At 44.7% G+C, this 42,617-nt stretch carries 34 protein-coding genes; 13 read left to right on the plus strand and 21 right to left on the minus strand.

The features are described 5' to 3' along the window. Positions 1 to 781: 781 nt before the first annotated feature. Entirely contained in the window at positions 782 to 1,801 is a 1,020-nt protein-coding gene (gene holA, locus BN161_RS26325) for a DNA polymerase III subunit delta (RefSeq protein WP_044271990.1), read from the minus strand. Positions 1,802 to 1,809: 8 nt separating this feature from the next. After that, positions 1,810 to 2,586: an AMP nucleosidase gene (locus BN161_RS26330; protein ID WP_007214225.1), complete on the minus strand. Its 777-nt coding sequence runs from the start codon at positions 2,584 to 2,586 to the stop codon at positions 1,810 to 1,812. 114 nt (positions 2,587 to 2,700) lie between these two features. On the opposite strand from BN161_RS26330, the gene BN161_RS26335 reads away from it, so the two are divergent. After that, positions 2,701 to 3,150, plus strand: a complete 450-nt coding sequence (locus BN161_RS26335; protein ID WP_044271992.1) for a type I restriction enzyme HsdR N-terminal domain-containing protein — start codon at positions 2,701 to 2,703, stop codon at positions 3,148 to 3,150. 131 nt (positions 3,151 to 3,281) lie between these two features. Here the strand turns inward: BN161_RS26335 and BN161_RS26340 are convergent, their stop codons facing one another. The 5 genes from BN161_RS26340 to BN161_RS26360 all read right to left on the minus strand — a co-directional run bounded on the left by BN161_RS26340 (position 3,282) and on the right by BN161_RS26360 (position 11,641). Next, entirely contained in the window at positions 3,282 to 6,464 is a 3,183-nt protein-coding gene (locus BN161_RS26340; RefSeq protein ID WP_044271995.1) for an efflux RND transporter permease subunit, read from the minus strand. 29 nt (positions 6,465 to 6,493) lie between these two features. Then, positions 6,494 to 7,612: an efflux RND transporter periplasmic adaptor subunit gene (locus BN161_RS26345; RefSeq protein ID WP_044271997.1), complete on the minus strand. Its 1,119-nt coding sequence runs from the start codon at positions 7,610 to 7,612 to the stop codon at positions 6,494 to 6,496. A gap of 110 nt (positions 7,613 to 7,722) precedes the next feature. Next, the gene (locus tag BN161_RS26350; protein ID WP_044272039.1) at positions 7,723 to 9,195 is read right to left on the minus strand and encodes an efflux transporter outer membrane subunit; all 1,473 of its coding nucleotides are present in this window, start codon (positions 9,193 to 9,195) and stop codon (positions 7,723 to 7,725) included. Between the two features lie 527 nt (positions 9,196 to 9,722). After that, complete coding sequence (locus BN161_RS26355; protein ID WP_044272000.1) at positions 9,723 to 10,541, minus strand: zinc ribbon domain-containing protein; 819 nt, start codon at positions 10,539 to 10,541, stop codon at positions 9,723 to 9,725. Positions 10,542 to 10,546: 5 nt separating this feature from the next. Next, the gene (locus BN161_RS26360; protein WP_044272043.1) at positions 10,547 to 11,641 is read right to left on the minus strand and encodes a Nif3-like dinuclear metal center hexameric protein; all 1,095 of its coding nucleotides are present in this window, start codon (positions 11,639 to 11,641) and stop codon (positions 10,547 to 10,549) included. A gap of 107 nt (positions 11,642 to 11,748) precedes the next feature. Here BN161_RS26360 and BN161_RS26365 point away from each other — a divergent pair, with 107 nt between their 5' ends. Continuing rightward, positions 11,749 to 12,156, plus strand: coding sequence for a DUF4891 domain-containing protein (locus tag BN161_RS26365; RefSeq protein WP_044272001.1), 408 nt, complete (start codon positions 11,749 to 11,751; stop codon positions 12,154 to 12,156). Here BN161_RS26365 and BN161_RS26370 read toward each other — a convergent pair. After that, complete coding sequence (locus tag BN161_RS26370; RefSeq protein ID WP_044272003.1) at positions 12,153 to 12,962, minus strand: ABC transporter permease; 810 nt, start codon at positions 12,960 to 12,962, stop codon at positions 12,153 to 12,155. The two genes, BN161_RS26365 and BN161_RS26370, sit on opposite strands and share 4 nt — an antisense overlap. Before the next feature lie 16 nt (positions 12,963 to 12,978). Continuing rightward, positions 12,979 to 13,599: an ABC transporter ATP-binding protein gene (locus BN161_RS26375; RefSeq protein WP_044272045.1), complete on the minus strand. Its 621-nt coding sequence runs from the start codon at positions 13,597 to 13,599 to the stop codon at positions 12,979 to 12,981. A 185-nt stretch (positions 13,600 to 13,784) separates the two neighbouring features. Here BN161_RS26375 and BN161_RS26380 point away from each other — a divergent pair, with 185 nt between their 5' ends. The 4 genes from BN161_RS26380 to BN161_RS26395 all read left to right on the plus strand — a co-directional run bounded on the left by BN161_RS26380 (position 13,785) and on the right by BN161_RS26395 (position 17,032). Then, positions 13,785 to 14,327, plus strand: a complete 543-nt coding sequence (locus BN161_RS26380; RefSeq protein ID WP_044272004.1) for a ferredoxin domain-containing protein — start codon at positions 13,785 to 13,787, stop codon at positions 14,325 to 14,327. Continuing rightward, complete coding sequence (locus BN161_RS26385; protein ID WP_044272007.1) at positions 14,324 to 15,367, plus strand: agmatine deiminase family protein; 1,044 nt, start codon at positions 14,324 to 14,326, stop codon at positions 15,365 to 15,367. The genes BN161_RS26380 and BN161_RS26385 overlap by 4 nt, the downstream gene beginning before the upstream one ends. 82 nt (positions 15,368 to 15,449) lie before the next feature. Further along, positions 15,450 to 15,896 carry a transposase gene (locus BN161_RS26390; RefSeq protein WP_044272009.1) on the plus strand — a complete coding sequence of 149 codons (447 nt, stop codon included), beginning with the start codon at positions 15,450 to 15,452 and terminating at the stop codon, positions 15,894 to 15,896. Between the two features lie 251 nt (positions 15,897 to 16,147). Then, positions 16,148 to 17,032: a carbon-nitrogen hydrolase gene (locus BN161_RS26395; RefSeq protein WP_044272011.1), complete on the plus strand. Its 885-nt coding sequence runs from the start codon at positions 16,148 to 16,150 to the stop codon at positions 17,030 to 17,032. Positions 17,033 to 17,070: 38 nt separating this feature from the next. Here BN161_RS26395 and BN161_RS26400 read toward each other — a convergent pair whose 3' ends face one another. The 3 genes from BN161_RS26400 to BN161_RS26410 all read right to left on the minus strand — a co-directional run bounded on the left by BN161_RS26400 (position 17,071) and on the right by BN161_RS26410 (position 20,389). Beyond that, a complete protein-coding gene (locus BN161_RS26400; RefSeq protein WP_044272012.1) occupies positions 17,071 to 17,460 on the minus strand; it encodes a GtrA family protein in 390 nt (129 codons plus the stop codon). A gap of 17 nt (positions 17,461 to 17,477) precedes the next feature. After that, entirely contained in the window at positions 17,478 to 19,235 is a 1,758-nt protein-coding gene (gene aspS / locus BN161_RS26405; protein ID WP_044272013.1) for an aspartate--tRNA ligase, read from the minus strand. Positions 19,236 to 19,342: 107 nt separating this feature from the next. Beyond that, positions 19,343 to 20,389 (minus strand): diacylglycerol/lipid kinase family protein, encoded by a 1,047-nt coding sequence (locus BN161_RS26410; protein WP_244436631.1) that lies wholly within the window; start codon positions 20,387 to 20,389, stop codon positions 19,343 to 19,345. 193 nt (positions 20,390 to 20,582) lie between these two features. Here BN161_RS26410 and spt point away from each other — a divergent pair, with 193 nt between their 5' ends. The 3 genes from spt (at position 20,583) to BN161_RS26425 (ending at position 23,697) form a co-directional block, all read left to right on the plus strand. After that, positions 20,583 to 21,770 carry a serine palmitoyltransferase gene (gene spt, locus BN161_RS26415; RefSeq protein ID WP_007214203.1) on the plus strand — a complete coding sequence of 396 codons (1,188 nt, stop codon included), beginning with the start codon at positions 20,583 to 20,585 and terminating at the stop codon, positions 21,768 to 21,770. A gap of 115 nt (positions 21,771 to 21,885) precedes the next feature. Further along, complete coding sequence (locus BN161_RS26420; protein WP_044272017.1) at positions 21,886 to 22,449, plus strand: Crp/Fnr family transcriptional regulator; 564 nt, start codon at positions 21,886 to 21,888, stop codon at positions 22,447 to 22,449. A gap of 96 nt (positions 22,450 to 22,545) precedes the next feature. Continuing rightward, a complete protein-coding gene (locus tag BN161_RS26425; protein WP_044272019.1) occupies positions 22,546 to 23,697 on the plus strand; it encodes an acyltransferase family protein in 1,152 nt (383 codons plus the stop codon). Positions 23,698 to 24,011: 314 nt separating this feature from the next. Here BN161_RS26425 and BN161_RS26430 read toward each other — a convergent pair whose 3' ends face one another. The 4 genes from BN161_RS26430 to BN161_RS26445 all read right to left on the minus strand — a co-directional run bounded on the left by BN161_RS26430 (position 24,012) and on the right by BN161_RS26445 (position 28,556). Then, positions 24,012 to 25,157, minus strand: coding sequence for an OprO/OprP family phosphate-selective porin (locus tag BN161_RS26430; RefSeq protein ID WP_044272021.1), 1,146 nt, complete (start codon positions 25,155 to 25,157; stop codon positions 24,012 to 24,014). Next, a complete protein-coding gene (locus BN161_RS26435; protein ID WP_044272023.1) occupies positions 25,157 to 26,245 on the minus strand; it encodes a 2-aminoethylphosphonate--pyruvate transaminase in 1,089 nt (362 codons plus the stop codon). The genes BN161_RS26430 and BN161_RS26435 overlap by 1 nt, the downstream gene beginning before the upstream one ends. Positions 26,246 to 26,267: 22 nt before the next feature. Further along, a complete protein-coding gene (phnX, locus tag BN161_RS26440; protein WP_044272024.1) occupies positions 26,268 to 27,065 on the minus strand; it encodes a phosphonoacetaldehyde hydrolase in 798 nt (265 codons plus the stop codon). Between the two features lie 135 nt (positions 27,066 to 27,200). After that, the gene (locus tag BN161_RS26445; protein ID WP_044272026.1) at positions 27,201 to 28,556 is read right to left on the minus strand and encodes a DUF5690 family protein; all 1,356 of its coding nucleotides are present in this window, start codon (positions 28,554 to 28,556) and stop codon (positions 27,201 to 27,203) included. A gap of 186 nt (positions 28,557 to 28,742) precedes the next feature. Here BN161_RS26445 and BN161_RS26450 point away from each other — a divergent pair, with 186 nt between their 5' ends. From BN161_RS26450 to BN161_RS26465, 4 genes are all read left to right on the plus strand, one after another. After that, positions 28,743 to 29,624 carry a hypothetical protein gene (locus tag BN161_RS26450; protein ID WP_044272028.1) on the plus strand — a complete coding sequence of 294 codons (882 nt, stop codon included), beginning with the start codon at positions 28,743 to 28,745 and terminating at the stop codon, positions 29,622 to 29,624. A 130-nt stretch (positions 29,625 to 29,754) separates the two neighbouring features. After that, a complete protein-coding gene (locus BN161_RS26455) occupies positions 29,755 to 30,441 on the plus strand; it encodes a hypothetical protein (protein WP_007214195.1) in 687 nt (228 codons plus the stop codon). 42 nt (positions 30,442 to 30,483) lie between these two features. Next, complete coding sequence (locus tag BN161_RS26460) at positions 30,484 to 31,488, plus strand: aminodeoxychorismate synthase component I (protein ID WP_044272030.1); 1,005 nt, start codon at positions 30,484 to 30,486, stop codon at positions 31,486 to 31,488. Then, a complete protein-coding gene (locus tag BN161_RS26465) occupies positions 31,472 to 32,071 on the plus strand; it encodes an aminotransferase class IV family protein (protein ID WP_044272031.1) in 600 nt (199 codons plus the stop codon). Before BN161_RS26460 ends, BN161_RS26465 begins: the two co-directional genes overlap by 17 nt. Here the strand turns inward: BN161_RS26465 and BN161_RS26470 are convergent. The 5 genes from BN161_RS26470 to BN161_RS26490 all read right to left on the minus strand — a co-directional run bounded on the left by BN161_RS26470 (position 32,058) and on the right by BN161_RS26490 (position 42,314). Beyond that, entirely contained in the window at positions 32,058 to 34,385 is a 2,328-nt protein-coding gene (locus BN161_RS26470; protein ID WP_044272033.1) for an ABC transporter permease, read from the minus strand. The two genes, BN161_RS26465 and BN161_RS26470, sit on opposite strands and share 14 nt — an antisense overlap. Positions 34,386 to 34,562: 177 nt before the next feature. Continuing rightward, positions 34,563 to 35,237, minus strand: a complete 675-nt coding sequence (locus BN161_RS26475; protein WP_007218531.1) for an ABC transporter ATP-binding protein — start codon at positions 35,235 to 35,237, stop codon at positions 34,563 to 34,565. Between the two features lie 30 nt (positions 35,238 to 35,267). Continuing rightward, positions 35,268 to 37,553 (minus strand): FtsX-like permease family protein, encoded by a 2,286-nt coding sequence (locus BN161_RS26480; protein ID WP_044272035.1) that lies wholly within the window; start codon positions 37,551 to 37,553, stop codon positions 35,268 to 35,270. 11 nt (positions 37,554 to 37,564) lie between these two features. After that, complete coding sequence (locus tag BN161_RS26485) at positions 37,565 to 39,961, minus strand: ABC transporter permease (protein ID WP_044272037.1); 2,397 nt, start codon at positions 39,959 to 39,961, stop codon at positions 37,565 to 37,567. A 34-nt stretch (positions 39,962 to 39,995) separates the two neighbouring features. Next, positions 39,996 to 42,314: an ABC transporter permease gene (locus tag BN161_RS26490; protein WP_044272047.1), complete on the minus strand. Its 2,319-nt coding sequence runs from the start codon at positions 42,312 to 42,314 to the stop codon at positions 39,996 to 39,998. Positions 42,315 to 42,617 lie beyond the last annotated feature (303 nt).

The following is a 42,617-nucleotide window of genomic DNA, read 5'->3' on the forward strand; positions in this document are numbered from 1 at the left end:
TTGCCAGTAACAAAGCTTCGTCCCCCAATTGCGGGACAAACGATTTCCAATTGGGGGCTGTATAGCCCGCAACTGCGGGACAGATAGCCTCCAATTGAAAAACGAAGTCTTACCGGTAGCATAATGACATTTTCCTTAAGGCAAAAGGGGAAAAAGAAAGGGGCAAATCATGATTAGCAACTGAGGCTTTCTCCATTATACCCGCATGTTATAAACGAAATTATGGTTGTTTGACGGTCTTTTTGAGAGAAAAAGAGTTAAAAGGCCTCCTTTTGTGTGCAAAAAGGGGCACTAATGCATAATTGCGCGAGATTCGCATAAAATGATTGAATAAACTGAAAATAAGAAAGTTATAGGGCAAAATATGCACATTGAGGCTTCATTTGTGGTGTAGGATAAATTTTGCCTACACCTTCCTACACCCCTTCCTATACCCGCTATACGCCTAATAATCAAAAGAAAACATGCACCGGTGTAGGATGTAGGCAAAATATAAAAAAAACAAAAATGATAATTAGCGGCGTAGTGCTGGAGTAAGATTTAGCTTCGCTGACCATTGGTTCCTTTCGGCGTGCAAGTGATTTTTCATCCGCAGATGACGCGGATAACACAGATTTTAAAGGCTACGCTATGTTTAATGCACCCGTTTGAAAGGTAAAAAAGAAATCTGCGTTATCCGCGTCATCTGCGGGTGAAAAATGAAAATCCGCTAAATTATCATTTTTGTACCAACTTATTTTTAAAGCGTTACTTAATGAAGAGTGTATAGAAGACAAAGCTGTTAATGCAGAATCTTGAAGACCAGTTCGCGAAGAATATCCCCGTCACTTAAAGATGGATTTCCCACTCCTTTAGATTTTGCATCTGCATATCGTATTTCTCCGATAATTTGCATGGTCTTTACTCCATTATATCGGCGCATAGCTGCGAGATAGTCTTTGGCCTGCCAGGGGGTGCGTAGTCCCAACATGTTGGCTATGCCTTGCTCCGATTTTTCAGGGGCATAATAGGCCAACATCAAGTTAGAAAAGAATCCAAAAAGTAAAGATAAAGTCATTTGAATTGGATTTGTCTTCGGATTTTCTTCAAAATATTTTATTATCTTATTAGCTTTAAGGACATCCTTTTCAACGAGGGCACTACGTAATTCGAAGTTATTATAGTCCTTGCTGATACCAATGTTCTTTTCTATCTGTTCGGGGGTAATGCGTGTATGACCTTTTGGAAGTGTAATGATCAGTTTTTCCAGCTCTCCCGTGAGGCGACTGAGGTCGGCACCAACGAAATCGGCCAGCATGGCAGTGGCTTTAGGTTCCACGTCGATACCTTTGCGTTTCATATAAGAAGTGATGAATGCAGGCAGTTGCGCATCCTTCACTTTTTTAGATTCAAACAGGACACCAGTCTTTTCGATTTCGGCAGCCAGCTTCTTTCTTCGATCCAGTACGCCATGTTTATGGCATATTACTAATATGGTAGAAAGCAGCGGTTTTTGGAGGTAATAAGAAAGTTCCTCCATATTACGGATATTCTGCGCTTCCTTTACTACCACCACCTGATGCTCGGACATCATCGGATAACGCTTGGCGGCATTAATAACAGTAGCTATATCCACATCTGCCCCGTAGACAACGGTCAGGTTGAACTCCTTTTCCGTTTCGGTCAGAATATTGTCTGTTATGTAGTCGGCAATGAGGTCGATGTAATAGGGTTCCTCGCCCATGAGATAATAGACGGGACGGTATTGCTTCGCTCTCAGTTCCTTTAAGATGTCATCACACGTGATTTCCTGTTTTGCCATATTCGTTTTTACCAGTCGAATTTCAGATGTTTTACGGTCTTCTTCTCGTCGATAATCATACGCAGGGATGCGATGCCGATTTCAACGTGCTCGGTTACGTAATTTTGGGTAACCAGATTATCGCTTTTATCGGTTTTTACTCCTTCAGGAATCATTGGCTGGTCAGAAACCAGTAAGATGGCTCCGGTAGGGATGTGATTGGCAAAACCGCAACTGAAGAGAGTCGCTGTTTCCATATCAACGGCCATGGCACGGGTTTTCTTCAGATATTCCTTGAATTCTTCGTCATGCTCCCAAATGCGGCGGTTGGTAGTGTATACGGTACCTGTCCAATAGTCGCGGGCATGGTCGCGGATGGATGAAGAAACGGCACGTTGCAACATAAATGCCGGTAACGCTGGTACTTCGGGCGGGAAGTAGTCATTGGAAGTTCCTTCGCCACGGATGGCGGCGATAGGAAGGATGAGATCCCCTATTCTGTTTTTCTTATCGATACCACCGCACTTGCCCAGGAACAGGCAGGCTTTGGGCTGTATAGCACTTAGTAAATCCATGATAATTGCAGCGTTAGGGCTTCCCATACCAAAGTTGATAATGGTCATGCCTTCTGCTGAAGCAGACGTCATATTAGCGTCTTTACCAAGAACGGGTACATTGAACTTCTCCGCAAAAATATCCACATACTTGTTGAAGTTAGTCAACAGAATATACTCTCCAAAGTCCTCAAGCTTACGTTTTGTGTAACGAGGCAGCCAGTTAGCTACGATTTCTTGCTTTGTTTTCATAAGATTTCATTAAATTTGTTCCCTAAATACTTTCAGGGAGCGATTATTTAACTCACAAAAGTACAATAAAAAAGTAGAATTCGGAAATTTGTTAATCACTTATCACATATCAATATGTTATCGTTAAACTTACCTGTATTTGATGCTAAAGTCGTGAACCGTGAAGGGAAACCTGCTATTTTCGACGTGATACGCCGCCGATATGTAGCACTGACGCCCGAAGAATGGGTACGCCAGCATTTCGTACATTTTTTGCTGAACCATAAAGGATATCCGCAGACATTGATGGCGAACGAGGTACAGGTACAGCTCAACGGAACGAAGAAACGTTGTGACACAGTGCTTTACCGTCGTGACCTCACGGCACGGATGATTGTGGAGTATAAAGCGCCGGACATAGAGATTACGCAAGCGGTGTTCGATCAGATTACGCGCTACAATATGGTGCTGAAAGTAGATTACCTTGTAGTAAGTAATGGAATGCAACACTATTGCTGCAGGATGGATTACGAGCGGAATAGCTATACTTTTCTTCCAGATATTCCTGATTATCAGATGTTATAATATCCACTAAAAAGGGCTACACCTACTCGTGGTCGGAAAATCGGCTTCTATGACCGATTTTCCGACCACGAGTAGGTGTAGCCCTTTTCAATGAGACTAATCAGGATCTAAATCAATGAACCTAATCAGGTCTAAACCTTCTCAGTCTTTTCTTCTATCTGCTTCTTTCCCAATTTTTCCTGTATCTTCTGCATCAACTCATAGAAATTTGGGATATAGACTGTGGCAAGCAATGTATTCAGTGCCATACCAAACACAACAGCCGCTCCCAGTGCAATACGGCTTTCCGCTCCTGCACCCGTAGCAAACAGCAATGGCATCACACCGAATACAAATGCCAGGGATGTCATCAGGATAGGCCGCAAACGGATATGCCCTGCCTGGAATGCCGCATCACGAATGGAATTGCCTTGTGCACGGAAATCGCGGGCGAACTCTACAATCAGAATACCATTCTTTGCCGACAGTGCCACAAGCAGGATAATACCGATTTGTGTATAGATGCTGACAGCTGTTCCCATGATGAGACAGCCAATCATCGCTCCCAACAATGCTACCGGAAGCCCGATGACCGCAGCTACCGGGCTCGTCCAACTCTCGTACTGTGCTGCAAGTACCAGGAAGGCAACGAGTAACGCCATTACAAACACAACGGTTGTCGTTGTGCCCGCCTGCGTTTCCTGATAAGCTACTGACGTCCACTCATAACCAAATTCATCGCCCAGTTGCTCCTTAAAGAGTGTCTCCATTTGCTGTATCGCCTCCCCGGAACTGCTTCCCGGGGCTACGTTGCAAGTGACGGAGGCAGTGGAATACATATTGTAACGGTTGATTTGGTCCATTCCTAACTGTTCCTCCACCCGCATAAAGGCTGAAAATGGTACCATCTCTCCCGATGCATTCTGTACACTCAGCTTCAGTACATCGTCAATGATCCGTTGGGCACGATCCCGTGCACCGAGCTTTACCTGATAGATGCGGCCGAACTCAACGAAATCGTTCACATAAGCAGCTCCCATGTAGTAACCTAAGGAAGTAAAGACACTGTTCAGCGGAATACCCATCAATTGTACTTTATCCCGGTCTATGTTCAGGAAATACTGGGGTACATTAGCTTGGTACTGACTGCTGACGGATGCCAATGCAGGTTTGGTGTGATAGGTTGCCATCAGCGTCTCTACGGCATGTTGCATTTCTGTGGCACCGAGGTTATTACGATCTTCCACTTGTAGCTGTAGACCGCCCGTAGCACCGAGTCCGGGAATGGCAGGGGGCACCATGGCAAAAACTTCTGCTTCCTGAATTCCATACGCCTGTGCATTGAAACGATTTACTACAGACTGAGCCGTATGTTCCTTTCCTTTCCGCTCGTCCCAGTTCTTCAAGATAACGAAATAGGTGCCGGAATTACTCTGTTCTCCGCCTCCCATAACAGAGAAGCCGGATATGCCGATATAATTTTTCACTTCGGGATAGCTGTTGAGGATTTCATTGATCTCACGTCCGACAGCTTCTGTACGTTCCAGACTTGAAGCAGGCGGCAATTGCACCACGGCAAGGAAATACCCGTCATCTTCTTCGGGAATAAAGGTGCTGGGCCACTTCATAAACAGGATCACAGCGAGTGCCGTAAACCCGGCATAAGACAACAGTGCAGCAGCAGGACGTCGGAGCAACCAACCCACGGTTTTATCATATATCCCTTGTGTCTTGTCGTACACAAAGTTGAAGCCCCGGAAAAGTGGCGACTGTGCAGGTTTCGTGGGCTGTAATATCAAGGCACACAATGCCGGAGTCAGTGTCAGCGAGTTGAAACCACTCAATACGGTGCTGGCAGCAATAGTCAGCGCAAACTGCTTATAAAGTTGTCCGGAGATACCGCTGACGAGCATTGTCGGAATAAATACGGCAAGCAACACCAGCACTACGCCCACAATCGGACCGGTGATCTCTCCCATTGCCTGAATGACCGCCTGCCGGGCACTGTACTGCCCCGTATCAAGCAAACGCGTGGAGTTTTCCACTACCACAATGGCGTCATCCACCACAATGGCCACGGCAAGTATTAATCCGAACAGTGTCAGTGTATTGATGGAGAATCCGAAGAGCGCCATCACTGCCAGAGTACCGATGAGTGATACGGGAATGGTGATACACGGAATGATAACCGCCCGCCAGTTCTGCAGGAAAAGAAAGATGACGAGCACCACAAGCAGGGTTGTTTCCAGGAAAGTTACCAGCACTTCGTCTACTGAAGCGTGGATGACGTCCGTTGTATCCAGGGTTACACTGTAATGGATGCCGCTGGGGAACGATTCTGACAGTTCTTGCATCTTCTCTTTTACGCCTTTGGATACATCCAGCGAATTGGAACCCGGTTGCTGATAGATGGCGATGGCGGCGGTAGGTTGGCCGTTCAGCCGGGATACAACGCTATAGGATGCGGAGCCAAGGTCGATGTGAGCCACATCACGGAGGCGAAGCACTCTCCCGCCCGCTTCTGTTCGCAAGATGATATTGCCGAACTCTTCGGGAGATGAAAGTCGCCCTTTCACCGTCAGACTGTATTGATAGGCAGGGGCATCGTTGCCGGAAGAGACATTGCCAATGTTGGCGTTACCCGGAGCCGGATTTCCCGGCAGGGGTTGTCCCACGGTTCCGGCACTGACTTCTACATTTTGTGATTGAATGGCCTGGTAAACATCGGCTGCCGAAAGATTACGGATACGCAGTGCTGCCGGGTCCAGCCAGATACGCATGGAGTAGTCTCCCGCTCCCATCACATTGACAGCGCCTACGCCCGGTACGCGCGTCAATTGGTCGGCAAGGTTCAGGGTGGCGTAGTTGCTGAGGTATAGCCCGTCATATTCCTTGTTTTCGGAAGTCATGGTGAGGAACATCACGATGTTCGATGACTGCTTTTGAACAGTTACTCCCTGTACCACTACCGGGGTTGGCAATGAAGCCTGTGCCACGCTGACACGGTTTTGGACTTGTACGGTTGCCATGTCGATATCTGTTCCGACGGCAAAAGTAATGGTGAGCGAATAGGCACCCGATGAGGAGGAATTGGAGGACATATAAAGCATGCCGTCCACTCCGTTTACTTGCTGCTCGATGGGTATACCCACGGTTTGGGCCACTGTCTGCGCATTGGCACCAGGATAGACGGCGCTGACCTGAACGGTAGGCGGCGTAATGTCCGGATACTGCGCAATGGGGAGTATGCCCAGTGTGACCAGTCCCGCCACCACGATCAGCAGCGCAAGCACAGTAGCAAAGATAGGACGGTTTATGAAGAATTTTGAGAACATGAGCTTAGTATTTAGTTATTTACGATTGGTTATTTGCTGATGGGCTTTACTTTCATCCCTTCCCGCACTTTCATCAGTGCCCGGGTGACGTAGCGTTCCTGTGGCGAGAGTCCGCCGGTTATTTGCCGCAGACTGTCGTCTATCAACTGTCCCACCTCGACGTGGCGATAGCGCACCATATCGGAATCGTTCACTACATACACATACTTTCCCAATTGATCGGTCCCGATGGACGCGTCCGGTATCAGTATTGCCTGCGATTCTTTGCCGTATGGCAAGGTGATGCTGACATAAAGTCCGCTTTTCAGTAAACCTTTCGGGTTGTCCAGGCGGGCACGCAGATTCAGGGTTCCGGTGCTCAGGTCTACATTGGGTGCGAAGTAATCGAGTGTGGCAGGATACGGTTGTATGCCGTCTTCCCCCAGGTTAACAGTGATTTGCCGGGGTAGTGTATCTTTCTGTTGTGCGGTTCCTTGTTGCATCAGCATGGCAAGCCACTGGTTATCAGTGATATTGAAGTATGTATATAGCAGGTCATCTTTATAGATCGTGGCAAGGGTGACAGGCTGCAGACTTCCCCCTACATAACTGCCCACATCGACTTGATTCCGGCTGACAGTTCCATCAAACGGCGCCCGGACTGTGCAGTAACCCAGATTCGTGCGTGCTGTATTCAGCGCAGCTTCGGCATTGCTGACTGCCGCTTGCGAAGTGGCAACATTCGATTTCGACTGTAACACCTGTATCTGGCTTACAGCGTCGCTTTTCACAGCTTCCAGCATACGGGCATAGTTGTTCCGGGCATATTCCAGATTGGCTCGGGCGGTGTTCAGTTCCGCTTTCGCCTGTTCTACATTGTCCTGGTAAATAGTGGGTTCGATGACGAACAACACCTGCCCTTTCCGAACCCTGCTTCCCGGAGCATAGGCGATGGTTTGCAGGGTCCCGTTCACCCGTGCCACCAGGTTGACGGTCTTTTCCGAACTCAGATAGCCCGGATACTCTTTAGTCAGTGTGATGTCTTTCACCACCGGACTGGCTACGCTTATCTCCGGAACGGGCATCGCTCCGCGCGCTGCTTCTTTTTTGTCCCCACATCCCGCCAGCAACGGAATCAGCGTGAGGATGATGTACATTTCATTTTTCATATATGGTTATGGTTTAGGAATTATTCTTAGTTATAATGATACCCCGATCTCACGGGTGGTGACATACCGATGTCATGGGTGATGAGATACGTATCTCATTCCCCACCTCTTTATTTCTCTCTGTATCCTCCTCCCAGTGCCTGGTACAATGACACCAGATACAGCAGTGAACTGCCCTCCGCCTGCGTCAACTGGTTTTCGTACGTCAGTAGCGAACGGAGTGCATCCAGTACATTCTGGAAAGGACTAAGTCCCTGTTTATAAAGCTCCAGAGAGAGTTTCAGTGTTTCTTGTCCCTGATTTCGTACTTCCCGGAGGGCGACAATCTGTTTGATGGAATTCCGGTAGTTATTCATCGCATTGTCCGTTTCCTGTACAGCGGTAAGTACGGTTTCGTTGAAGTTATGCACCGCTTCATCCAGCTGCGCACGTGCCTGTTTGGTAGCATTCACCAGCTTTGTTCCGCTAAACAGTGTCCAACTGAGGGTTGGGGCAATTTCAAATGTCATGCTTTTCCGTCGGGTCAGGTCTTTCAGGTCCCGGGCGGCATATCCTACAGATCCTTTCAGGAATACTTGTGGCAGCCAGTCGCTTTTGCTGGCTCCCAATAGTGCGGCTTGTGCATTAACCAGTCTTTCGGCCTGGCGCACATCGGGACGACGGAGCAATAAATCGGCGGGTAATCCTACTCCAACAGGTTCCATGTAGTCGGGCAATTTCCCGATTCTTTCCAATGTGGGGCGTATTTCCTGCGGATAAGTTCCCAGCAGAATAGCCAGCGAGTTGATGTATTGGCTGATTCCGGATTCCAGTTGTGGAACAGATGCTTTTGTGCTGAAATACACTGATTTAGCCTGTGCTACATCCAGTTTCGATACAAGTCCCGTGTTGTAGCGTACTTCGGTGATGTTAAGCACTTCTTCCTGCGTCCGGCAGTTGTGCATCACTACCTGCAGTTCCTGTTGCAGTTCCCGCAGGTTGATGTAGGCGGAGGCGACTTGTGCGCATAGGGATATTTGTACAGAGATGTACTCTTCACGGCTGGCTTGGAATGTTTCCCGTTGCGCCTTTACCCGTTGCCGGATGCTTCCGAATATATCCAGTTCCCAACTGGCATTGAGCGACGCATCATAATAATGTGTGATGGATTGGGGCAATTCGGTAGTGTTGCCACTGCTTTGCTGGCGGAGCCATCCACCATTTAAAGAAATAGAAGGGAAAAAATTACTACGCTCCATTCGCAGGCTGGCACGTGCCTGTTCCATGCGGTCTATAGCGGCAAGTACGGAATAATTTTCGCCGGATGCTACACTGATAAGCGAATCCAGTACCGGGTCATTGAATGCTTTCCACCACTGGTCGTCTACCGGTAATATCTGTCCGCTGAATAAGTTATCATCTGCGGATGTCGTGGTAGAATTAGCGGTTCCTGCGGAAGTAGGGACCGTTTTAGAGTTCGGAATCACCGTATTCCCCCAGCCTCGGGGCAACGGTTTTTCCAGATAACGATTGCCATTCTGTGCCGTGACGGCAGAACATAGGCACGATAAGAGCAGCACGCTGCCCCAAGCTTTAATCTTCATAGGTTTAGGTTGTTTTTGTGATACAGGGTTCATAACAACCTGGAACTCTATTTGTTTAGAGAAGATTAGGGAGGTATAATGGAGTTCTGACAGATGGATGTGGGTTGGTGTGGGTGATCTATAATTGAAGAAATGAATTAAAGTTTGCTGATAGGATTTTACTAATTTATTTATAATCAATAGATTGTGTTTACCGATCATTCCCCGCAGAATGTAAAAGCATTTACTGAAGGATGTAACGACCTTTACCGCCTATTGTAACGGCTTTTACCTCGGTATGTAACGACCTTTACCTCGGTATGTAAATGGAGTTACCGTGCGGGGTTAACAAAGTTACCATTTGGGGTAAACAGAATTTTCATGAGAGGAAACGACTGTGTACTTATAAAGTGAAGTAAGAGATGATCCATATCCCTACAATAATGAGTTTAATTCAACGGCTTCGGTAAAGTATATAAAAAAATCGCCCCTGCATGCAACATCCTATTGCTTGCAGGGGCGTCCTTCTATATATACACCGCTGAATATTATTCCGCAGTCTTTCTTCTTCTCGTTGTCTTTTCCTTTACCTCTTCTTTGTGTTCGAGGGTTACACCAGCCAATTCCGGGTCAATCATGATACGTCCGCAATATTCGCAAACGATGATTTTCTTACGAGAACGGATATCCAGTTGTCTCTGGGGCGGGATTTTGTTGAAGCAACCACCACAAGCGTCACGTTGTACATATACGATACCCAATCCGTTGCGAGAGTTCTTACGGATACGCTTGAAAGACTGAAGCAAGCGCGGTTCGATCTTAGTTTCAAGTTCTTTGGCTTTGTCTCTCAGCTTTTCTTCTTCCTGCTTAGTTTCAGCGATGATTTCGTCCAGTTCGTTCTTCTTAACGTCCAGGTCTTTCTGTCTTTCATCCAACGCTTCTGTGCTCTTTGCAGCTTCAGCAGATTTCTCCTGTTCCTGTGCAGCGAACTCTTTGATTCTCTTATCGCAAAGCTCCATTTCCAGAGTCTGGAATTCGATTTCTTTGCTTAGGAAATCGTACTCACGGTTGTTGCGTACATTCTCCTGTTGTTCCTTGTATTTTGCGATAGAAGCTTTTGAAGTTTCAATTTCCACTCTCTTGGTAGCGATAGCGGATTTCAGTTCGGCTACTTCTGCCTTAATTCTGTCGATACGAGTGCTCAGACCGGCGATTTCATCTTCCAAGTCCTGTACTTCCAGCGGAAGTTCACCTCTTAAAGTCTTGATTTCATCAATCTTAGACAACATAGTCTGCAACTGGAACAGGGCTTTTAACTTCTGCTCCACGGTCAATTCCTGAGGATCTTTTTTTGCTTCTTTAGCCATTTTACTTATAAATATTTTATGGGGTTGGTATTCACTTTGCACTGTTGCAGCGCAAGGTTAGGAAACAACTCCCAGATTATTGTATAGAATATTTCTTTTGTATATTGTTCGCTTTCGTAATGTCCTATCTCTGCCAGCAGAATGTCCGTATCGTGTCCGAAGTAATCGTGATACTTGATTTCTCCGGTGATGAACACGTCTGCACCGTTGCGTATGGCAAGCGGCATTAGGAATGCTCCGGCTCCTCCACACAGTGCTACGGTCTGTATTTCACGTCCGGTCAGCTTGTTATGCTTCAGACAGCCCACTTCAAAGGTCTTCTTGATACGTTTCAGGAACTCCAACTCCGTTTCCGGCGTTTCCAGTTCTCCGATAACTCCTGCCCCGGCCTGTGTCCAGCTATTCTGCAAAGGATAGAGGTCGAATGCAGGTTCCTCATACGGATGGACGCTCAGTAGAGCTTTGATGACTTCCGATTTCTTGTAGGCAGGTAATACGGTTTCTATCCGCACCTCCTTTTCCGTATGCAACTCTCCGATGCTTCCACAGAACGGGTGGCTACCCTCCTGGGCGCGGAAAGTTCCCTCTCCTTCTACATTGTAGCTGCATGCGTCGTAGTTTCCTATGCAACCGCATCCGGCTGCAAACAAAGCCTTACGAACATCTTCCGCCTGTGCTGTGGGTACAAAAGTCACCAATTTTACCAAAGCATTCTCTTTGGCTTCCAGCACACGTACATTACTCAATCCTATTTTCTCGGCAATCTTGAAGTTCACACCTCCCGGAGCATTGTCCAGGTTGGTATGTGCTGAGTAGATCACGATATCATTCTTGATTGCTTTCATGATACAACGCTCTACATAGTCCCTGCCCGTGATGGATTTATATCCTTTGAATATCAGCGGATGATGGGATATGACAAGATTGTACCCTAACGCAATCGCCTCGTCCAGCACGGCTTCAGTGACGTCAAGACACAACAAAGCCCCTGTTGCTTCCGCTTCTGTCAATCCGATTTGCAGGCCGGCATTATCAAATCCGTCTTGCAATGGCAGAGGCGCGAACCGTTCAAGGGCGCTTACTATCTCCTTAATTCTCATTATGTGAATAGAAAATTTCGGTGCAAATATAGTAAAAATGCACTGAATAGCTGTTCGTTTTACTCTTTTTTTATATATTTGTTCGGATAATTGTAAAACTCTATACCATGAAAGCATTACTTTTCTCGTTTTTCGCTTTATTATGCATTCTTTTCTCGTGCCAACCCTCGCCCAAATCCCAGGATAGTGACGAAGAGGATGTACAAGAGGAATTTGTGGATACTACTCCGAAGGCTACGGCTATCTTTTGGATAGATAAACATAAGGAAATGCCTGGACAATCGTCAAAGAGACCGAGTGCGGTACGTACGGTGAAGGCCAAAGTCAATATCCATTTGGCTGGGCGTATAAAAGTACTTTCGTATGTGAAACCGCAGAAAGGATATATAGAAAGTTATATAAATCGCCGTCTTGAGACGTTCCGGGTAAGGAAAGTATTGATGGACAGTGCTTATATAAAACCCGGTGTACAGTATGTGCAGTTGCGTTATACTCCTGAAAAAGTAGAGCACTAACGGTTTTTCTTCTTTTCCTTTTTCTCTACCATTATCTGTAATAGTTTTCCGTTAGCATCGAACGACTTACGCGATGCCAGCGAGATGGTAATCATCAGCGAAAGCATGGATGCCGTGAAGGTTATCACCATAATCATCATCTGATATTTGATGGCGACATTCGGGCTACTACCTCCCAGGATTTGTCCGATCATTGTGCCGGGCAGTGCTACCAGGCCCATAACGGCAATATTGGCAATTAACGGACTAAAGGACTTTATGATAGCCTGTTTGATAAAAGGTGCCTGTGCTTCTGCCTTTGTGGCACCATTGCCAAGCAGATAGCGATACAATTGCTGTTCACGTTTCAATCCGCTGTAATAGGCATTCAGCGCAACAACATTGCTGGATAGCATGTTTCCCATCAGGATACCGAATATCGGAATAAAATACTGGGCACTGAACACATTTTCCAGCCGTAATACGATGGCAATGAAGTACATGCCGATGCAGACGACACTGCATAAAAAGCCGATGGAGATAGGAATAAACAGTATTTTCCGTTTCAGCTGGGTGCGTGCCAGGGCAGTTTGTGCGGCAACGAATATCATAATAATCACCCACAGAAAGTTGATCCACGGGTTATTCCAAAGAAACAAGTATTTCAGGTAGATGCCGATAAAGAAAAGTTGTACAATCATCCGTGCGATACCAATCACGGTAACCCACAATAGCCCTGTCCTGAACTTCCACAAATAGAACAGCGGAATGAGCAACAGCAACAATCCGATGGCTAAACTGGTATATGATATGTCGATAGTTCCCACTTTATTAATCTTTTAGTTATAGCGTTATCATCTGGTTGCATCCTTGCGCAAATCCCTGGTCGTGAGAGACGGCGAGGATGGCACTTCCCTCCCTCATTCGTTTCCGGAAGAAAGCAAGTACTTTATCTGTAGAGTCCGAATCTAGTGCGGAAGTCGGTTCATCCACAATCAGTAGCGGCTTTTGCATCAGGGTGGCTACGGCAATCATGATACGTTGCCGTTGTCCTCCGGAGATCTCATTTACACGTTTATCGTACAATTCCTCTTCCAGCCCCAATTCATCGAAGCAGGCAAATAGTTTGTCCAGTGAAAAGGGGGTATTCCGGTTAGCTTTCAGATTGAAAGGGAGTTGCACCATTTCCTTCACCCATTCCGATGGAAGCGCCAGTTCTTGCGGTATCCATGCCACTTGCCTGCGAATTTGGTCGATAGTTCCTTTTTCCAGTAAAATGCCATTGACGGTGATGCTCCCTGTTTTGAGGGGTACAAATCCTAAAACTGCATTCAGCAAGGAGGTTTTTCCCCGCCCCGATTGTCCGGAAATGCAGGCGATTTCCCCTTCGTGCAGTTGTAAGCAAAAACCGGAAAAAAGTGTATCTGCTCCGAAAGCGATGCATGCGTTGTCTATTTGAAGTATAGTCCTGGTCTCCATTTGAAAGCAAATATAGAAAGGAATTCTGAGAAAACGGCGGATTATTGGCTGAAATCAGTATCTTTAAATAAGATAAGCTGCATTTCGGCATAACTTTTTCATGCAAGCATGAAAGTTCTGCACTCAATTTGCATTATCTTTGCTATCAGTTTTTAATAAAAGTGAGAATTATGATACAGAACGAACGTGCAAGCCGCCACGAACATGTGTTGGACGTGGCAAGGCAGATGATGACCGCTGCCCGTACTGCTCCGAAGGGAAAAGGTGTAGATATAATTGAAATAGCTATGGTCACCGGAGACGATTTAAAAGTATTGTCGGACAAGATGGTTACCATGGTAGAAGAACACGGAATGAAGTTCTTTTTGCGGGATGCCGCCAACATTTTGCAAGCTGAATGTGTAATTATAATAGGTACGCGCGAGCAGGCGCAAGGATTGAACTGCGGCCATTGTGGTTATCCCACTTGTGCGGGACGCCCTGAAGGTGTGCCTTGTGCCGTGAATTCGGTCGATGTAGGTATAGCTATCGGTTCGGCTTGTGCCACGGCAGCTGATTTGCGTGTGGATACCCGTGTGATGTTCTCTGCCGGACTTGCTGCACAGCAATTGGAGTGGTTGCCGGGATGCAGATCCGTGTATGCTATTCCGGTCAGTGCTTCGACCAAGAATCCGTTCTTTGACCGCAAGCCGAAAGAAGAAAAGAAAGAATGATAAATATGAGTGATACGTTCAATGCTGTTTTACCTGCCGAATGGGCGCCGCAAAGCGGAATACAGCTGACTTGGCCCCATGCCGGAACTGACTGGGCACATATGCTTACGGAAGTACAAGTCTGCTTTGCCGCTATCGCACGCGAAATAGCCCAACGGGAATTGCTTCTGATTGTAACTCCCGAACCGGAGGAGGTCAAAAAGCAGATTTCAGCTACCGTCAATATGCAGAATGTCCGTTTCATGGAGTGTGAAACGAATGATACCTGGGCGCGTGATCATGGTGCAATTACCATGCTGGATTCAGAAGGCGTTTCGCTTCTTGATTTCATGTTCAATGGCTGGGGGCTGAAATTCGCCTCGGATAAAGATAACCTGATTACCCGTCAGGCTATGGAAGCCGGTTTCCTGAATGGGCGGTATGTTAATCGTCTGGGCTTTGTTTTGGAAGGTGGTTCCATTGAGAGCGACGGTTTGGGAACATTGCTCACCACGTCCGAGTGTTTGCTTTCTCCCAATCGTAACGGACAGATGAGCCGCGATGAAATCGAAGAATATCTCTGTTCTGTATTTCATCTGAAACAGGTACTTTGGCTCGATCATGGGTATTTGGCAGGAGATGATACAGATAGTCATGTCGATACGCTCGCTCGTCTTTGCTCACCGGATACCATTGCCTATGTGCAATGCACCGATACGCAGGATGAACATTACGAAGCTCTCCATCAAATGGAAGAACAACTGAAAACCTTCCGTACTTTGAATGGAATCCCCTACCGTCTGTTGGCATTGCCTATGGCAGATAAGATTGAGGAAGAGGGCGAACGCCTCCCCGCAACGTATGCCAATTTCTTGATAATGAATGATGCGGTGCTTTATCCTACTTATCGTCAGCCGGAGAATGATGCCCGTGCCAAAAAAGTGCTTCAAGCAGCTTTTCCTCATCACGAGATAGTGGGCGTGGATTGCTGTGCATTGATAAAGCAACATGGATCGTTGCATTGCGTGACGATGCAATACCCTATCGGGATTATAGCCTGAAAGGCTAAAATTATATAGCGTAGGGCAACGCCCTACGTAGTAAATGAATCGCTAATTTAAGTCCTGAAAGGGCGAAATAAACATGTCACAATCATTGTCTAAGAATTATATTCATTTGACTTTCAGTACAAAATACCGTAAGGATAGTATTCGAAAAGAAGATTTACCAGAGATGTTCTCATATATATCCGGTATTTTAAAGAACATTGATTGTCCTTCAATTATTGTAGGTGGAATAACTAATCATATACATGTTCTTTGTGTTTTAAATAAGAATATAGCTCTAACTAAAATGGTTGAGGAAATAAAGAAAAGTTCTTCTAAGTGGATTAAAGGTAAAGGAATTTATTATCAATGGTTTTCGTGGCAAGAAGGTTATGGAGCTTTTTCAGTTAGCCAGTCTAAAGTGGATGTTGTAACTCGATATATTTGTAGACAGGAAGAACATCATAAAAAGATATCTTTTGAAGACGAGTTAAAGATGTTTTTAAAAGAACATGGAGTGGAGTATAATGAACAATATTTATGATAATTTCGCCCTTTCAGGGCTTAAAATAGAAGGGTATTTAATACGTAGGGCGTTGCCCTACGCTATGTAATATCAGGCTTTCAGCCTTTTTAAGATGTTGTAGTATAAAGACCATTAATAGCCTGAAAGGCTATAATTATATAGCGTAGGGCAACGCCCTACGTGCTAATTAGATAATTCAATTAAGCCTTGAAAGGGCGAAATAGAATATTGCTCTGACATTCATTAGTGAAATATTAAAAATAGAAGATATGAGAAAAATAAAAGTCGGAATTATTCAGCAAGCCAATACAGCAGATCTTCGTACGAACCTGATGAACCTGGCTAAAAGTATAGAAGCCTGTGCTGCACATGGTGCGCAACTGGTTGTATTACAGGAACTACACAATTCCCTGTATTTCTGTCAGACTGAAAATACGCAATTGTTTGATTTGGCAGAAACGATTCCCGGCCCTTCCACCGGATTTTATTCCGAACTGGCCGCTGCCAATAAAATCGTATTGGTGACCTCCTTATTTGAGAAACGTGCCCCGGGACTCTATCATAACACCGCCGTTGTTTTTGATCGTGACGGAAGTATTGCCGGAAAATATCGCAAGATGCATATTCCTGATGATCCGGCCTATTATGAAAAATTCTATTTTGCCCCCGGTGATATAGGATTTGAACCCATCCAAACCTCTATTGGCAAACTGGGCGTACTCGTTTGTTGGGATCAGTGGTATCCTGAAGCTGCCCGCCTGATGGCATTGAAAGGTGCCGAATTATTAATTTACCCCACCGCCATCGGTTGGGAAAGCAGTGACGCCGATGATGAAAAGGCGCGCCAGCTCAACGCCTGGATTATCTCCCAGCGTGCCCATGCTGTTGCCAACGGATTGCCGGTCATCTCGGTCAACCGTGTCGGTCATGAACCCGATCCGTCCAAGCAGACCAATGGCATCCAGTTTTGGGGAAATAGTTTTGTGGCAGGTCCGCAAGGTGAATTCCTGGCACAAGCCGGAAACGATCATCCGGAGAATATGGTAGTGGAAATAGATATGGAGCGTTCTGAAAATGTTCGCCGTTGGTGGCCTTTCTTACGCGACCGCCGCATTGATGAATATGGGGGATTGACGAAGCGCTTTTTGGATTAATAACGTTTTAAAGAAGAAGTGGTATAAATGGGCGATTGTTATTTGAACGTAACTTTCTTATTCATTATGAAGTTCACCCCTCCGTAAATGAACAATCCCAGGAACTGGGCAAGATACTCATCGCAGTCCAGTCCCTCCACCAACACTACCAGAAATAGGAATTGCGCCAGATACGCCATTCCGAAAGCGATAGAAAAGAGCAACACCTGCCTCCAGGTGTTGCTCTTCTTTTCTTTATCATCCAAAGGAAATATCCAGTGCTTGCACCAGATAAAATTATGAGTCTGTGCAATGACATAAGCAGTTATGTTAGAGAGCATATAGTCGATGTCCAGTTCATCCATCATCAGCCAGATGACTGCTGCTATAATCAGGGCATTCAGCGTACCGATTACCGCAAAACGGAAGATGCGTCTCGACTCTCTCACAACAAACTAACCTACTCTTATTCTTTGATATCTACGATCAGATTCAGTTCGTCCAACTGAGACGGATCAAGTGCCGCGGGAGCATCCAGCATCACGTCGCGTCCACTGTTATTCTTCGGGAATGCGATGCAGTCACGAATACTATCCAATCCGGCAAAGAGAGATACCCAACGATCAAGACCATATGCCAGACCGCCATGAGGAGGTGCACCGTATTTGAATGCATTCATCAGGAAACCAAATTGTTCTTCTGCTTTTTCGGGAGTGAATCCCAGGATTTCGAACATTTTTGCCTGTAACTTCGGATCGTGGATACGGATTGAACCTCCACCAACTTCCACACCATTGATTACCATATCATAAGCATCGGCACGTACTGCTGCCGGATCAGTATCCAGTAAATCAATGTCCTCGTCTTTCGGATGGGTGAACGGATGGTGCATAGCCATCAAGCGGTTTTCTTGCTCGCTCCATTCAAACATCGGGAAGTCTACCACCCACAGGCATGCGAATGTGTTCTTATCACGCAATCCCAGTTGGCTACCCATTTCCAGACGAAGCTCGCAAAGCTGCTTGCGCGTCTTCATGGTGTCGTCACCGCTCAAAATCAGAATCAAGTCACCCGGTTTGGCACCGAAAGCTTCTTTCACCTGTTGCAGTACTTCCTGCGTATAGAATTTGTCAACGCTCGATTTTACATTTCCGTCTTCCTCTACACGGGCGTAAACCATACCTTTTGCACCAATCTGCGGTCTCTTCACGAATTCCGTCAGTGCATCCAGTTGTTTGCGGGTGTAGTGTGCGGCACCTTCGGCACAGATACCACCGATGTATTCGGCACTATCAAATACAGAGAAGCCATGACCTTTCAGTATATCCATCAGCTCCACGAACTTCATACCGAAACGCAAGTCGGGTTTGTCGCTACCATAATATTTCATGGCGTCCGCCCATGCCATACGCTGGAACTGACCTTCCAATTCCACACCGCGGATTTCTTTGAACAGATATTTTGTCATACCTTCAAACAGGTTGATGATGTCGTCCTGTTCCACGAAAGACATTTCACAGTCTATCTGAGTAAATTCCGGCTGACGGTCCGCACGAAGGTCCTCGTCACGGAAACACTTGGCAATCTGGAAGTAACGGTCGAAACCGGATACCATCAGCAATTGCTTCAAGGTCTGCGGGCTTTGCGGCAAAGCGTAGAACTGTCCCGGATTCATGCGTGAGGGCACCACGAAGTCGCGTGCGCCTTCCGGAGTAGAGCCTACCAGTACAGGAGTTTCCACTTCGATGAAACCTTGGCTGTCCAGGTAGCGGCGTACCTCAATGGTCATTCTATGGCGGAGTTCCAGATTTCTGCGTACCGACGGACGGCGCAAATCCAGATAACGGTATTTCATGCGGATATCATCGCCACCATCCGTATTATCTTCGATGGTGAACGGAGGTGTCAGGGCTGCATTCAGCACATTCAGTTCCGATACGATGATTTCAATATCTCCGGTCGGGATATTGGCATTCTTGCTGAAGCGTTCGTTCACCGTTCCTGTAATCTGAATGACGAATTCGCGTCCCAGGCGGTTGGCGTTCTCGCAAAGTGCGGCGTCCACCTCTTCGTTGAAAACTAACTGGGTGATACCGTAACGGTCGCGGAGGTCAATGAATGTCATGCCTCCCATTTTGCGGCTGCGCTGCACCCAACCTGCCAGCGTTACTTGCTTATTGACATCGGAGATACGAAGTTCTCCGCAGGTGTGTGATCTAAACATCTTTATTTACGTTTTACGATTTACATTCTACTATACTCTGCTGCATTGCCAGAATGCATGCACGCTATAAATAGCCTGCAAAAATACAGATTTATTTTATAAAAAACTCAGATTTTCGTTAACTTCTTAATCTGCTCTTTGCTCTTATCCAATATCATCTTATTCTTATGCACAATCTCCTCATTGATCTGCTTCAGGCCATTTATATAATCCTGTGCCCGTTGCAATACATTCGAAGAGTCTTTTTCGGCATACCGGGGGATGATTACCTGCAATCCTTCTTTGATTACCTTCACGTCGATGTTTTCTCCCATCATCATCGGGTCCCCGTCAAAGTGCACTACCCCCGGTTTGGTACGGTGGATGCGCAGCGTCTGGCAGCGGAAAGTTTTGATGCGGCTATTTTGGTCTATAGTCTTATTAAACAGTTGGAAAGAAAGGGAGGGCACATCCAGCACCGTGAAAGGCTCAAGGATGGTCACGTCCAGTAATCCGTCCGTCAGCATGGCCTGTGGAGCTATGTACGCATTGTTTCCGTATTGCGAAGCGTTGCCGCAGGCTATCAGGAAAGCCTTATACTTTAAGGTACCGTCTTCCGTTTCCAGTTCGTAAGTTTCAGGCTGATACTTCAGGCTCTCCAGCAGAGTCTTCTCTAAATAGGTAAGAGGGCCTCTCCTGCCCGCCTTTGCAAATTTCAGGCTGACAAAAGCATCAAAACCCACACCGCAGGTACAGAAGAAAGGTACTTCATTGATTTTTCCGTAATCGATGACGTCTATAATTCCTTCGTTGATAATTTCTATCGCCTTTTTGGGTTCCATCGAAATTTGCAGGTGGCGTGCCAGTCCGTTTCCCGAACCACACGGAATGATGCCCAATGCAGTTTTTGTATGCACCAGCGAACGGGCTATTTCGTTGATCGTACCGTCACCGCCAATAGCCACTACAGCATGCACATTTTCCTTTGCTTTTTGTGCAGCAATTTCAACAGCATGTCCGGCATATTCGGTATAGATTACCTCTTGGGCATACTTTGCCTTATCCAGCTTTTCATCGAGCAAATGGAGAATTTGCTCTTTGCTCTGCGTGCCGGATTTCGGATTTATAATGAATGATATTTTCTTTTTTCTTCGTCCATGCAAGGGTTGTTTCACTATGCAATTTTATAAATGGCAAAAGTAATACAAATACTTGAATTTTTAACCATAGAGTGGGCTTTAATCCATGGGCAAATATATTTTTTAGTAAAAAAGAACAGATAAGCACATATTTTGCTATCTTTGCCCCCTGTTTTCAAAAGGCTTGTAATTAAGAGTTAAATATTTCATATTATATAATAAACATTTCATGGGATTACTACAAGACAAATTGGCGAAATACGACCTGCCACAGCAATATATGGCAATGGGCGTATACCCCTATTTCCGCACAATTGACAGCCATCAGGATACTGAGGTGTTGATGGATGGTAAAAAAGTCCTGATGTTCGGTTCGAATGCTTATACGGGACTGACTTACGATAAAAGAATAATAGAAGCCGCAAAAGCTGCCACAGATAAATACGGTACAGGTTGTGCAGGTTCCCGTTTATTAAATGGAACTCTTGATATACATGTAGAGTTGGAAAAAGAACTGGCTGAGTTTGTCGGAAAAGACGATGCACTCTGTTTTTCCACCGGATTTACTGTAAATGAGGGGGTTATTCCGCAATTGACGGGACGTAACGATTACATCATCTGTGACGACCGCGTGCACGCTTCCATCGTAGATGGCCGTCGCCTCTCCTTTTCTACTCAATTAAAGTACAAACATAACGATATGGCCGATCTGGAAAAAGAACTCCAGAAATGCGAGCCGGATGCTATCAAACTGATCGTGGTGGATAGTGTTTTCTCTATGGAAGGCGACCTTGCCAACCTCCCCGAAATCGTACGTTTGAAGAAAAAATACAATGCCAGCATCATGGTGGACGAAGCACACGGATTGGGTGTATTCGGAAAACAGGGACGCGGTGTTTGCGATCATTTCGGTGTGACGGATGATATTGACCTGATTATGGGTACGTTCAGCAAGTCACTGGCTTCTATCGGTGGTTTCGTTGCCGGAGATGCTTCGGTAATCAACTGGTTGCGCCACAATGCCCGTTCTTATATATTTCAGGCAAGTAACACGCCTGCAGCTACGGCTGCTGCCCGTGAAGCTCTTCACATCATTATGAACGAACCGGAACGTCAGCAACGTTTGTGGGACATCACCAACTATGCATTGAAGAAATTCCGTGATGCCGGTTTCGAAATCGGTGAAACTGAATCTCCTATCATTCCATTGTATGTGCGTGATGCGGAAAAGACATTTATTGTAACTAAGATGGCGTTTGATGAAGGCATCTTCATTAATCCGGTTATTCCGCCCGCTTGTGCACCGCAAGATACGCTGGTACGCGTAGCATTGATGGCTACTCACACCAAAGAGCAGGTAGACTATGCTGTTGAGAAGTTGACGAAATGTTTCCGTGAACTCGGAGTGATTGAATAAGGATTTTCCTGAAATCAGATAAAATGAAAAGAGACTGTCTTCAAAAGGCAGTCTCTTTTTTTTAGGAATTGATAAAATTATGTAAGTTTGTAGCAGAATACTGAATTCCTATTCAATGAAAAACATCATTAACAAGATCAGGCAAGTTTATCCGGTTTCCGATGAAGCACTTCAGGCATTGCAGGCAGATATGCAGGTAAGATACTATCCCAAAAATACTTATATAGTGCACTCGGGGGTAACGGACCGTCTGGTTTATTTTATTGAAGAGGGAGTTGCCCGTTCCGTATTTCACCACAACGGACAGGATACCACTACCTGGTTCAGCCAGGAAGGTGACATTACTTTCGGTATGGATTCGTTGTATTACAAACAGCCGTCAGTAGAGAGCATTGAAGCTCTTTCGGATTGCAAAATCTATGTCATCCATATAGACAAGCTGAATCTTCTTTACGAAACGTACATCGATATAGCCAACTGGGGAAGAATCCTGCATCAGAATGTAAATAAGGAGCTTAGCCACATGTTTGTGGAGCGTCTTCAGCTTTCGCCCAAGGAGCGGTACGAACAGTTTAACCGGCGCTATCCCGGATTGATAAACCGGGTGAAGTTGAAGTATGTGGCTGCTTTTCTGGGTATTTCTATTTATACACTCAGCCGGGTGCGTGCCAAAAAATAAGTATTCGCCAGTCTTTTTTGCTTTTGAGCAAAAAAACTTCAGATGGTAAGCTGTATCTTTGCCATCTGAAAATATTAACTTAATACTAAGAAACAAATGTCTAATACCCCCTCAGCAGCATTTTCGGATACCAAGGCGCATTACGATCTTCTGGACGGACTTCGTGGTGTAGCGGCTCTTATGGTAATATGGTATCATATATTCGAAGGCTATGCTTTTGCAAGCGATACCATGATTACAACGTTCAATCATGGATATTTAGCCGTGGATTTTTTCTTTATCCTTTCAGGTTTCGTTATCGGCTATGCCTATGATGACCGTTGGGGTAAGAGTCTTACAATGAAAGATTTCTTTAAGCGTCGTTTGATACGTCTTCATCCTATGGTGATAATGGGGGCTGTTCTGGGTGCTATTACATTCTGTATTCAGGGCTCCGTGCAATGGGATGGAACGCATATCGGCATCTCCATGATAATGCTGTCCCTGCTCTGCACGATATTCTTTATTCCCGCAATGCCGGGCGTAGGTTATGAAGTTCGTGGCAACGGTGAGATGTTTCCGTTGAACGGGCCTTGCTGGTCGTTGTTCTTCGAGTATATAGGTAATATTCTTTATGCCTTGTTTATCCGTCGCTTATCCAATAAGGCACTGACTGCGCTCGTTGTATTGTTGGGAGTGGCATTGGCGCTATTCGCAGTCTTTGATGTTTCCGGTTATGGAAATATAGGTGTGGGCTGGACGTTGGACGGTGTCAACTTTGGTGGCGGATTATTGAGAATGTTGTTCCCGTTTTCTGTGGGTATGCTTATGTCGCGTAACTTCAAGCCTATGAAGGTGAAAGGCGCGTTCTGGATATGTACCATTATATTGATTGCTTTGTTCTCAGTGCCCTATCTGGAAGGTGCGGAGCCGATTTGTACAAATGGTCTTTATGAAGCATTTTGTATTATCGTAGCTTTCCCCGTCCTTGTATGGATAGGAGCATCGGGAACTACGACGGATAAAAAGTCAACTCAGATATGTAAGTTTCTGGGAGATATCTCTTATCCGATTTATGTGATACATTATCCGTTCATGTATCTGTTCTATGCATGGCTGATTAAAAATCAACTCTTTACTTTGGGAGAGACCTGGCAGGTTGCTTTATGTGTTTATGCCTTGAATGTAGTGTTGGCTTACCTGTGCTTGAAACTGTACGATGAGCCTATACGAAAATATTTGGCAAAACGGTTTTTAAAGAAGAAGTGATTACACCCTTTCAGGGTGCAGACACGAGGTTATATACTTACGTAGGGCGATGGCCCTACGCTATATAATTTCAGGCTTTCAGCCTTCCTTTTATAGGTCGTGCCATATCTATTTCTCCTTTCTTTATTAAAGAAATGTAAAGATACGTACTATTTTCCATAACCTTTCATTTTCAATAGGGTTATGAGTATAATGAGTATCTCAATTCCCCTCCTCCGGGGAGGAGGAGAATTGAGATAGTATTGCTTAGCATTTAATTTAATTCATTTCTGAGCGGTTATGAATTAAATGATATAATCTTTAAGAAAAGAATATTATAGTATAAACTGAAATCTTGCCTGAAATACACTAAAATTCTTGTCGCTTATTTCCCGGATATATTTTTCGGGGATTACATAACTGTAGTTTACTTTAACCCCTATATGCTTGTTTATGTAGTAATTCAATCCCAAAGAAAAATCCTTTTGTGCTCCGCCTAATACTGCCGCAGTCCGGTCGTTCATATCTACGATATTGAAACGTCCGCAGAGTTCGAGCGTACGGCCTATAGGACGGGCAGGACATGCCAGAGCTGCATCATAGGCATAAGTATCTCCTATCAGGAGCCATGAACATTGCGCATATCCACCCTGTCCGGTATAGTCGGCAAGGGCATTCCTGCGTTTCACCTGAGTACGGATATATTCGCTTTGAAGGAAGAATTTTCCGTAATAGATCAGCAGTTCAGTACCCAGCTTCACTTGATGGCGGGCATTATCCACTTCCGCATAAATCAGGTTACGATTATCGATAGTACTTACTCCGGCAGATTTATAGACAAAGGTATTCCTGTTATCATCATCCGGCAAAGCACCATCGGGAGTGCGATAGATAGCGGCAATACCGAGATGCAATAGCTTTCCAGCTTCATTTACAGGTCGGTAAACAAAACGTCCGTCTACGGCATAACCTTGCGAGGTATTCTTTAAGTTGCTGATATCGTTGTCGGTAAACAATCCTCCGCAAGCATAATAATGCGTAGCATTGTAAGTGTAGGCAACTCCCAGACGCCGACTGTTGGTCATGGCAAGCACAGAGCCGGGTGACTGATGGAAACGTAGGTCGAAAGTGCTGCAAAGCATATCCATGGTGAAAGGTTCGTAGAATTGCCCTACCTGGATGATATGCTTACCGGAAGTGTAAGTGGCGAAAGCATCTTTGATAGAAATCTTGTTGCCTACATAGCCTATTTCCACTTTCATGTCCCAGCGCTGGTAAGTGGCCTTCATGCCTATGCGCAGATCATTGAATTCCGTACCGTTACCGAAATGATTGTCATTCCTGAGATAAACACCGCCATCCATAAGCATGCGGCCGGTTACTTTGTACTGTAATTTGTCGGAGAGAGTTTCCTGTGCTGTGGCGGTCAGAGAAGTGAGGACCGCCAGCAGGCACAGGGAGGATTTAGAAAGGTAATTCATTAGTAAGAAGTTTGTTGGACCACTTCTATCAGACGTGCGAAATCTTCAGGATGTACATCTCCGATGTTGCCGATGCGGAAAGTATCTGCCTGGGATATCTTGCCCGGATAGATGACGAAACCTTTTTCTTTCAGTTGGGTGTAGAAAGTGTTGAAATCGAAACCTGCTTTCGGATAAAGGAAAGAGGTGATGATGGGCGACTGGAATTCGTCCGGCAGCAAGGTTTTGAAGCCGAGTGCGCGCATTCCTTCTACCAATATGCGGTGGTTTTCGCAATATCTCTTGTGGCGGGCGGCTACTCCCCCCTCTTCTTCCAGTTCGGCAAGTGCTTGCTTGAAGGCTCTTACTACATGGGTAGGTGAAGTAAACCTCCATTTGCCATGTCCTTTTTCCATCGTCTCCCATTGATCGTAAATATCGAGTGAGAGTGAGCGGGAAACACCTTTGCAGTGTAACAGTTCGGATTGGCGAGCTATGATAAAACCGAAGCCGGGAACACCCTGAATGCATTTGTTGGCACTGCTGATCATGAAGTCGATACCTAATTCATACGTATCCAAAGGCACACCGCCGAAGCTGCTCATAGCGTCTACAATCAGCTTTTTGTTGTGGAGCTTCACAATGTGGGCAATCTCTTTGAGAGGATTCAGGATACCGGTAGTGGTTTCGCAATGTACTACGGCTACATGGGTGATATCTGAATTGTTGGACAGGTAATCGTCTACATAGTCAACGGAAACCTGTTCGGTTTCTTCGAAAGCAAGCATATCGTAGTTGATGCCATGATATTCGGCAATGTGGCCCATACGGTCACCATAAGCGCCATTGCTGAGGATAAGTAGTTTGTGCTTGGGAGTGATAACACTGCCGATAACAGCTTCCACGCAATAAGTGCCGCTTCCCTGCAAGAGTACGGAAGTGTATTCATCGGTGGCTGTGGTGGCAAGGGCTACAAGAGATTTGCGGATTTCTTCTACAATGTGTACGTTATAGTCGGCATCCCATGTGCACCAATCGGTCATCATGGCTTCTTTTACGGTTTCTGACGTGGTTAATGGGCCGGGGGTTAATAATAAATAGGGTTTCATATTGGTTTGATATTTAAAAGGATTAATGATTCGTATTCAGTTTATGATTGATAAGTTCTATGATTTGGGGAAGCTCTTCGATGCTGTCCACCACATAGTGGGCGCCTGCCAGAAGCATGCGCTGTCTGACTTCTGCTTTTCGGGCAGTGAGCGTTGCGGGAGACATTTGCTCTACTTCCTCCTGGGTTAGTCCCAGTTCGTTACTGCCGAGTATGACGCCGACGGTCCAGACTTTGGCATTGATACCCTCTTTGATGTCGGCAATGGTGTCACCGTACTTCAGAACACAGTCTGTTGAAGGGATGGCAAGATCGATCATGTTTTGGTAAATCATATAAGGGAAAGGACGTCCGGCGGGCAGGTCGTTGGGAGTGACACACTTGTCGGTGGTGTAACCTTTGCGGGCTGCATTGGGGAGCACTACGTCCATCATGGCTTGGGTGTAGCCGGTGGTGGAACCTATTTTGATGCCTTGTTTTCTCAGTTCATTCAGGGTATCAATGACTCCGGGAATGGGGGCGGTGTAGTTTGCCAGAGAAGCAAAAAGGTATTCCTCGAATTTGGCGTTCATATTTATTACGTCCTGTTCGTTCCAGGGGCGGTGATAGAGTTTCTCAAACTCCTCGCCTACTCCGTCCATCTTGAACAGTTCGCGGATGTGGTCTATCTTGGCCATTCCCATAGGGCGGCGGGCTTGTTCCATCGTGATGTTGATGCCTATTTCATTGAAGGCTTTTAGGAAGGCGGCTACCGGAGCGAAACATCCGTAATCGACTGCAGAGCCTGCCCAGTCCATAATGATACATTCTATTCTTTTCATGTTTACTTGTTATTTTATAATGAGTTGTTATTTACCTGTTTAGATTTTTAAGTGCGGATTACGCGCCCGGGAAACTGAATACAACCCGCTAAATTATCATTTATTACAACAAGGTGTTCCATTTTCCTTGTTTTTTTAGCTGGGCATCACAGAAAATGCAGATTGTAGCATTTCCGTTTTCTCTTCTACCGCACGCCCAGTGCGCAGGAGTTCTTCTTTCTTATGTCTCTGCACCAGGTAGACAATAGAACAGCTGAATGCCACGGTACAGATTATTCCTACATAACCGGACATCTGGTTGTAAAAATCGAGCCAATTGATATCTGTATTAAAGAATTCCTTGAACATCAGGACGAGTACGGTACCGGTATATCCGATGAAATCAATCGTCACAATAAAGAATCCTACATTGCCTTTTATCTTGAAACATGCTATGAAGCGGTCGAAAAATATGCTTTGAAAACAAAGGTAGGCAATGTAAAGGCTCAGACTCTGGATGAACAACCAAGTCACGGTGCTGAGTTGAAGCGTATCGTAATTGAGTGATACGAAACTCATGGTAGCCGTTCCGGCAACCACCATACTCAGGAGGATGACCAGTACTTTGATATTGCTCTTTACAAAGACCATCATTCCGAAAAGTGCCAGGATGATAAGAGTAACAACACTGTCGATCTGTGCAAACAGCCAGGAAGAATGTCCGCTCATGTCGATAATCTTCACCAGGAAATCTTCTTTAATATCCCGGAGGATAACCAACAGCAGGTTGGCTACGAACAGGAGGATCAATACAGGCATGAAGTTGCGGAACAGTTCTTTGCGTTGTTTTCCGTTGAGAGTGACACGCTGGCTCTTTTCGGCAATGTCCTGTTGGGTGGGTTGCGGCAGGCGATTCAGGGTGTAACCCAGCAAGGCAAGCAATGGCAGGGCAAAGGCGCCGATGAGAGCGGGCATCCAGAACTCTCCTACATGCAGGGTGTTCATAACGAACAGTCCGATAGATTTTGCCACGCCGGAACTGATGACAATGCTGATACCCAAAAGGCTGGCAAGAATATCGGTGGTGCGTCTGCCCTCGATGAAGCTGAATATCACGCCCCACATGCAACCCAGTGACAAACCGTTGAAGAACATGGCGAAGATATTATAAGGAGCGGGCAAGAGTCCGAAGAGAACCAGGGAGAGTTCCGCTACCAGAATGGAAGCCAGGATAAACTTCATGCGGTGCTCCTTCTTTAATTCGGAGATCAACTTGATACCGACAAACTTGGCGATGAGGTAGCCCAGAATCTGGACGATGGTAACCAGTACTTTATAATCCAATCCGAAGGCATCCAGTCCGTCGAAAGTAGCAGCGGTGAAAGGTTTGCGAAGCGCATATACTAAGGAGTACGAAAGAAGCGCTGCACCTCCTGCCCAAAGTATGAATACAAGATCGGATATTTTCTTGTTTGAAAGTAGTTCCGTTTTAATGTCGGTAATTGTTTTCATTTTATTCTCTTTTGATTTCGAGGGCAAAAGTAGAAGGATGATGTTACAGAAAAAATGAATATTTATTATTAATACATTTAATTATCGGATAGAAAATAAAGTAACATTAATGTAACATTTATGCAACCGGAATATAACACAAGTGGGTGTTCTTTGCAAATTAAAAACCAAAAACACTTACAAAATATGGAGGAACTATTAGAGATATATAAGCGGATAGAAGATCTGCGTAATAAAGGGGTGAAAATGAAAGATATAGCTGATAAAACGAATATGCCTGCCAGTGTGCTGTCTTCTCTCTATTCAAGTGTGCTGCCCACCTTTGCAAGATCGGTAAAGAAAGGAATGACGGAAGAAGAAGCATTGGACTATGCCCTGTCTCAGGTGAATAATGTTTCGAAGAAACGTTTGCTTGGTAACCTTACTGAAATGAAAGGGCAGTTGCTGGAACTGGAACCCGTGACAACCGGTAACCAGAAGGAAATTCCATTCGTCAGAATGTTGACCGAAGAGATGAATCATTCGGCACAGGAAGTGTATAATTATAGTGGTATATATATAAGTTATAGTCTTTCGTCTTCGAGCGATTGCCTGAAGATGGAACCGTATCTGATTAGTGCCTCCGAAAACAATGACTATGTACAGGTGACTCATATGAGCGCTTACAACACAACGCACCGGGGGATCGGGTTATTAAATAATCATCAGAATGCATATATCATCTTCAACGAAAGGGAGGCTCCGCAGCTTGCATTATTCACCATCTATCTGCAACTGCCCATGTACGACTATCCGTCTATGCTGAAAGGGCTTTACCTGAGTCTGGACTATAATCGGAATCCGATAGCCCGGCGGATTGTTTTCGTGAAATATTCCGATAGCACCAGCATGGATGATTTTATAGAACTGAAAGGCGGACTGCTGACCGAGGAAGAACTGACATCGGAGCAAAAGGTCTATTTTGAATATACATGCCGGGGCGGGGATTATATAAAAACGTGTACGGTGCCCTCCCCTCACCTGAATGGTGACGATCTGGAAAGAGAGAAGAAGATGCTGAAACTGTGATTCTGCTAATAAGAATAGATCGGCGATGTGTCTTTTGTTACAAATTTACAGTTTTTCTTATCATCTTGCTTTGATATTGAAAGTTTTTTAGTATGTTTGCCGCATTATTAATGAAAAACACGTCTTTTCAATGAAAAAGCAAGATTTCCTGTTTATTATTCTGGTGGTGGTAGTCTTTCTACCCTTCTTTTTGAGTGACGCGGTTTATGACTGGTATAAGTCGTTCAATGCTGCACACGGCATGGTGATGAGTTTTCTGAAGTTTGCCATTCTGTCTTCGTTGGGCGAAGTGCTGGGATTACGAATCAGTGCGGGAGTGTACAACCGGAAGGGTTTCGGTATTATTCCGCGCATGGTGGTATGGGGCATACTCGGTATGGGTATCAATGCCGCTATGATTATCTTTTCAAAAGGTGTGCCGCAGTTCATGGAGTATATGGGAATGGCAAATGCTGCCGCAACGTTTACAAGTGAGGCGATGTCTCTCGATAAGGTGCTGGTGGCGCTGGCCATATCGGTAACGATGAACACAATCTTTGCTCCGGTATTCATGACTTTCCATAAAATAACAGATACGCATATCCTGATGTGCGGCGGTTCTATTAAGAGTCTTATCACTCCTATCCCGATGACGAAAATCATCACCGGACTGAACTGGAACGTTCAATGGAACTTCGTTTTTAAGAAGACAATCCCGTTCTTCTGGTATCCTGCACACACCATTACTTTCATGCTTCCGCCGGATATGCGCGTATTGTTTGCGGCATTGCTGGGCATTGTGCTGGGAGTATTGCTGGCAGTGGCGGCACGGAAATAGTTTTTTTATTACCTTTGCTTCCTGCTAAACGAAAATAGATGTATGAAACTATATAGTAAGCAGGAAGCAATCGCACGCATGAATATGCTGGCAGGCTGTTCAAAGTCGTTTGTCTTTCTGATTGATTATTCGCAGGAACAGGTTTATGTGGAAGAGACGGCAGAGGTCTCACCGGAGGAGTTGATATATAACCTGAATGGATTTACGAATGAAGCAGTTGCCGGTTTAACGGATGAATTGCTTTCGGAGAGTTTGCCGGAACAGATAGAATGGATCTCACAGCCTGTTTCTTTCCGGGAATATAGTCGTGCTTTCGGATATGTGAAAAAGAATATTCTTGCCGGAAACAGCTTTCTTACGAATTTAACTTGCCGGACTCCGGTACAAACCAATCTGACTTTAAAGGATATATATTGTAACTCCCGTGCTTTATATAAAGTATGGGTAAAGAATCGTTTTGTAGTTTTCTCTCCGGAGATTTTTGTTCGGATAAAGAAAGGGATTATCAGCTCTTATCCCATGAAAGGTACGATAGACGCTACCCTGCCCGATGCCGTACAAACCTTGATGAACGACGGGAAAGAAGCGGCGGAACATGCTACGATTGTGGATCTGATCAGGAATGATCTGAGTATTGTGGCATCTCATGTCCGGGTGGAGCGTTATCGCTATATAGATGTGTTGCAGACAAATCGGGGACCGATATTGCAGACCAGTTCGGAGATATGCGGTGAACTTCCAGAAGATTACAAACGGCAGTTAGGTGATATTCTTTTCAGTATGTTGCCTGCCGGTTCTATTACCGGTGCACCCAAAAAGAAGACGATGCAGATTATTCGTGAAGCTGAAGGATATGAACGGGGATTCTATACGGGAATAACCGGATATTTCGATGGAGACAATATGGATAGTGCCGTGATGATACGTTTTGTGGAGCAAGAGGCGGACGGAATGTATTTTAAAAGCGGTGGTGGCATTACTTTCAAGAGTGATGCCCGCAGTGAATATGAAGAAATGAAACAGAAAATATATGTGCCGATTTATTGAAACGATACAAGTACGTGACGGTAAGTTGCAGAACCTTGCCCATCACAACCATAGGATGAATGAAACGAGACAGGCGGTTTTCGGAATGGCGGATCAACTGGATATTCTGGATTATACAGGGGATTGTCCTGAAAGCGGTTTTTATAAATGCCGGGTAGTTTATGGCAGAGAAGTATGTGAAGTGGCATTTTCCGCTTATACAATGAGGACTGTACGTTCACTCCGGTTGGTCGGTTCGGATACGATTGATTATCGCTACAAAAGTACGGACCGGAAGGAACTGGAAGCATTGTATGCCCTGCGCGGCAATCAGGATGATGTATTGATTGTCAGAAACAATCTTTTGACGGATACTTCCATTGCTAATGTGGCGTTAGAAAAAGAGGGAGTCTGGTATACACCAAGGACTCCCCTATTGAAAGGCACAAAACGTGCATTGCTGTTGGAACAGGGGGTACTGACGGAATGTGATATTCCATCAGATGAGATTTCCTCCTATTCACATATCGCTTTATTTAATGCGATGATTGATTTTCAGTCTCTGGTTCTGGAGATTAACCGGGATACGGTTATTCGTGTTTGATACTATCTACCGGATTATTTCTTGCTGCCCGATAACTGTTCAGGCATACTGTGAGCAGGGTGATGCAGACAGTGAAGAACAAAGGAAGCAGGAAATGAAGGATACCAATGTGTACATGGTAAGCAAATTGTTGCAGCCAATAATTCATCAGATAGCAGACCAGGGGTACAATGAGTGTAAACGCTATACCTATGTAGTACAGGAACGGGCGATTGACAAGCCATAATATTTGCCCGAATGATGCACCGTGAATCTTCCGAATTCCTATTTCGCGCATACGCCGCTGGATGGCATAATGGGTGATGCCAAACAATCCGAACAGTGTGAGGAACAAACTGATTGATGCATACATCAGCAGGATGCGGGAAAAGTCGGTGACTTCCTGATTATTGGAGATCAGTACCTGATAAGGGTCTTCATAATTGAATGGAGTACCGGGGTATTTCTTCTCCCATAATCCGCGAAGATGATTGATAACAGCTGTGCGATCTTGTTCGTCAAACCGTAAGGTCAATGTGGTATAGTTATCTTGTGGCGTTTCGTGCAGAATCATTCTCAGTGGAAACACATTGTTTGTGAGCGAATATTTCTTGAAATCTTTCATGACACCGATAATAGTACCTTTCTCACTCTTTTCGGGCACGTATTTAGAGATAGGTTGTCCCACCGGGTCTTCTCCTTCGGGCACAAGATAGCGAATGAAGGACTCGTTGATGATGACCGGCACAGAGGTACGGAGTAATAAATGGAATGTTTGTTTGGCATCCAGCAAGTCGAAATCGTATATATCCAGGAAGTCCGGACAGTTTTCATAAAGTTCAAGCATCAGAAGGTCATTCTTCTCACCATTTTGGCGGGGAACGGCCATATTCATGGTATAAAGGCCTGATTGGGAAGATACAACAGACTTCACTCCGGGGATGGATTTAATGTCTTCTATCCAAGTAGATAAAGGGGATTGCCGGGAGTCACCGATTCCAAACTCAACGATTCCTTTGTAGCGGCTTCCCTCCTGTTCTATCAGGTCCATCTGGCTACGGATTATCATAAAAGCACTTAGCAGTCCGATAGAAATCATGAATTGTAAGGTGACCAGTGCCGCTACAATGCGCTGTTTTTTACGACCTGTAAAGAAGCTGCGGTAACGGCTTTCGGACAAGGTCTGTATCTTCCGGCTCATGTATTCTGCCGGAACAACGGATAGAATGATGACAAACAGCAAGATAACAGGAAATACCTGAACGGAGAAAAGATAGGAGAACGACAGATGCGCGGATATTGCTGCATTGAATACTGCCAACAGGTCGCTCATCAACAGAATGGATAACAAGAACGCCGTAATCACCATCAGGAAAGTATCGGCAAAGAGTTGCCAACGGATTTGACGGTGGCTTGCACCTAAAAGGCTTTCAATGTGTAAGGTGCGTATTTGCTTCAATAAGCGTGAAAAACTGAGGTTGATATAGTTGAAGCAACCGATGAACAAGATTAATAAAGCGGATAGCAGTCCGACGCTTAACAGGGCCTTTTGCCGATGCTCGATACACTGGTTGCTATCTTGTGTGATAGTGGTAAAATAGGATTCCTGTAAAGTCTGGGTACGATAATACCCTTTGCCTAATAAAGTAGGAAGCTCGGTTGTCTCGAAGCGTTGGCGAAAGGCGTTGAGATCTGTTCCTTTTTTGAGAAGTATCGAACAGGTGGTTCCTTCGGGACTTTTTAGATGCGTGAGCAAGTCTGCCCGCAACATGCTTTGCGGTGGCAGGCGGAAGACGGCGGCGATACGGTAGGCACTTTCGCCGGATTGGGGGATCTCCAGCAGCTTGCCGAGGCAGTCGGTGGTACCGAAACAACGTTCGGCCAAAGCTTGGCTGATGGCGATGGTTCCTGGGTGAGTCAATGTTTCTTCTATTTTTCCTGCAAGGGTTTCAATGGGGATAAATTGGGGCAATGTGCTGTCCGCCGATAGCAGGTTCAGTTCGGAATATTCTTGGTCGTCCACACGGATTTTTGTGTGAGTGATGGCTTGTGTGCGTAGTGAAGCTTCTATCTCAGGGAATTGTGAGATGATTTCGGGGACAGATTCGTGGTATACGAATGTTCCCTGCATTTCTTGTTGTGCGAAAGGTAGTGTTTGCGTCAGCCGGAGGATACGGTCACGGTTGGGGTTGTTATACTCGATGTTGTATTCGTATAGGACGAAGGCTGTCAGCAGATTGGTACAGGCGATACCGATAACCAAGCTGACAAGAGAAATAGTGACGAACAATTTATTTCGCCACCAGCTACGCAGGACAAGCTTCAGAATGTACATTTTTCTTTAATGATAATGTTAGTAGGATACTTTGAGGATGTCAAGGTAGCACTTCGAGGAGGTCAATGTAGTACTTTGACCTCCTCGAAGTACTACATTGACATCCTCAAAGTGAAGCCTTTTGAAATCTTCTGATGTACAGATAGTTACAAAAAGAGGCATAATTATCTTTTTTATTTACAAACTTACTTCCGTCACCACCTGTCCGTCGAACAGATTAATGATACGTCCTGCGAAACCGGCATCGTGCTGTGAGTGGGTTACCATGACGATGGTGGTTCCTTCTTTGTTCAGTTCATTCAGCAGTTCCATCACTTCTTTACCGTTCTTTGAGTCCAAGTTACCGGTAGGCTCATCGGCAAGGATCAGCTTCGGATTGGCTACTACGGCGCGGGCAATGGCCACACGCTGCTGCTGACCACCGGAGAGCTGCTGCGGGAAGTGTTTGCTCCGGTGAGTGATGGCCATGCGTTCCATAGCTGTCTCTACGCGACGTTTGCGTTCGGCGGAAGGAATACCCATGTAGAGCAACGGCAGTTCGATGTTTTCGTATACATTCAGTTCATCAATCAGATTGAAGCTCTGGAATACGAAACCGATGACACCTTTACGCAGGCTGGTGCGTTGTGCTTCGGTGTATTTGGATACTTCCTTTCCATTGAGGTAGTATTCTCCGCCCGAAGGGTTATCGAGCAAGCCGAGGATATTCAGCAATGTAGATTTACCGCAACCGGAAGGTCCCATGACTGCGACGAACTCGCCTTCTTTCACTTCGATGTTCACATTGTTCAAAGCCCATGTCTGCACTTCTTCTGTCTTGAAGATTTTCTGCAGGTTTACTGTTTTAATCATAATAGCGATAATTTTAATTAGTAATATTGTTTATTCATTTTTTATTATCTCGGCCGGATTGATATGCATGATCCGGTAAATTTTGTATGCTGTAGTAAGGAATATCAGTAAAGCTATACTGAAGAAGATTGAAATGCCCCACTCCCATCCTTGTATGCAATGTACCGGAGTGTCATCCACTGATAGCAACATGATTCTGACCAACGGATAAGCAATAGCAAAGGCCAGTAAGAAGATAACCAGATAGGCTTTTCCGAAGATTCCGGCGATAATCCACGGAGTAGCTCCATTGATTTTGCGTATGGCAATTTCTTTCTGCCGGCTGACTGTATCCATAGAAATGGCTGAATAGATACTTAGCACGACTAATAAGACGCTGATAACGGCCAGTACCGTCATCGCAACCTGGGTGATATATATAGATCCTTGGGTGGTTTGTTTATTATCAGCCAGCGTACGGATTTCGAGTGGCAAAGTGTCAGGAACATATTTCCGACAGATATCAGTGATACGACGGATACCTTTGTCGGAGCCTGTTCCGGGTGCAAGTTTAAAGTAGAAATTTCCGAAACTGTTGCCGGGAAAGAATACCGAACCGATGACTCCTTCTTTCTGTGATTCTTTATAGAGCGCTTTGAAGGTACCTATGATGCGATAACTCTGTCCATTAAGTTCCACCATGCCTTGCACACTGTCTTTATCCAGTTGCTGTTTAAAGCTTTCGCTAACGTAAATGCTTCCTTCCGCATCTTCGCCTATTTCTTTCCCTTGCATCGGGATATTTAGAAACTTAAAGTAGCTCGGAGAACCTTCCGTAAAGGCAATTCGCGCTTCCGACTGGTCTGCTTTCTTGTAGGTGTGCATGAAGAAAAATCCGTTTTGCATATTGTCCATCATGGGTAGCATCTCGACGCACTCCGGTAGAGCTTGGATATCGGTTAATATCGGATTCAAATGTTGCCCCATACGCTGGCTGTTTATTTTCAGGGCGATAATGTCATCCTCCTCTTGGGAAGTAAGCGGGCTATAAGCATGTCCCCAAATTTCATCCAATACCAAATGGATACCGAGCGTGCCGCTTACGAAAAATATCGAAATACTGAGTTGAAACCACATCATGACCGAACGGAAGATGTGGCGACTGCGGTTGTTATTGACTTGGCTGATAATGCTTACCTGCCGTAATCGGCGGATGGGAAACCATATCACCAGCATACATACAGGGAGGAGTGCGACATATATCCGAAACTGTACAGCGTAAATTGCAGCCAGTGAAAATTTGGGTAAGTCGTACGTCGGTATGTATGTCTCGGCAATATTTATGGCTACTTCCGTCAGCACCAGTGACAGAAGAAAAGCGATGGACATCATCCAAAATACCTCAGCGAAAAGAAGTAGAAACAGTCCTTTTATCTCCGAACCCATACATTTACGCAACGCCACTTCACGTTGGCGGTTGTAGAACATCTGAATGATGAATTTGAGGAAGTTTATCAGGCCTGAAACCAAGATAAGCGAAGCGACAAACAGTATATACAGTTTCGCATTCTCCCAAGCCTTATCTTGCCGCATAGTAAAGTATGCGTGAGGATGCACCGTATGCTCGTCCCGCTGCCACGTTACCGACTGCAGATTTTTGTTCAGTGTTTCTATATCTGTCTCAGGAGATAAATAGCCGCCTACGCTTATCGCGTCATTAGATAAGATTTCATAAGAGAAGTAACAATCTGCTTCCCGGATGCGTAAGTCATTGTCTTTTACTACATTCACCACCTTGAAGTCCCGTATCGAGTTCTCTGGTATGCTTTTAGGGTTAGAGAGATGTATGATGGAGCCGATGGGATTGCAGCTACCATAGGCTTTGCGTGTAAATTGTTGTGACAGGACCACTTCATCCGGTGCCTTGGGTAAACGGTTACCATACAATAATTTTCTGTCATTGTATGCGAAGTAATTGGCATTGATTCCTTTATAGCGTATCAGGAAAGGCAAATTGCGTTGCTCGTCATCAATGACTTCTATCTCTGTAGAGTTGCCATAAGAGTGGATGGCGACGCATTCCAAACCATCGACTGTTTGTTCTTCCATCCGCTTCACTTCATGACTGCGAAAAAAGGGACTTTCGCTTTGGTCGACTTCTATCCTTAGCCGCCGTTCACAGTTGGGCAAATCGGCAAGCTTTTCCTGTTGCTGAACAAAAAAGCATACCAAAGCGTAGCATACGATTCCTACCGCCAGGCAAATGGCGGAAATCAGACTGTGAGTTTTATACTTCAACAGGTTTCGGAGCGATATCTTCAAATAATGTAGTATCATTGTTTCACTTGCTATTCGTTTTTAATCACTTCCGCCGGATTGGTTCTTGCTATTCGCAAGATACGGAAAAGTATTGTAAAGCCTGTAATAAAAGTAACAATCAAGAATATACAGAGCCAGAAAAGCAGACCGCAGTCAAAGAATACCGTATACATTTGTTTCCATAACATCAATACAACATATACAAGCGGGAATGCAACGATGGCACTACACAATAACAAGATAATATAAAGACGGGCAAACAACAGGATAATCTGCGGAACATCCGCCCCATTTACTTTACGGATAGCAACTTCTTTCTGACGTCGTTCTGTATCGAGCGTGATACTGGAGTATACACCTAATAGTGTGATAATAATGCTGATAACAGCAAAGAACAAAATGATGTCCTTCAGATTGTACTCAAGAGCTTGCAAAACATGGATATCATCCAGGAATGTTTTAGCCTGATAAGTTATATTTTCAGGAAGCATCTCACGGTAGACTTTTTCAATCCATTGGGCTACTTCCTTTTGCCGGCCCGGATGACTCTTTATGTAGCAGTGGCCTATGTAGACTGAAGAATCATAAGGCAGGAAAGCATATCCACTACTTCGGTTATATACATTGGCCTGAAAAGGTGCGGATATTCCACAGATTGTGTAATCGGTATTACCGCTATACAAGTTCATACCGATTACATCTTTCTTCTGCATCTCCTGCCAGACATTGTCTACCACAATATCTTTTTCCGTTTGAGGAAGTCTTCCTTGTTCTATGGGAATATTCATGAAAGAGAAGAAATTGGCGGGTACAGCCATGACACTAATATCAATCCAGGAGTTCTCATTTCCCTTTTCGGTCGTTAATCCATTGCCCGACATCCCTTGCATATAACCGACATCTGATAACAGAATTTCTTTCACTCCGGCATGTTGTTTAAAACGCTCTATCAACGCCAACTTTTCCTCATTCTTCATAAAGGGATAGTCCAGGGGAATACTAAGAATCTCCGATTTTTCTTTTTGACTTAGCGTATGGATTAAACTGTTGGTCGTTTTCTCTGCTTGCAGATATAAAGCAGCCGTCAGGGATACAAATACCCAGCAAATAAAGAACTGGATACCCAGCATAAGGTTACGCCCCCATTGCTTACCTCTGCGTTTATTGTTTCCATAAATACCTGTTTGCACGGTAATACGACGAATACGAATGGAAACAGACAAACATATAAGGACGCAGAGTATGATAAGAAGAACGATATATTGCAGAGCATGTATTAAAAGCGTTTCAGAGGTAAAGGTCATTGCAAAGCCCGGCAAAGAAAAATTCATGTGATTCCCCAATAATTCTATGCCTGATAATACCAATATGGAGGATATGGATATGACAATCAATGACTGTGTGAATAGTAAACAGAAGAGTTGTTTCCAGTTGCATCCTATCATTTTCATGATACTGTATTCCTTGGTGCGGTTGAAGAAAGAACCGATAAGGAAATGGAAAAAGTTGATCAGCCCTACTAGTAATATCAGTGTACCTACAGTTCCGGTAACTAACCCCAGATAAGAAGCACCCTGTTTTTTCAGTCTGGCTCCCATACTACTGGCAGTGACAGTGTAAGCTTCGCCATACAAAGTATAAGTATAGTCTCTTTTTGAGAATTGCTTTTCTAAATCGGTGCATGTAGTTTGTGGTGATAACAGTGCGTAGGTATTTGCCCCTGTCATGTTATGCCGTTTGGGACTTTGTAGAAGTCCTTCACTATCGTTTACGGTCAGCATATCTATGTTTTGCATAAAATCTAAACTATTGTTCAGAGGGATATCTTTCATTACTGCTTGAATGGTGTAGACGATACCTCCTGTTTTCGGGGTACTTTCAGGAGAAGTATTGAGCCTTCTCATGAGAGTCATATGTTTGCCGATAGCACTTTCTGCATTACCGAATATTTTAATGGCCATAGATTGGCTCAGGATAACGGAGTTAAGAGACTGACTTGCCATTTTCCAATGTCCTGCTACCATTTCCGGAGTGAAGATTTTATTGTAGCAAGTATCTATTTCAATCGTTTCAAGTTCATAAGGTAGCGTCTTTTCCGGAGATAACTCTACATAATAAGGGCGTTCGCGAGGATAGGTTACGGATGAAATGGCTTCCGTTTCTCCCAAAGCCCATGTGCGCAAATCTTCGGCCAGAGGAACAGGAGAGCCGGAAAAATATCTGTCTGCCTTGCCGTCATAGAGATTTAATTCTGCTATGCGATCATGATTAGCAAAACAATGGTCTGTGCTTTCTACAAAGCGACTGCAATATATGCAGACACAGAAGCAGAGCAAACCTACTGCCAATCCGATGATGGAAATGATATTTTGTGTCTTATGCTTACACAAGTTTCTGAATGCTATTTTGAGATAATGGAGTATCATGGTATACACATTTTATGGCGTATTATACGTTTATTTATTCACTCTTTATCACTTCTGCCGGATTCTGCCGTGCAGCCTGCCACACGCGCCAGCCGATACATGCGAAAATAATGATCATTATTCCACTGAATATAGCAAAATATATCCAGGCACTGATAACTGTCCGTTCTACATAATTTTCAAGCCAACGCTTCATCAGCACATACCCTACAGGGAATGCAATGACGCCCGCAATGACTAACAAAAGCATATATTCTTTCACGAACATAACGAGAATATCCCGGATTGTAGCTCCGTTCACCTTGCGCACAGCTATCTCTTTGCGTCTTTGCTCGCAACTCAAAGTAATCAGAGAAAAAATACCGAAAGCAGCAATAAGTATACAAACCACGGCAACAAAGCTCAATAATTTTATCAGCGCATCTTCGGACTTGAGATACCCGGCATATTCTTCTTCCGTGTTGTATAATCTATATCTTACTTCCGGATATTCCCGGCTGAATATACTGTCTGTCCGGTTTTTCAGTTCTTTCCATTTGTCATCGTGATACTTGATTAAGATTTGTCCTTTTCCTAAGGAAAATCCCATACCCTTAAGAATATCCCCTGAGACTAAAGTATAGGGTTGCACCGGTTCTGTCGGTGCCGTGATGTGGAAGTCTTTAATTATACCTACAATGGTCCATGTCCTGCCCTTCTGATAAAGTTTCTTTCCAATCGGTTCGCTCATTCCAAGTGCTTTTACAGCCGATTCATTAATCATTATGCTATTCGTTTCTGTCGGCTTCACCATCTCCCCTTCCAACAGTTTCAGATTGTAGAAGGACACTGTCTTTTCACAATTCCACAGACATAGCATATCTATACTTTTCGCCGCATCTTCTTTTCCGTCCCAATTATCGAAAGTTTGTGAAAAGCCTGATGATTTGGGCAATAGGCAACAGTGTCCGGTCACCACCTCCCTTGTACATGAGAATTGCCTGATCTTATCAGCAATGGCTTCAAAATCATTGTCCGGATATAAACGATTGATGGAAGCTATATTCTTTCTTTCCCATCCTAAATCCACATTCGTAAGAAAATAGATTTGCTTCATCATCACTATTATGCAGAACGTGACAAGAATCCCTATCACCAATTGGAATGCAATGCTTGCTTTACGGAGTGCGTACTTGTTTCCGCTATTCCGTATGCGCGACCGTCTGATGGCGAATGGCACTAACAGAAGTAAAGACAGTAAAAGAATCCCTGCAAAATAAAGAAGTGATTCTCCATAAACATTTCCGGATACCCCGGACATTTTCTTAAAGGCGGGTAAGACCGTCTCAACCAAGGCCATCCCCAATACTCCGGATAACAATATGATGTATAGGTACTCCACGGAAAGCAGGATAAATACACCTCCGATGGAGGAACCGCATACTTTGCGCAGTGCTATCTCGCGGCTGCGTATCCTCATGCGAGTGATGAACAAAGAGAGATAATTGAACAGAGAACAAAGGATCACCAAACCTCCGGCCACGGAAAATAGTATCAGATAATAGAATTGGAAAGACTGGTTCCTATTAATGGACGAATAATGATACTCGTCGAGTGGTATTAATCGGATACCCTCAAACACTGTGCGGGGATCTCTCGAATCGGATTTCATTTCATTTGCGGCAAGTTTTTTCTGAAAGGCTATCGGATCAGTTCCTTCACGTAACTTGATAATGATTGCGAAACTTCCATTACTCCAATCATTCTGCCAGCGGCGGAAATATTCTCCCTGTTCCCAGTAGCCGAATGACAGATTACTGTGATTGAGATTTGAGAGAATGGCGCAAATCGTCAGTGTATCATCGTTGTAGTTTTTAACTTCTTTGCCCAGTACATCCGTAGAACCGAACAAGCGCATGGCCATATCTTCTGTTAAGGCTATCTTGTCATTGGAATACATAAAGTCCATGTTTCCTGATAGAATGGATATATTGAACATCTTCATGAAGCAGGAGTCTGCCTGTATATTATAGGTTTCCACCGTACGGCCATTTGCTTTAAGATCTACTTTTTGTTCCCATTTTGTATAAGCGCATGCAGCCTCCACTTCGGGGAAGTCGTTCTTCAGCACGGTCGATGCCGGATATGGCATGGAAGTAGAGTAACCGTTTACACCAAACACGCTTTCTTTGCAAAGAATATACATCCGGTCGGCTCCTTCGTGGTAAGCGTCATACGTCATTTCGTAATGTATCCATAGGTTGGCAAGGGCAAAGCAGGTGAAGCCTATGGCCAGGCCAAGGATACTGATAAAACTTTGTGTTTTGTATTTCAGTATATTACGGAATGCTATTTTCAAATAATGCTGTATCATAGGTTTATGCTTACTTATCGGGTTGTTCATTCTTAATGACTTTTATAAAATTCTTAATACTTAGTTTTCAAATCTTATGCCAAAGATTTAACTGATTGTTTATTAGATAGATATTGATTTTGAAATATAAATTCAATGTGCTATACTGCACAAAAATTGTGCATATTCGCACATCACATACATGGCACCCGCTTAATTATTGGAAAAGTTTTCAAAAGAGAGAGATTCTATATGGGGATGTAAATACTAAGTAATCATAAAAAAATAAGTTGGTAAGTAATAATTCAAAATTAGTTTGCAATA

The organism is Bacteroides timonensis, from assembly GCF_000513195.1.
GTDB lineage: Bacteria > Bacteroidota > Bacteroidia > Bacteroidales > Bacteroidaceae > Bacteroides > Bacteroides timonensis.

Bases quoted from the DNA above. Each gene is read 5' to 3' on its own strand.
- holA (WP_044271990.1), bottom strand. From the start codon at position 1,801: ATGGCAAAACAGGAAATCACGTGTGATGACATCTTAAAGGAACTGAGA.
- BN161_RS26330 (WP_007214225.1), bottom strand. From the start codon at position 2,586: ATGAAAACAAAGCAAGAAATCGTAGCTAACTGGCTGCCTCGTTACACA.
- BN161_RS26335 (WP_044271992.1), top strand. From the start codon at position 2,701: ATGTTATCGTTAAACTTACCTGTATTTGATGCTAAAGTCGTGAACCGT.
- BN161_RS26340 (WP_044271995.1), bottom strand. From the start codon at position 6,464: ATGTTCTCAAAATTCTTCATAAACCGTCCTATCTTTGCTACTGTGCTT.
- BN161_RS26345 (WP_044271997.1), bottom strand. From the start codon at position 7,612: ATGAAAAATGAAATGTACATCATCCTCACGCTGATTCCGTTGCTGGCG.
- BN161_RS26350 (WP_044272039.1), bottom strand. From the start codon at position 9,195: ATGAAGATTAAAGCTTGGGGCAGCGTGCTGCTCTTATCGTGCCTATGT.
- BN161_RS26355 (WP_044272000.1), bottom strand. From the start codon at position 10,541: ATGGCTAAAGAAGCAAAAAAAGATCCTCAGGAATTGACCGTGGAGCAG.
- BN161_RS26360 (WP_044272043.1), bottom strand. From the start codon at position 11,641: ATGAGAATTAAGGAGATAGTAAGCGCCCTTGAACGGTTCGCGCCTCTG.
- BN161_RS26365 (WP_044272001.1), top strand. From the start codon at position 11,749: ATGAAAGCATTACTTTTCTCGTTTTTCGCTTTATTATGCATTCTTTTC.
- BN161_RS26380 (WP_044272004.1), top strand. From the start codon at position 13,785: ATGATACAGAACGAACGTGCAAGCCGCCACGAACATGTGTTGGACGTG.
- BN161_RS26385 (WP_044272007.1), top strand. From the start codon at position 14,324: ATGATAAATATGAGTGATACGTTCAATGCTGTTTTACCTGCCGAATGG.
- BN161_RS26390 (WP_044272009.1), top strand. From the start codon at position 15,450: ATGTCACAATCATTGTCTAAGAATTATATTCATTTGACTTTCAGTACA.
- BN161_RS26395 (WP_044272011.1), top strand. From the start codon at position 16,148: ATGAGAAAAATAAAAGTCGGAATTATTCAGCAAGCCAATACAGCAGAT.
- aspS (WP_044272013.1), bottom strand. From the start codon at position 19,235: ATGTTTAGATCACACACCTGCGGAGAACTTCGTATCTCCGATGTCAAT.
- spt (WP_007214203.1), top strand. From the start codon at position 20,583: ATGGGATTACTACAAGACAAATTGGCGAAATACGACCTGCCACAGCAA.
- BN161_RS26420 (WP_044272017.1), top strand. From the start codon at position 21,886: ATGAAAAACATCATTAACAAGATCAGGCAAGTTTATCCGGTTTCCGAT.
- BN161_RS26425 (WP_044272019.1), top strand. From the start codon at position 22,546: ATGTCTAATACCCCCTCAGCAGCATTTTCGGATACCAAGGCGCATTAC.
- BN161_RS26430 (WP_044272021.1), bottom strand. From the start codon at position 25,157: ATGAATTACCTTTCTAAATCCTCCCTGTGCCTGCTGGCGGTCCTCACT.
- BN161_RS26435 (WP_044272023.1), bottom strand. From the start codon at position 26,245: ATGAAACCCTATTTATTATTAACCCCCGGCCCATTAACCACGTCAGAA.
- phnX (WP_044272024.1), bottom strand. From the start codon at position 27,065: ATGAAAAGAATAGAATGTATCATTATGGACTGGGCAGGCTCTGCAGTC.
- BN161_RS26445 (WP_044272026.1), bottom strand. From the start codon at position 28,556: ATGAAAACAATTACCGACATTAAAACGGAACTACTTTCAAACAAGAAA.
- BN161_RS26450 (WP_044272028.1), top strand. From the start codon at position 28,743: ATGGAGGAACTATTAGAGATATATAAGCGGATAGAAGATCTGCGTAAT.
- BN161_RS26455 (WP_007214195.1), top strand. From the start codon at position 29,755: ATGAAAAAGCAAGATTTCCTGTTTATTATTCTGGTGGTGGTAGTCTTT.
- BN161_RS26460 (WP_044272030.1), top strand. From the start codon at position 30,484: ATGAAACTATATAGTAAGCAGGAAGCAATCGCACGCATGAATATGCTG.
- BN161_RS26465 (WP_044272031.1), top strand. From the start codon at position 31,472: ATGTGCCGATTTATTGAAACGATACAAGTACGTGACGGTAAGTTGCAG.
- BN161_RS26470 (WP_044272033.1), bottom strand. From the start codon at position 34,385: ATGTACATTCTGAAGCTTGTCCTGCGTAGCTGGTGGCGAAATAAATTG.
- BN161_RS26475 (WP_007218531.1), bottom strand. From the start codon at position 35,237: ATGATTAAAACAGTAAACCTGCAGAAAATCTTCAAGACAGAAGAAGTG.
- BN161_RS26480 (WP_044272035.1), bottom strand. From the start codon at position 37,553: ATGATACTACATTATTTGAAGATATCGCTCCGAAACCTGTTGAAGTAT.
- BN161_RS26485 (WP_044272037.1), bottom strand. From the start codon at position 39,961: ATGATACTCCATTATCTCAAAATAGCATTCAGAAACTTGTGTAAGCAT.
- BN161_RS26490 (WP_044272047.1), bottom strand. From the start codon at position 42,314: ATGATACAGCATTATTTGAAAATAGCATTCCGTAATATACTGAAATAC.